Origin of the sequence: Chryseobacterium paludis (genome assembly GCF_025403485.1) — a bacterium.
Taxonomy (GTDB): domain Bacteria; phylum Bacteroidota; class Bacteroidia; order Flavobacteriales; family Weeksellaceae; genus Chryseobacterium; species Chryseobacterium paludis.
The window spans coordinates 4,440,858-4,498,528 of sequence record NZ_CP099966.1; the positions used below are offsets into that span (position 1 = coordinate 4,440,858).

51 protein-coding genes and 1 pseudogene (2 of these 52 cut by a window edge) are annotated in these 57,671 nt (G+C 31.7%); 49 read left to right on the top strand and 3 right to left on the bottom strand.

Annotated elements, in window-relative coordinates; genetic code table 11:
* The 41 genes and pseudogenes from NG806_RS20180 to NG806_RS20380 all read left to right on the top strand — a co-directional run.
* On the top strand, positions 1 to 1,302 hold the 3' portion of the coding sequence (locus NG806_RS20180; protein WP_214832722.1) for a polysaccharide biosynthesis protein. It extends 654 nt beyond the left edge of the window; the window shows 1,302 of its 1,956 coding nt (coding positions 655-1,956); the start codon falls outside the window, past its left edge; it ends in the stop codon at positions 1,300 to 1,302.
* 79 nt (positions 1,303 to 1,381) lie between these two features.
* Entirely contained in the window at positions 1,382 to 2,188 is an 807-nt protein-coding gene (locus tag NG806_RS20185) for a polysaccharide biosynthesis/export family protein (RefSeq protein WP_214832720.1), read from the top strand.
* Between the two features lie 136 nt (positions 2,189 to 2,324).
* A complete protein-coding gene (locus NG806_RS20190; RefSeq protein WP_214832718.1) occupies positions 2,325 to 3,113 on the top strand; it encodes a polysaccharide biosynthesis/export family protein in 789 nt (262 codons plus the stop codon).
* An 8-nt stretch (positions 3,114 to 3,121) separates the two neighbouring features.
* Complete coding sequence (locus NG806_RS20195; protein WP_214832716.1) at positions 3,122 to 5,464, top strand: GumC family protein; 2,343 nt, start codon at positions 3,122 to 3,124, stop codon at positions 5,462 to 5,464.
* 60 nt (positions 5,465 to 5,524) lie between these two features.
* Positions 5,525 to 6,928: a nucleotide sugar dehydrogenase gene (locus NG806_RS20200; RefSeq protein ID WP_261511147.1), complete on the top strand. Its 1,404-nt coding sequence runs from the start codon at positions 5,525 to 5,527 to the stop codon at positions 6,926 to 6,928.
* Between the two features lie 58 nt (positions 6,929 to 6,986).
* Complete coding sequence (locus NG806_RS20205) at positions 6,987 to 8,153, top strand: nucleotide sugar dehydrogenase (RefSeq protein ID WP_261511148.1); 1,167 nt, start codon at positions 6,987 to 6,989, stop codon at positions 8,151 to 8,153.
* A 326-nt stretch (positions 8,154 to 8,479) separates the two neighbouring features.
* Positions 8,480 to 9,901, top strand: a complete 1,422-nt coding sequence (locus NG806_RS20210; RefSeq protein ID WP_214832710.1) for a lipopolysaccharide biosynthesis protein — start codon at positions 8,480 to 8,482, stop codon at positions 9,899 to 9,901.
* Entirely contained in the window at positions 9,874 to 10,857 is a 984-nt protein-coding gene (locus tag NG806_RS20215) for a polysaccharide pyruvyl transferase family protein (protein ID WP_261511149.1), read from the top strand. Before NG806_RS20210 ends, NG806_RS20215 begins: the two co-directional genes overlap by 28 nt.
* A 7-nt stretch (positions 10,858 to 10,864) precedes the next feature.
* Positions 10,865 to 12,070, top strand: a complete 1,206-nt coding sequence (locus tag NG806_RS20220; RefSeq protein ID WP_261511150.1) for a glycosyltransferase — start codon at positions 10,865 to 10,867, stop codon at positions 12,068 to 12,070.
* Positions 12,071 to 13,147 carry a polysaccharide pyruvyl transferase family protein gene (locus NG806_RS20225; protein ID WP_214832704.1) on the top strand — a complete coding sequence of 359 codons (1,077 nt, stop codon included), beginning with the start codon at positions 12,071 to 12,073 and terminating at the stop codon, positions 13,145 to 13,147.
* Positions 13,148 to 14,182 carry an EpsG family protein gene (locus tag NG806_RS20230; protein WP_214832702.1) on the top strand — a complete coding sequence of 345 codons (1,035 nt, stop codon included), beginning with the start codon at positions 13,148 to 13,150 and terminating at the stop codon, positions 14,180 to 14,182.
* 71 nt (positions 14,183 to 14,253) lie between these two features.
* Positions 14,254 to 15,294: a glycosyltransferase gene (locus NG806_RS20235; protein WP_261511151.1), complete on the top strand. Its 1,041-nt coding sequence runs from the start codon at positions 14,254 to 14,256 to the stop codon at positions 15,292 to 15,294.
* Positions 15,284 to 15,832, top strand: a complete 549-nt coding sequence (locus NG806_RS20240) for an acyltransferase (RefSeq protein ID WP_251040629.1) — start codon at positions 15,284 to 15,286, stop codon at positions 15,830 to 15,832. The genes NG806_RS20235 and NG806_RS20240 overlap by 11 nt, the downstream gene beginning before the upstream one ends.
* Positions 15,833 to 16,288: 456 nt before the next feature.
* Positions 16,289 to 17,209, top strand: coding sequence for a hyaluronidase (locus NG806_RS20245; protein ID WP_214832698.1), 921 nt, complete (start codon positions 16,289 to 16,291; stop codon positions 17,207 to 17,209).
* A gap of 403 nt (positions 17,210 to 17,612) precedes the next feature.
* Positions 17,613 to 18,644, top strand: a complete 1,032-nt coding sequence (locus tag NG806_RS20250) for a polysaccharide biosynthesis protein (protein WP_214832696.1) — start codon at positions 17,613 to 17,615, stop codon at positions 18,642 to 18,644.
* A 51-nt stretch (positions 18,645 to 18,695) separates the two neighbouring features.
* Positions 18,696 to 19,115, top strand: coding sequence for a WxcM-like domain-containing protein (locus NG806_RS20255; protein ID WP_261511152.1), 420 nt, complete (start codon positions 18,696 to 18,698; stop codon positions 19,113 to 19,115).
* Between the two features lie 45 nt (positions 19,116 to 19,160).
* Positions 19,161 to 20,279, top strand: coding sequence for a polysaccharide biosynthesis C-terminal domain-containing protein (locus tag NG806_RS20260; RefSeq protein WP_214832694.1), 1,119 nt, complete (start codon positions 19,161 to 19,163; stop codon positions 20,277 to 20,279).
* A gap of 11 nt (positions 20,280 to 20,290) precedes the next feature.
* The gene (gene wecB, locus NG806_RS20265) at positions 20,291 to 21,427 is read left to right on the top strand and encodes a non-hydrolyzing UDP-N-acetylglucosamine 2-epimerase (protein ID WP_214832692.1); all 1,137 of its coding nucleotides are present in this window, start codon (positions 20,291 to 20,293) and stop codon (positions 21,425 to 21,427) included.
* A gap of 4 nt (positions 21,428 to 21,431) precedes the next feature.
* Positions 21,432 to 22,640, top strand: coding sequence for a glycosyltransferase family 4 protein (locus tag NG806_RS20270; protein WP_261511153.1), 1,209 nt, complete (start codon positions 21,432 to 21,434; stop codon positions 22,638 to 22,640).
* Positions 22,641 to 22,669: 29 nt separating this feature from the next.
* A complete protein-coding gene (locus tag NG806_RS20275; RefSeq protein WP_261511154.1) occupies positions 22,670 to 23,572 on the top strand; it encodes an NAD-dependent epimerase/dehydratase family protein in 903 nt (300 codons plus the stop codon).
* A 31-nt stretch (positions 23,573 to 23,603) separates the two neighbouring features.
* Positions 23,604 to 24,155, top strand: coding sequence for a sugar transferase (locus NG806_RS20280; RefSeq protein ID WP_214832686.1), 552 nt, complete (start codon positions 23,604 to 23,606; stop codon positions 24,153 to 24,155).
* 108 nt (positions 24,156 to 24,263) lie between these two features.
* Positions 24,264 to 25,400 (top strand): aminotransferase class I/II-fold pyridoxal phosphate-dependent enzyme, encoded by a 1,137-nt coding sequence (locus tag NG806_RS20285; RefSeq protein ID WP_261511155.1) that lies wholly within the window; start codon positions 24,264 to 24,266, stop codon positions 25,398 to 25,400.
* 138 nt (positions 25,401 to 25,538) lie between these two features.
* On the top strand, positions 25,539 to 26,108 hold the full coding sequence (locus tag NG806_RS20290; RefSeq protein WP_390882533.1) for a sugar transferase: 570 nt from the start codon (positions 25,539 to 25,541) through the stop codon (positions 26,106 to 26,108).
* Between the two features lie 28 nt (positions 26,109 to 26,136).
* The gene (locus NG806_RS20295; RefSeq protein WP_214832682.1) at positions 26,137 to 26,766 is read left to right on the top strand and encodes a DUF3575 domain-containing protein; all 630 of its coding nucleotides are present in this window, start codon (positions 26,137 to 26,139) and stop codon (positions 26,764 to 26,766) included.
* A 205-nt stretch (positions 26,767 to 26,971) separates the two neighbouring features.
* Complete coding sequence (locus NG806_RS20300; RefSeq protein WP_261511156.1) at positions 26,972 to 29,320, top strand: GumC family protein; 2,349 nt, start codon at positions 26,972 to 26,974, stop codon at positions 29,318 to 29,320.
* Positions 29,321 to 29,406: 86 nt separating this feature from the next.
* Positions 29,407 to 30,891, top strand: a complete 1,485-nt coding sequence (locus NG806_RS20305; protein ID WP_214832678.1) for a lipopolysaccharide biosynthesis protein — start codon at positions 29,407 to 29,409, stop codon at positions 30,889 to 30,891.
* Between the two features lie 390 nt (positions 30,892 to 31,281).
* Positions 31,282 to 31,474, top strand: a pseudogene (locus tag NG806_RS23055) (DapH/DapD/GlmU-related protein); the annotation flags it as partial.
* A gap of 100 nt (positions 31,475 to 31,574) precedes the next feature.
* Entirely contained in the window at positions 31,575 to 32,153 is a 579-nt protein-coding gene (locus tag NG806_RS20315) for an acyltransferase (RefSeq protein ID WP_261511158.1), read from the top strand.
* A 2-nt stretch (positions 32,154 to 32,155) separates the two neighbouring features.
* Positions 32,156 to 33,295 carry an NAD-dependent epimerase/dehydratase family protein gene (locus tag NG806_RS20320; RefSeq protein ID WP_261511159.1) on the top strand — a complete coding sequence of 380 codons (1,140 nt, stop codon included), beginning with the start codon at positions 32,156 to 32,158 and terminating at the stop codon, positions 33,293 to 33,295.
* Positions 33,292 to 34,194 (top strand): glycosyltransferase family 2 protein, encoded by a 903-nt coding sequence (locus NG806_RS20325; RefSeq protein WP_261511160.1) that lies wholly within the window; start codon positions 33,292 to 33,294, stop codon positions 34,192 to 34,194. Before NG806_RS20320 ends, NG806_RS20325 begins: the two co-directional genes overlap by 4 nt.
* Positions 34,195 to 34,465: 271 nt before the next feature.
* A complete protein-coding gene (locus NG806_RS20330; protein ID WP_261511161.1) occupies positions 34,466 to 35,554 on the top strand; it encodes an EpsG family protein in 1,089 nt (362 codons plus the stop codon).
* A gap of 24 nt (positions 35,555 to 35,578) precedes the next feature.
* Positions 35,579 to 36,727, top strand: a complete 1,149-nt coding sequence (locus NG806_RS20335) for a glycosyltransferase family 4 protein (protein ID WP_261511162.1) — start codon at positions 35,579 to 35,581, stop codon at positions 36,725 to 36,727.
* Positions 36,724 to 37,467 (top strand): glycosyltransferase family 2 protein, encoded by a 744-nt coding sequence (locus NG806_RS20340; protein ID WP_214832667.1) that lies wholly within the window; start codon positions 36,724 to 36,726, stop codon positions 37,465 to 37,467. Before NG806_RS20335 ends, NG806_RS20340 begins: the two co-directional genes overlap by 4 nt.
* Positions 37,468 to 37,494: 27 nt before the next feature.
* Positions 37,495 to 38,793, top strand: coding sequence for a GH39 family glycosyl hydrolase (locus tag NG806_RS20345; protein WP_261511163.1), 1,299 nt, complete (start codon positions 37,495 to 37,497; stop codon positions 38,791 to 38,793).
* Between the two features lie 65 nt (positions 38,794 to 38,858).
* Positions 38,859 to 39,956 (top strand): glycosyltransferase, encoded by a 1,098-nt coding sequence (locus NG806_RS20350; RefSeq protein WP_214832664.1) that lies wholly within the window; start codon positions 38,859 to 38,861, stop codon positions 39,954 to 39,956.
* Between the two features lie 101 nt (positions 39,957 to 40,057).
* Entirely contained in the window at positions 40,058 to 40,603 is a 546-nt protein-coding gene (gene rfbC, locus NG806_RS20355; RefSeq protein WP_214832662.1) for a dTDP-4-dehydrorhamnose 3,5-epimerase, read from the top strand.
* 97 nt (positions 40,604 to 40,700) lie between these two features.
* Complete coding sequence (locus NG806_RS20360) at positions 40,701 to 42,089, top strand: exopolysaccharide biosynthesis polyprenyl glycosylphosphotransferase (RefSeq protein ID WP_214832660.1); 1,389 nt, start codon at positions 40,701 to 40,703, stop codon at positions 42,087 to 42,089.
* Positions 42,090 to 42,240: 151 nt separating this feature from the next.
* Complete coding sequence (rimO, locus tag NG806_RS20365; protein WP_214832658.1) at positions 42,241 to 43,542, top strand: 30S ribosomal protein S12 methylthiotransferase RimO; 1,302 nt, start codon at positions 42,241 to 42,243, stop codon at positions 43,540 to 43,542.
* A gap of 411 nt (positions 43,543 to 43,953) precedes the next feature.
* Entirely contained in the window at positions 43,954 to 44,592 is a 639-nt protein-coding gene (locus NG806_RS20370) for a hypothetical protein (RefSeq protein WP_214832656.1), read from the top strand.
* 22 nt (positions 44,593 to 44,614) lie between these two features.
* Complete coding sequence (locus NG806_RS20375) at positions 44,615 to 45,328, top strand: hypothetical protein (protein WP_261511164.1); 714 nt, start codon at positions 44,615 to 44,617, stop codon at positions 45,326 to 45,328.
* Between the two features lie 329 nt (positions 45,329 to 45,657).
* Complete coding sequence (locus NG806_RS20380; protein ID WP_214832652.1) at positions 45,658 to 46,029, top strand: septal ring lytic transglycosylase RlpA family protein; 372 nt, start codon at positions 45,658 to 45,660, stop codon at positions 46,027 to 46,029.
* 56 nt (positions 46,030 to 46,085) lie between these two features.
* Here NG806_RS20380 and NG806_RS20385 read toward each other — a convergent pair whose 3' ends face one another.
* From NG806_RS20385 to NG806_RS20395, 3 genes are all read right to left on the bottom strand, one after another.
* Positions 46,086 to 46,850, bottom strand: coding sequence for an exodeoxyribonuclease III (locus NG806_RS20385; protein ID WP_261511165.1), 765 nt, complete (start codon positions 46,848 to 46,850; stop codon positions 46,086 to 46,088).
* A 144-nt stretch (positions 46,851 to 46,994) separates the two neighbouring features.
* Positions 46,995 to 48,539, bottom strand: coding sequence for a T9SS response regulator signal transducer PorX (porX, locus tag NG806_RS20390; RefSeq protein ID WP_214832649.1), 1,545 nt, complete (start codon positions 48,537 to 48,539; stop codon positions 46,995 to 46,997).
* A gap of 134 nt (positions 48,540 to 48,673) precedes the next feature.
* On the bottom strand, positions 48,674 to 50,260 hold the full coding sequence (locus tag NG806_RS20395; RefSeq protein WP_261511166.1) for a S41 family peptidase: 1,587 nt from the start codon (positions 50,258 to 50,260) through the stop codon (positions 48,674 to 48,676).
* A 182-nt stretch (positions 50,261 to 50,442) separates the two neighbouring features.
* Here NG806_RS20395 and NG806_RS20400 point away from each other — a divergent pair, with 182 nt between their 5' ends.
* The 8 genes from NG806_RS20400 to NG806_RS20435 form a co-directional block, all read left to right on the top strand.
* Positions 50,443 to 51,669, top strand: coding sequence for an HD domain-containing protein (locus NG806_RS20400; protein ID WP_261511167.1), 1,227 nt, complete (start codon positions 50,443 to 50,445; stop codon positions 51,667 to 51,669).
* A gap of 72 nt (positions 51,670 to 51,741) precedes the next feature.
* The gene (gene lpxD, locus NG806_RS20405) at positions 51,742 to 52,773 is read left to right on the top strand and encodes a UDP-3-O-(3-hydroxymyristoyl)glucosamine N-acyltransferase (RefSeq protein ID WP_214832643.1); all 1,032 of its coding nucleotides are present in this window, start codon (positions 51,742 to 51,744) and stop codon (positions 52,771 to 52,773) included.
* Positions 52,766 to 54,163 (top strand): bifunctional UDP-3-O-[3-hydroxymyristoyl] N-acetylglucosamine deacetylase/3-hydroxyacyl-ACP dehydratase, encoded by a 1,398-nt coding sequence (locus NG806_RS20410; protein ID WP_214832641.1) that lies wholly within the window; start codon positions 52,766 to 52,768, stop codon positions 54,161 to 54,163. The genes lpxD and NG806_RS20410 overlap by 8 nt, the downstream gene beginning before the upstream one ends.
* A complete protein-coding gene (gene lpxA / locus NG806_RS20415; protein WP_214832639.1) occupies positions 54,164 to 54,952 on the top strand; it encodes an acyl-ACP--UDP-N-acetylglucosamine O-acyltransferase in 789 nt (262 codons plus the stop codon).
* 34 nt (positions 54,953 to 54,986) lie between these two features.
* Positions 54,987 to 55,550, top strand: a complete 564-nt coding sequence (gene efp / locus NG806_RS20420; RefSeq protein ID WP_214832637.1) for an elongation factor P — start codon at positions 54,987 to 54,989, stop codon at positions 55,548 to 55,550.
* Positions 55,551 to 55,619: 69 nt separating this feature from the next.
* On the top strand, positions 55,620 to 56,522 hold the full coding sequence (locus NG806_RS20425; protein WP_214832635.1) for an LpxD N-terminal domain-containing protein: 903 nt from the start codon (positions 55,620 to 55,622) through the stop codon (positions 56,520 to 56,522).
* A 91-nt stretch (positions 56,523 to 56,613) separates the two neighbouring features.
* Positions 56,614 to 57,486 (top strand): succinate--CoA ligase subunit alpha, encoded by an 873-nt coding sequence (gene sucD / locus NG806_RS20430; RefSeq protein ID WP_214832633.1) that lies wholly within the window; start codon positions 56,614 to 56,616, stop codon positions 57,484 to 57,486.
* Positions 57,487 to 57,503: 17 nt separating this feature from the next.
* A protein-coding gene (locus NG806_RS20435; protein ID WP_214832631.1) for a porin family protein crosses the window boundary here: on the top strand, positions 57,504 to 57,671 show its beginning. It continues 501 nt past the right edge of the window; the window shows 168 of its 669 coding nt (coding positions 1-168); the start codon lies at positions 57,504 to 57,506; its stop codon lies beyond the right edge, outside the window.

Here is a 57,671-nt window from a genome sequence, read left to right on the forward strand (position 1 = left end):
CAGTTCTTTACTAGTGAAAAGCTTATAAAACAATTTGATGCTGTCTTACTGATTAAAGAGATCATGACAAAGCAGGAGATTGAAGAATGGATGACACTGGCTTTAGATAATGGACTTAAAGTACTAAAAGCACCTACGCTTAGCAAAATGCGAGATAGTGACTTAGTGGGTGGTATTAGTCAACTTCAGATTGAAGATTTACTAAATCGTAAACCTATTAAAATAGAAAGTGAGGATGTTACAAAAAGACATTTTGAAAAAAATGTATTGGTAACTGGAGGAGCGGGTTCTATTGGTAGCGAAATCGTAAGACAGGTAGCACAGTTTAATCCTTCATTGATTGTTGTGCTGGATCAAGCTGAATCACCCTTATATGAACTGGAATTGGAACTTTTGGAAAAATTCCCAGATCAAAGGTTTAAGTTTGTATTGGCTGATATATCTAATAGTTACAGATTAGAAAAAGTATTTGAAGATTATCAGTTTTCTATGGTTTATCATGCAGCGGCATATAAACATGTGCCACTAATAGAAGAAAATCCTCATGAAGCTATTTTTGTGAATATTCTAGGAACTAAGAACCTATCCTTACTATCCAAAAAATATAAAGTAAATCGTTTTGTAATGGTTTCTACAGATAAGGCAGTAAACCCAACTAATGTAATGGGTGCTTCAAAAAGAGCTGCGGAATTATTTGTGCAATCTCTACAAAACTCACCTGGAAATACTACAAAATTTATTACAACTCGTTTTGGAAATGTATTGGGATCCAATGGTTCAGTAATTCCACACTTTAGAAAGCAAATTGAAAAAGGAGGTCCTGTAACTATTACACATCCTGATATCATTCGATATTTTATGACAATTCCAGAAGCTTGCGAGTTAGTACTTCAAGCTGGAACAATGGGGAATGGTGGAGAAATCTATGTATTCGATATGGGTGAACCCGTTAAGATCTTAGATTTAGCAAAAAGAATGATAAGATTATCAGGCTATACTCCTGATGTAGATATTAAAATTACGTTTATTGGATTGAGACCTGGTGAAAAACTATATGAAGAGCTTTTAAGCAATAATACAGTTACAATTCCTACCCATCACGAGAAAATTTTAATTTCAAGAGATCCTTTAATGGAATTTGATGAAGTAGATGTCTTAAGTAAACAGATTATTCTGGCTGCTGTAAAAAGAGATAAGTTACAGGTGGTTAGGATACTTAAAACGATTGTTCCTGAATTTATAAGTAATAATTCGGAATTTGAGATTTTGGATAAAGAACCTGAGGTTAACAGCTCAATATAATATATTATTTGTAATAAGAAATCATAGCAAATTTTGCTTAAAAATTAATTATCCTATTTTTGTGGAAAAATTATAAAGAATGAGTTTGAAATATTTTATTTATGGAGCTGTGAGTTTGGTGATATTTTCTTGTGCAGCTAAACAAGACATTAATTATATGAAAGATATTGATGGTATTGTGCTGGAAAATTCAATAAAAAATAGCAGGGTTGATTTCCAACCTGGAGACCAGTTGATTATAACTGTTACTGCAAAGGATCTGGATGTTGTAAAACCTTTTAATCAAAATTATTCTTCAGGGACTACAGTTTCACAATATTCAATACCAAGTTCTAATAATCTTGCACAGCAAGTTCCTGTATCAGGACCAACTTATACTATAGATACTAATGGAGATATTATTTTTCCTCAAATCGGACAGGTAAGTACTAAAAATGAAAATATCGAAACATTAAGGATGAAATTAAGTAATCTTATTAAAGATTATGTGAAAAATCCTATAGTTGATATTAGACTTATTAATTTTAAAGTTTCTGTTTTGGGAGAAGTTACAAAACCGGGAACTTATGTGATACCTGATGGAAATACTACATTGTTAAGTGCATTAGGTCTGGCAGGAGATCTTACACCTTATGGAGTTAGAAACAATATTTTAATTGTTCGGAATAATGATGGACAAATTAACAAGGAAAGAGTAGATCTTACAAGCGCTAATTTCATCAATTCTCCTTATTACTATCTTAAACAAAATGATGTTGTTTATGTTCAGCCGAATTCAAATAGAGAGAAGGCTGCAAGAGTGGATCCAAATACAGGACTTTATATTTCAGTAGCCTCTGTAATCGCTTCAATTACTGTGGGAATATTGGCTTTAATTAAAAACTAGAAATTATTTTAGATAAATAAAAACATCACCATTTTGGTGGATACTATATCACAGTTTAATAGAAAAAGTAGTTTATTCAATCATAATATTTTTATAACATATTGAGAACCTACTTACAGTAGACTTAAATAACATTATGAATAAAAAAATTATTACATACCTTGTAATACTGTTGGTGGTTTTGGCATCGTGCAAACCAAAACAGAATATGGTATATATGTCGCAGCAGAATATGGAGGAGGAAATTGCCAAGGCTAAATTTGAGGGGTTACATATCCAACAAGGGGATGTTCTCTTAATACTGGTTTCTGCACTTGATGAGACGGCTGTAAAACCCTTTAACCTTAATACTGCAAATCGTGTGGGAAGTGAAGCTCCTAATGGAGTTAACCAATTTGTACAACCAAGTGAATATATGGTGAACGAAGATGGGAATATTAACTTTCCTGTATTGGGGAATGTATATACTAAAGGTATGACACAAGTACAATTAAAAAATGATCTTGAATCCCGATTAAAGAGATATCTTACAGATCCTTTGGTTACTATTACTTTAAAGAATTTTAATGTAAGTGTTTTAGGAGAAGTTAAAGCTCCAGGTCAAAAGGAAAGCAGTACGCAGAAGCTCAATATTTTTCAAGCACTTAGTCTTGCTGGGGATATGACCGATTTTGGGGATCGTACAAAAGTAAAACTGATTCGTACCGGAGATGATGGTATTGATCAGGTTGTAAACTTAGATATGTCGAGGTCAGATATCGTTAATTCACCTTATTATTACATGAAACAAAATGATGTTTTATATATACAACCTGACAAAAATAAGCAGGTACAAGCTAATTCTAATCCGAACAGAGCCCTTACTTTTCAGATTCTCGCTTCAGCGTTGGGGGTAGCAACTCTTATCATTTCTTTAACACGATAAATCACAGTATGCAGCAGACAGAATTTCAGGAAAAGGAAGAAATATTAGATTTGAGAAAAATTATTGGGAAGTATTTGCATAAATGGCCATGGTTTGTCATATCTATCCTAATCTTTTTAATTGGAGGCTTTATGTATTTAAGATATGCAGTACCTCAATATCAATCCATTACAACTCTTAAATTTGATAAAAAACAAACGGATATTACTGGTGCACTGGCAGACTTAGATAACCTCGGTTTAGGCCTGGGTAATGCTGATGAATTGAAAAGTGAAGCTGCAGTTGTTAATTCAAGACCGATTCTTATGAAGGTCGTGAAGAATCTAAATCTTAATGTACAATATTTTAGTAAAGGAGAAATTAAAGATTCAGAACTTTTCACAAATGTACCTATCATAGCTAAAGTCATAAGTTCTGATTATGATAAGAATTTTATTTCCTCTGAATATTTGGTGACAAAAATTGATGGAATTCAATTCACTTTATGGGAAGAGAAAAAAGGTGAAGTAAAAGGAGTATTTAATAAACCTCTAAAGCTCGATTTTGGAACAGTGATTCTACAAAAGAATGCTCAGTTACCTTCGAATACCAAATATAAAATCGTTTTTTGGAATCCGTTGGAAAGATTGAAAAAACTTGAAAAGAATATAACAGTAGACTTGCCCGACGAAAAAGCATTACTGATGGATATAAGTATTATTGGTGCTGTTCCGGAGAAGTCAGAAGCTATTCTTAATGAAGTTACAAGGCAATATAATCTGGATGGGCTAAGAGATAAGAACTTACAAGCACAAAATACCCAGGAGTTCATCGATAAAAGACTTGAGGTAATAACCCGTGATCTTTCCGGTGTAGAAAGCCAAAAAGAAGATTTTCAGAACCGCAATCGTATCGTTGATTTGGAAGCACAGGCTCAGCTGGCACTTCAAAATACGAGTGAAAATACAAAATCTCTCCTTCTCCAACAGACCCAATTGGATTTATTAAATTCTTTGGCTGAAGAAGCTTCAAAAGGAGGAAACCAACTTATGCCTTCCAATTTAGGCCTTAATCCATCATTGGAGCAAACTATTTCTCAATATAATACTTTGCTTATCAGTAGAAATAAAACATTAAAACAGGCCACAAATGAAAACCCAGCAGTGGTAGAAATGAATAAGGAGATTTTGGCATTGAAAGAAATTGTTCGTGATAATATTCGTCAACAAAAAGAAACAGTACAAGCTTCTATTAATCAATTGAATGGACAAATTTCAGTAAATAACGGACTCATTGAGAAAGTACCTGGCCAATCAAAAGTGTATCGTGGTATAGAGAGACAACAAACACTTAAAGAGCAGCTTTTTCTCTTTTTGCTACAGAAAAGAGAGGAAAATGCAATTAATTTATCAATTAATTTACCAAAAGCTAAAATAGTTAATCCTGCTTTTACTCAGGACATTGCTGTATCACCTAAAAAAATTATAATTCTTTTAGGAGCAATTTTATTAGGTGGATTACTCCCGTTTGGATTATTATATGTATTCTTTTTATGGGATGATAAAATATATAGCAGAGCTGACATTACAGAACGTTCTTCTCTAGGTGTTCTGGCGGAGATACCATCATTGAAAGATAATGAGATCCACCTGGTGCAGAAAAATGATTTTTCAGAGTTAGCAGAAGCATTTAGGGTATTGATATCTAATCTTAAATTTGTATTGCCTGTTAAGGATTCAGCAAGGATTATTATGGTTACATCTTCGATAAAAGGAGAAGGAAAAACATTAACTTCGGTTAACCTGGCTCTTACTCTTGCAAATAAAAATGGTCGCTCACTTTTAGTTGGTTCAGATATTCGAAATCCTCAGATTCAGCGTTATGATAGTGAACCAATTAAAAGAAAAGGTCTTACAGAGTATTTATATGATGAAACGGTAAATGTTGATGAACTAATACATACTTCAGACACAAATCCATTTTGTGATGTTATCTATGCAGGAAGTATCCCTCCAAATCCTCAGGAGCTTCTTTCTAATGGAAGATATCAAAAGCTTATAAAGGATCTGGCTTCACAGTATGCTTATATTGTAATTGACTCTGCACCACTTATGTTGGTTTCAGATACCCTTAATTTCACGGATATTGCAGATGCTACTTTATATGTTGTGAGATCTGGAGTATCAAAAAATATTTTGATTGATTTTGCTAATAATTTGGTTAATGATTCAAAGTTGAAGAATGTATCTTTTGTTATTAATGATGTTGCTAAAAATGTAGGTGGCTATGGTTATGGATATAATTATGGATATGGATATGGCTACAACAGTGATAAAAAAGAAGTTTGGTGGCGAAGGATATTTAGGAAATAATTTATTAGATAAATAAATTTAAAGGAATCAATAATCATTAAGGAGATAAAATATACTACAATGAATAAACACACTAAGATCGGTATAATAGGACTAGGTTACGTAGGTTTACCTTTAGCGCGCTTATTTGCTACAAAATATCCGGTGTTAGGTTTTGATATCAATAAGGAAAGAATTGTAGAATTAAATCAAGGTGTTGATCATACATTGGAGGTTGATAATGATATTTTGAAATCTGTTTTAGCTGAAACTAATCTTTTTAGACAAGTTGATTACTCAGAAAATTTACGGACTGGATTGTATTGCTCTTCAGATTTAGATGATCTTAAAGATGCTAATGTATATATTATTACAGTGCCTACACCAGTGAATAAGCATAATCATCCTGATCTGACACCATTATATAAGGCTTCAGAAATGGTTGGGAAAGTACTTAATAGGGGAGATATAGTAATTTATGAATCCACAGTATATCCAGGTGTAACTGAAGAAGAATGTGTACCGGTCTTGGAGAAAGTATCAGGCTTAAAGTTTAATGAAGATTTTTTTGCCGGATATTCTCCAGAAAGAATTAACCCAGGAGATAAAGAACATACAGTTGATAAAATCTTAAAAGTAACCTCGGGTTCTACTCCTGAAATAGGAAAAGTGGTAGATGATTTATACAAATCGATCATTACGGCAGGAACACATCTGGCACCTACCATTAAAGTGGCGGAAGCATCTAAAGTGATTGAAAATTCACAACGTGATGTGAATATCGCATTCGTGAATGAATTGGCAAAGATTTTTTCATTAATGAATATTGATACACATGATGTATTGGAAGCTGCTGGGACAAAATGGAACTTTCTTCCTTTTAAACCAGGATTGGTAGGTGGACATTGTATTGGAGTAGATCCTTTTTATTTGGCTCAGAAAGCACAGGAAATTGGATATTATTCTGAATTAATTCTAAGTGCAAGAAGGCTGAATGATTCTATGGGGGCTTTTGTAGCTTCTCAAGTAATTAAACTCATGATCCAGAAGAATATTATGGTTAAAGGAGCTAAAGTATTGAATCTGGGAATTACATTCAAAGAAAATTGTCCAGATATAAGGAACTCTAAAGCTATTGATGTAATTACAAATTTGGAGGAGTATGGAGTGGAGGTTACCACTTACGACCCATGGGCAAATCCTGAAGAAGTGATGAAAGAGTACGGAATTGTATGTTATTCTGGACTTAATCCAGGCATTGTGACCGGAATAGAAACCCCTATTGGCAACAATATATCTGATAATGGTAAGCATGAAGCTAATAGTGTAATTGCTGCTCTTAGAGACAAGTTTGATGCTATCATCTTAACTGTAGCTCATACAGAATTTCTTAATCTCAATCTTACCCTTAACCTTAAAGAAAATGGAGTGGTATATGATGTAAAAGGTATTTTGTCTAAAACCTTTGCCGATAAAAGATTATAACAAATATTTTTTGAACAATAATAGTTTGAATTAAACAAGTAAATACAAAAAGAAATTAATGAAAATTACGGTAGTAGGAACAGGATATGTAGGTTTATCAAATGCAATATTATTGGCTCAGCATAATGAAGTACTTGCTTTGGATATTATGCCTGAAAAAATTGAAATATTAAATAATAGAAAATCTCCGATTGAAGATAAAGAAATTATTGATTTTTTAACAAATAAGGATCTTAATTTTAAAGCGACTTTAGATAAAAAAGAAGCTTATCAGGATGCAGATTATGTTATTGTATCCACTCCTACGGATTATGATCCTAAAACTAATTATTTTAATACGAGTAGTGTAGAGACAGTGATACTCGATGTGAAAGAATACAGCCCCAATGCTGTTGTTATCATAAAATCTACGGTACCTGTAGGGTTTACAGAAGATTTAAAAAATAAATTGGAATTCCAGAATATTATATTTTCTCCAGAATTTTTAAGGGAGGGTAAAGCTTTATATGACAATTTATATCCATCCCGTATTATCATTGGTGAACAAAGTGAAAGAGCAAAAGTATTTGCAGACCTTCTAAAAGAAGGAGCAATAAAGAAAGAAATTCCTACTTTATTTACAGACTCTACTGAAGCAGAGGCAATAAAGTTATTTTCCAACACATATCTTGCTTTGCGTGTGGCATACTTTAATGAATTGGACAGTTATGCTCAGATGTATCACCTGGATAGTCGTCAGATTATAGAAGGAATAGGTCTTGACCCCCGAATAGGTTCACACTATAACAATCCTTCGTTTGGATATGGAGGATATTGTCTTCCTAAAGATACTAAACAGCTTTTGGCTAACTACGATGCTGTTCCAAATAATATTATTCAGGCAATCGTAGATGCTAATAGAACACGAAAAGATTTTATTGCCGATTCTATTATAGCTAAAAAACCTACTAAAGTTGGTGTGTATCGTTTAATTATGAAGTCTGGTTCAGATAATTTCAGAGCATCTGCCATACAAGGAGTGATGAAACGAATTAAAGCAAAAGGAATTGAAGTAGAAGTATATGAACCAGTTTTGAAAGAAGATCATTTTTTTGGATCTAAAGTAGTAAGTGATTTAGAGCAGTTTAAAAAAGAATGTGATATCATTATTTCTAATCGTAACGCTCCTGAATTATCTGATGTTAAAGATAAAGTATACACAAGAGATCTATTTGGAAATGATTAACAGAACAAACCAACATGTAAAATACAGCTCATGGGTAAAGATACTAGGGCTAAGGGATACTTAATTTGTTTATAGAAGAATTCAAGTAAATTCAGAAACAAAATATTACCTAAGGTGAAGCTATCATAGATGATTGGAATTTTTTATAGATCTGAATTACTACTGCAATAACAAATATTGTGGAGACAAAAATGGGTTGAAAAATCTTAATGTTACCTTGATTTTTTGGTAACAATTATATTACATATTGAATTGTAAATTATTAAGAATTTTAACGCATAACATACATTTTTAAAGAAGTGAACTGAACAAGTTGAAATATTATTTTGGAAAAAAACAAGAACAGTAGCCTTGCCTACCTTACGATTATTTATATGATTGGGAACTTCAGTTCAAAAGTTCTATCATTTGTATTAGTTTTTTTTATGACATATTTTCTAACTAAAGAAGAAGTTGGAGAGTATGATTTGATTTTAACGTCCATTTCATTTTTGGTACCCTGTATAAGTTTGCAAATTGACTCCTCTTTACTAAGATGGCTGCTAGATAAGAACCAGTCTGAAAAGAAAGACGAAATCTTTGAAAATGTCTTTGGCTTACTTTTTAGAAATATAGCCATTTATACTGTTCTTTATTGGATTTTAAGTTTTTTTATAGATTGGAATCATCAACTGTATCTCTATATATTTTCAGTACTAATGATGATTTTTCCAACACTTCAACAAGGAACTAGAGGTATTGGGAAAAACAGATTATATGCTTCTACTAGTGTTGTATATTCATTGTTTTTTGTCTTCAATACAGGAATTGCCTTATATTTTTTTAAGAGCTCAGTAGATGGTGTATTGCTAGCAAATATAATTGCCCTTAGTGGTGTAATTATCTGGCTGTTTATCAAAAATGATTGGTGGAAATATCTGAGAGCAAAGAAAATTGATTCTAAATTAATCAAGGAATTATGTGAATATTCATTGCCTTTGTTACCAAATACATTGAGCTGGTGGCTGATTTCGGCTTCTACAAGATATGTAATTTTAGGATATCTAGGTAAAGAATATAATGGGTTGTTTGCAATCTCATATAAAATCCCAACTATAGTATTAGTTATCACAAACGTATTTACATTGGCTTGGCAGGAAAAAGTAATAAAAACCTCAAACCAAGAAGAAGCGGAAACTCAATTTACAAATATTCTTTCTGGATATGTGAACTTAGTTATGGGAGTCATCATCATTCTGGTAAGTTGTTCAAAATTTATGATGCAATTTATAGGTAAAGGATATTATGAATCGTGGAAATATATTCCGATTTTATTATTTGCTGTTTTTCTACAAGCTATTTCTGCTTTTTATGGAGCCGCTTATTTAAGAGCTAAGCAAACCAAAGGGATTTTATATTCTTCAATTTTAGGTGGAGTTATTACAATTTCGACCTCATTCTTTTTTGTTCAGTATATGGGATTGTATGGGATTAGTTTATCCATTATGCTTGGTTATCTTGTCCTTTTAATTTTCAGAGGAATTCATGTACAACATTTTTTAAAAATTAAATTCCCAATTATAAACACTATAATTTTAACTATAATTTTTATAGTACTTACAAGTTTACTGTATGTGGAAAACAAATGGATTTTCCCTTTATCAGTGTTAATATCATTAATAGTATTTACCATATTTAATTACAAATATATTATATCATTAAAATCAAAAGTTATTTCAAAATGGAAGAAATCAAAAAGTATGGCTTAATGGGTTGTTCAAGGAAACAAACAAATGTTGGAGACTATGTACAAGCACTTGCCGCAAAGCAATATTTACCCCAGGTAGATATTTACAGAGATAGAGAAGAATTAAATACTTATGAGGGTGATGATATCAAAATGATCATGAACGGTTGGTATATGCACAATCCTAAAAATTGGCCCCCTTCTGAGAAAATAAATCCGTTATTTGTTTCAATGCATATCAATTCTTCAGTTTATGAAGGAATGACGGAAGAAAAAAGTATTAATTATTTTAAAAAACATCAACCAATTGGTTGTAGAGATAAAGCTACCGCTAAATTGTTAAGCGATCATGGTGTAGATGCTTATTATTCGGGTTGTTTGACACTTACTTTAGGCAGAACCTATATAAGAAAACCAGAAGAAATTTCAGATGAAATTTTATTCATTGATCCTCTTTTTCATTACTTTTCTCTTAAAGAAATGCTAAACTCAAGAATTAAATTATTGAGTAGAATTAAAAGAAGAAGGTTTTTTGAATTTATGCTAAAAAAGAAAGTGTTTAAAACTCAATTTTCTGATGACATATTAAAAAAAGCAAAATTCATTACACAAGTCATTCCTGAAACTACAATAGAAAATAACTTCAAGATTGCCGATGAGTATCTAAAGAGATTAAGTAAGGCAAAGTTAGTAGTCACTTCAAGAATTCATTGTGCACTTCCATGTTTAGCAATGGGGACTCCCGTTGTATTTTTAAATGGAGGTTTTGAAGGATTTGGAAATAGATTCAATAGCCGTTTTGATGGATTAATAGACTTCTTCAATAGAGTAGATATCTCACTTGATGGTAAAATCACAAGGAATTTTGATTTTGATGGTAAAATTGGGTTTAATAATCTTCCTGTTAATAAGTCCCTTCATATTCCTTTTGCCAATGATTTGATGGCTAAATGTGAGGGTTTTGTCGCTAAAAACTAATTCAGGTATGAAGGCTAGAAAAGTAATTTTATTTACCCGAAGGTTTCCTTATTTTAAAACTGAAGCATTTTTAGAGGCAGAAATCAATATTCTGGCTGAAGCATTTGATGAAGTGGTGATTTTTCCAACTGAAATTAGTGATGAGATTAGACAGGTTCCTGCAAACGTAAAAATTGAAAAAGATTTTTCTAAGCACTTTCAGAATAAAAATAAGAGAATTCTACAAACTGCTGTCAGTTCTTTTTTTTGGAACGCTTTATGGAAATATAAATCGAAAATCAATTCAGTAGGTTCACTTAAACATATATTTCAATTTTCCTCTAGTGTAATTGCTTACAAATCGTATTTCAAAAATTATAAATTTTCTGATTCAGATTTATTATATACTTATTGGTTTACAGAAGCAACTAAAGCATTTATAGATCTTAAAAAGACAAAGAAATTTAAAGTAATTTCCAGGGCACATAGATATGATATTTATGAAGGAATTCCCTCGACTCCGGCATTTTGGCCTTTTAGAAAAGATGTTTTAGAGAAAATAGATAGATTGTATTCGATTTCAGAAAATGGTAAAGACTACTTAGAAGGGAAATATAAAGTTAACAACAAAATAAAAGTTTCAAAACTCGGTGTTTTCGATAAGGGGAAAATTGCACCCCAAAACTTAGAAAATGAAGTAAGTATCGTTTCTGTTTCCAGGATTGATCCTATGAAAAGAGTTCAATTAATCGCCGATTCTATTATAGAGTTTGCAAAATTAAACCCTGAAAAAAAGATTACCTGGACTCATTTTGGAGATGGTAAAGAAAGAGTAAATATAAAAAATAGTATTCCAGAATTATCCAATCTAAAAGCTCAATTGAACGGAGGTGTTCCGAATACCCAAATTTATAAGTATTACGAAGAAAATCCAGTTTCCATCTTCATCAACCTAAGTAGTTCTGAAGGCATTCCAGTTTCTATTATGGAAGCACAATCTTTTGGTATACCGGTAATTGCTACCAATGTTGGGGGAAGTGGAGAAATTGTTCAGAAAGAAACAGGAAAGCTATTAAATGCGGATCCACTCATTTCAGATGTAAATTTGGCAATAAATCAGATATTGGGTGAAAATTTAAGTAGAGAAGAAGTAAAAAAATTCTGGAGTTTGAATTTTAATGCCCAAGTCAATTATGAAAATTTTGTAAATGATTTAAAATCTGAATTTTTTTAAATGAAAAATAAAATAGTATACATAGTTGCTACACAATATGATAATGTAGGTGATTTACTGATTAATAAGTGCTTGATTGATCAGATTTCCAGATTTGGACAGGTTTACCTAGATACCAGAAATGTGCCGGAACGATTTAAAAAAGAGCTTTTAAAAGATACCCAAAACGTAAAAGAATTATCAGAAATTACCAATAAAAGTTTTAAAGGAAAGAGTGTAGTTCCGTTATATTTTTCAAATTTGGGGATTACACATATTTTTAAAAGCCCTGGTCCTTTTGGAAGTGCAGGGAACAAGAAAGTGTTTCTGAAGAATATGCTGATCGGAGTAATTTTTAAGATATTTAAATCTAAAGGTGTAAAATCTTACTTGGTAGGCAATGACGTTCATTACAAAAATGAACTAGACAAAAGGTCGGTGAACTTTTTTTCTAAAAATACCGAAAAAATACTTTGTAGAAGTTATACTAATGTAAATGCATTAAAAGGACTAGGATTCAAAAATATTGATTATATCCCAGATATGTGTTTTGGATATTCTCCAAAAGATATTGTTGAATCTGAATCTAATGAAATTGGTGTTTCTTTTCGAAGATTAAATGATGAAAATTATCATCGGAAAATAGTAGATGCAATCCAAAATATTTTAGATAATACGGATAAAAAAGTAACCTTCTTTTATCAAGTTAATCACGATTTTGAATACAATAATGAATTATTTACCCATTTCAAAAATAATCAAAATGTAAGTTTTCACAAGGATTGTTTACAATGGGACAGTTTGTCTTTCTACAATAAATTCTCTTTTACACTTAGTAACAGGTTACATGTTTTGCTATTAGGAATGGTATATAATGTAATTCCAATTGGGCTATTGAATAATGATTTAAAAACTCAGAAGATAATTGATATTTTTGATGGAGTGGATTTAAATGATTTCTTAGTCAGTGAACTAACTAAAGAGGCAATAGAAGCATTGATTTTAAAAGAACAAGAATTAAAACAATTAATAAAAGAAGTCACCTTAGAGCAAAAAACATTGATTGAAAATAAAATTTTTGAATTAATAGAAAAGTAAATGGAAATTTATTTAATGATTATACTAATTGTATTATTTTTTCTTGGTTTAAGGATTAAGAATACAATTATTGTTGTATTTTTTTTAATAATAATTGCTACATTTAGGGCATATACTGTCGGAATTGATACCAATAATTATTTATTAAACTACAAGTATGAAATCGATTTACATAAAATTCCTCAATTAATAAAAAAAATTGAAATAGGCTGGCTTTACTTAAATGTATTTGTAAAAGAATATTTTCAAGAATTTAGAATTATATTATTTGTATCAAGTGTTTTAACTCTTCTTCCTCTAAATTATGTTTTTAGAAAAGAAACTAAGTCACCTTTATTAACATTTTTGTTTTATATTTTTCTTTTTTATTATTTCTTTTCATTCAGTATTGTTAGACAAGCTATTGCAGTATCGTTATTTATGTTATCCATTCACTTTTTAGTGAAAGGGAAACAGCTTAAGTTCTTTTTTTATATTGGTTTAGGTGCATTGTTTCATTATTCAATTCTAGCTTTGATTCCCATTATATTTGTTTTAAAAAGAATTAACCTTTCTTATTTCTGGTATTCTGCGATCTTAGTTATAACATTTTTTATTGGATTTTCAGGAGTTTTAGATTTGGCAAAATCTTATTTAGCATTATTGCCATTTGAAAAATATGCCAATTATGAAGATTATAATGCTGGTAGTGCTTTTAATAGAATTGCAAACTATATCTTCATCGTGCCTAAAACGCTTTTGTTTATGTATATTTATTTTTATACAAAAAAATACAACCTGTATAACAATGTGATCCAGATGAAACTTTTTTGGGTAGGAATTATTGTATTGAACTTGTTTTTAGCCGTTCCACAGGTTTCTAGATTTACTTATTATTTAACTATTTTTGAAGTGATAATTATGTCAAACTTCATATTTAATATTCCAAAGAGAAAAAAATTAGAAGTATTAATAGTTTGTTTTTCATATTGTTTGGTTTATTTTATTTACTATTCAATTACCAATCGTTTTGGTGTAATTCCTTATAAAATATGATTGATCAAAGAAAAAAAATTTGCTTGATTTATAACTATGCTCAGCACTATAGATTGGGTGTATTTAAATTAATGGATAAGCATTTAGATTGTGACTTTTATTTTGGAGACAAAATGGGGGATGTAAAAAAATTAGATTATAATGAATTACATGGATTTAAAGGAGAATTAAAAAATGTTCCGTTATTTTCTAATTTTTACTGGCAATCAGGCGCTATTTCTTTATTTTTTAAGAATTACAGCAATTATATTATTTTAGGTGAGTACTATTGCCTATCAACATGGCTCATCTTATTTCTTTCTATATTTTCATCTAAAAAGGTGTATTTATGGACTCATGGCTGGTATGGAAAAGAATCATTTATAATTAAAATTATTAAAAAAATATTCTTTTCAATGGGAACCGGAATTTTTCTATATGGAGAATATGCCAAAAAATTGATGATAAAAGAAGGCTTTAGTTCATCTAAATTACATGTTATTTATAATTCTTTAAATTATGAAGAGCAAATTGTCATTAGGAAGAAATTGATAAAGTCAGATGTATATTTGAATCATTTTGGAAATAAAGCACCTATACTTATTTTCATTGGCAGGCTTACTAAAGTAAAAAAACTACATTACATCTTAGAAGCTCAAAAGAAATTAAAAGACCAGAATATTCCATTAAATTTAGTTATAATCGGAGATGGTGAGGAACGAGGATTTCTAAATTCTAAAGTTTCAGAGTATGATCTTAAAGATTGTGTTTGGTTCGTAGGGCAGTTGTATGATGAAAATGCAATTGCAAATTATATTTTTAACGCTGATCTTTGTGTATCCCCTGGCAATGTTGGACTTACGGCAATGCATACTTTAATGTATGGAACTCCAGTAATAACACACAATAATTTTGCATTACAAATGCCTGAATTTGAAGCTTTAGAAATTGGTAAGACAGGTGATTTTTTCGAACATGAAAACGTTAATTCATTGACGGATAAAATTTATCAGTGGTTTCAAAAAGACGTATCGAGAGAGGAGATTCGAAAAAATTGCTATCAAGTAATTGATGAAAAATTTAATCCTGAATTTCAGGTTTCTAAAATAAAAAGTGTGGTTTATGAAAATTAAACAAAGAATTAGAAAGGTTTTCAGAGAGATGAAAACGTTTGTTTATAGAAATTTTTTGGGATATAAAAATTTAGATTCAACATTTTATTTTGGTGGTAAATCAAATGTGTCAAAAGATTTACAAGCTGGGAAATGGTCATACATTGGCCCAAATTGTATAATTTATCCAAAAGTAACAATTGGTGATTATACCATGATTGCCCATGATGTTTCAATTCTAGGAGGTGATCATAAATATAATATGCCTGGAGTTCCCTGTATTTTTACTGGACGTGATTTTTTAGGTGAAACCAAAATTGGAAAAGATGTTTGGATTGGTGCATATTCCAAAATCATTGCAGGTGTCACAATCGGAGATGGAGCCATTATCGCATTAGGCTCAATTGTAACAAAGGATGTAGAGCCATATTCAATTTATGCAGGAATTCCTGCTAAAAAAATAAAAAATAGGTTTCAAAATTCCCAAGATATAGAGAAACATGAAAAAATGCTTAACTCGAAGGTTTCTGTATTTGGATTTGAAGATCTTTGTAAATAATCTATAGTTTTGTTAATATAGAATAAGTGATTTAAGTCCCTAAGAATTATAAAGAAAGATAATTTTATTATAAGATAGGAACATTCGAACGCGAACTTTAAGTCCATAGTAGTTCAGTTTTTTAATTTATTTGGCATGCAAATTGTGAGAACTTTTAATTAATTCATAAGAAACTATATTTATTACTAAATAAAGTTATGTTTCTGTTTTAAAGTTCCTTTTTTACACGAATAATATAAATTAAAAACAATTAATTAGTTCTGAATGTTGATAATATAAAGTTTTGAGATAGGGGTGATTATACGTATTCTGTTCTCAACTTAGGGATTATTTATTCCTTTAACAATAATAATTTAAGATATTCTGGTTATCACCAAATTATAGTATTTACCAGAACCTCTCTAGTTTAGTTAAAAATAGAAGATTGAATTATATTAATGAATAAAAATTTGAATTATGCGTTTTTTATGTATGTTTTTATTGATCTTTAATTTATTATTTAGTGTTTTTTTACCTAATCAGAAAAATAACCTAGATGTTAAACAAGCGAAAAATTTAGATTTGTTATTCTTGGTCGAGCCGGATTCAGATAGTCAATTGAAATTTTCTAAGGATAATAATTTAAAAACCTATATGATTTTTTATCAGCAATTTTTTGTCAAAGATGAAAAATTTAATGAAGAAATGCTTAGAAACCAAATCGAGACTAAATTTCCTGATGTAAATTCAACAGGGTTTGCCGTTTTAGATTGGGAAGGAAAAGCTCTAAAATCATTTCAACAGCAGAAGGATCCAGGAATGGTTGATTATTACAAAGGAGAATTTCTGAAAGCCATAAGATTTGCTAAAAAGCTTAGGCCAAATGTAAAGTGGGGATTTTATCACTTGAATTATTTAAATTATTCAGGAACCATTCAAACATTTAAATCACAAAATGATAATTTAATTCCTCTTATTAAAGAAGTAGATTTTCTGGCACCATCACTTTATGTTTACAATCCAGGTTTATTACATAATAGAGGGAATCAAAATTATATAAAGAATAAATTGATTCAAGCTTTACAATATGGAGATCAATATAATAAGCCAGTTTATCCTTTTATTTGGAATAGAACAACATCAAAAGATGAAGGCGCAAATTTCAGTTTGATTCCAGTAGAATATTTCGCACAAGTAGTAGAGCTTATAAGCGAAACATCATATAAAAATCAAAAAGCTAAAGGTGTTTTTTGGTGGCATTCTGAAGGTTATTCTTATAGAAATATAAACAAACTAAAAGCAGTAAAAATGGAATATTCAAAAGTAAATAATACTAAGGATTACCAGTATCAAATGTTCAATGAATATTTTCAAAGTATAAAGAAATATGTAAAATAATACTGAGTATCTGTATTATAATATCGTTTCAATTTTGGATTAGTTTTTGAACAATGGCCCGATTCAAATCTTTTTTAGACCAATTGGATTTTCCCCAAAATTACTATCAACAGAAAGTTAACGGTATATTATGCAAATTTAAAACAAAAGTTTAATGAGAATATTTTACTAATAAAAATATCTTTTGAGACCGCTCAATTATTTTCGATATAATGATATTCACCTGGAAACCTTATAACTATGTTGTTTTTATGATCATTGCTCTAAAGTAATTTTGTAAGAATAATAAATTTTAAATGACCTCACTCACTTAAATAACTTTAAAAACAAAAACCTATTTTAATTGGCATAATATAAAAGTTATTAACTTTGGGCCTGCCAATTTTATTTTAGAAATTTTAATATGCAAATAAAAGATAAAACACTCCTAATAACAGGAGGCACTGGTTCATTCGGAACAGCTGTACTAAACAGATTTTTACAAACCGACCACTTTAAAGAAATACGCATTTTTTCTCGTGATGAGAAAAAACAGGATGATATGCGTAACCTGTATAAAAATGAAAAAATTAAATACTATATAGGCGATGTAAGAGATTATAATTCGGTTGAACCAGCGACAAGAGGGGTAGATTATATTTTCCATGCAGCTGCCCTAAAACAGGTTCCTTCGTGCGAATTTTTTCCTATGCAAGCTGTAAAAACAAATGTGGAAGGGACACAAAATGTCATTCTTGCTGCTGCAGCAAATAAAGTTTTAAAGGTAATTTGTTTATCAACAGATAAAGCTGCTTATCCTATCAATGCTATGGGGATTTCCAAAGCAATGATGGAAAAGGTAGCAGTAGCAGAAGCCCGTAATTTAAAAGACACAACAGTTTGTTTGACCCGTTATGGAAATGTAATGGCTTCCAGAGGATCTGTTATCCCGCTATTTTTAAATCAGATTCAAAAAGGAGAACCTATTACGATTACGGATCCTAATATGTCTCGCTTTTTTATGTCTTTAGAAGATGCAGTAGACTTAGTTCTGTTTGCTTTTGAAAACGGAAATCCTGGAGACTTATTTGTAAATAAAGCTCCTGCAGGAAGCATTGGAGATTTAGCTCAAGCTTTAATTGAATTGACTGGTAAAAAGGTCCCTGTTAAGATTATCGGAACTCGTCATGGCGAAAAATTATATGAAACACTTTGTACGCGCGAGGAAATGATAAAAGCAGAAGATATGGGTGATTTTTATCGTATCCCTGCTGATAACCGTGATTTGAACTACGCTAAATACTTTTCTGAAGGAGAAGAAGATATCTCAAAAATAGAAGATTATCATTCACATAATACGGAACAACAAGGTGTAGAAGGTCTAAAGCAGTTAATATCAACTCTGCCACTAATACGAAAAGAGGTGTTTGGTGAGGATGTAATGCAATATTCTTAGTAATATCTGATAAGGAAATTGTTCTTAGATAATTATTCAAACTATAAACTGGTGATATTAAAAGGAAACAGGCATGAAGACTTAAGGGGTGTTATAACTTATAATAATGAGTTTGATGCTTCTATAATTAAACGTATTTACACAATAGAGAATCACTCAACTGAATTTATAAGAGGTTGGCAGGGACATAAAATAGAAACACGTTGGTTTGCATGTATCAATGGAAGCTTTGAAATAGACGTCATAGAAGTGGATAATTTTAAGAACCCTTCAAAAGATTTAACGATAAATAAATATATACTTTCTTCAGAAACTTTAACTTACCTCCATGTAAGAGGTGGTTGCCTAACCGCGATAAAAAGTCTTGAAGAAGGAAGTAAATTACTTGTTTTAGCTGATTATGGACTGGGAGAAATAGATGATGAATATCGGTTTGAGTTAAATTATTTTACGCAAAAAAATGATTTGTAACCACTCTTTAAAGTATAATCAAATATTTGTTTTAAAAACAATTAAATGAAAAAAATAGGAATAACCGGCCAAAATGGATTTGTTGGCCGTCATTTATATAATACACTGGGCTTATTTCCAGAAGAATTTGAACATGTTGAATTTAAGAAAGAGTTTTTCGACAATCAACAGCAATTAGATGAATTTGTTTCAAAATGTGATGTTATTGTCCATTTGGCAGCCATGAATCGTCATGAGAGCGAGCAGTTTATTTATGAAACTAATGTAGCTTTAGCTCAGAATTTAGTTGAGTCTTTAAAACGCACAGTCTCCAAAGCGCACGTCATGATTTCATCTTCAACCCAGGAAGAAAGGGATAATTTATATGGAAGGTCAAAACGTGAGGGGCGTGAAATAATAGTTAAGTGGGCCAGTGAAAATGGTGGGAAAGTTACGGGTTTAATTATTCCGAATGTTTTTGGAGCGTTTGGTAAGCCTTTCTATAATTCTTTTGTCGCTACATTTTGTTATCAGTTAACGCATGGCGAAACTCCAAGTATTGCCAATGATGGTGAAGTAAAGCTAATTTATGTGCAAGAATTGGTAGATCGAATTATTAGTGAGATTCGTTCGGAAGAAAGTAAGAATGAGTTATTTGTTGAGCCTACAGCCTGTAAGAAAGTTTCTGAAGTTTTGTCATTATTAAACCAATTCAAAACCAAATATTTTGATAATGGTGAGATCCCGGCTATTAACGATTCTTTTGAACATAATTTATTTAATACCTACCGTTCTTATATAGATCATAAGAATCATTATCCCGTTAAATTTACTCAACATACAGATCCACGGGGTGCTTTCGTTGAAATCATCCGTTTAGGTATTGGTGGACAATGTTCATTTTCAACTACAGTTCCGAACATAACAAGAGGGAATCATTTTCATACAAGAAAAATAGAACGTTTCGCTGTTATTAAAGGAAAAGCATTAATCCAACTGAGAAAAATTGATTCTGATGAAGTTCTTGATTTTTATCTGGACGGGACAGAACCTTCTTATGTAGATATGCCGATCTGGTATACTCATAATATTAAGAATATAGGAGAGGAAGAATTATATACTATTTTTTGGATTAATGAAGCATATAATCCTGAAGATGCAGATACTTATTTTGTAGAAGTTTAAAATATTAATTAATGAAAAAGTTAAAAGTAATGACGGTTGTCGGAACACGACCGGAGATTATTAGATTGTCAAGAGTATTATCCGCTTTGGATGCATCTGAAGCCATAGAACATATCATTGTTCATACAGGTCAAAACTATGACTATGAACTTAATCAGATCTTTTTTGATGATCTGGGACTTAGAAAGCCTGATTATTTTCTGGAGGCAGCTGGAAAAACTGCTACAGAGACGATAGGAAATATCTTAATAAAAATAGATCCGCTATTGGAAGAATTAAATCCAGAGGCATTTTTGGTTCTTGGAGATACCAATTCTTGTTTATGTGCAATTCCTGCAAAAAAGAGACATATTCCTATTTTCCATATGGAAGCAGGTAACCGATGTTTTGATCAAAGAGTACCGGAAGAAACCAACCGTAAAATTGTAGATCATACTGCAGATGTAAATCTTACGTATTCGGATATCGCAAGAGAATATTTACTTCGTGAAGGATTACCCGCTGACAGAATTATCAAAACAGGTTCGCCGATGTTTGAGGTTCTGAACCATTACTTACCAGAAATTAATGCATCTGATGTACTCAAGAAACTAAACTTAGAAGAAGGGAAGTTTTTCGTAGTATCTTCTCATCGAGAAGAAAATATTAATTCAGAAAAAAACTTTAGAGGTTTAATAGATTCTCTAAATGCTATAGCAGAGAAATATCAATATCCTATTATTGTTTCCACGCATCCAAGAACAAGAAATATGATCGATAAAATGAGAGTGGAGGTACGTCCTGAAATCCAATTTCTTAAACCTTTAGGATTCCATGATTATAATGCGCTTCAGAAACGCTCTTATGCAGTATTATCAGATTCAGGAACTATTTCTGAAGAATCCTCTATACTTAACTTTAGAGCTCTTAATATACGCCAGGCTCATGAGAGACCAGAGGCAATGGAAGAATCTAGTGTAATGATGGTAGGTTTATCACCGGAACGTATTCTACAAGGATTGGTGCAGGTTCAGCGACAGAAGATTGGAGATGAACGGAACTTCAGACAGGTTGCAGATTATTCTATGCCAAACGTATCCGAAAAAGTCGTAAGAATCATCATTTCTTATACCGATTATATTAAAAGAGTGGTCTGGAGCGAACAATAGATATATGAATGTTCTTGTAATAACACAGTATTTTTATCCGGAAAATTTCAAAAGTAATGATCTTGCTTTTGAACTACAGAAGAGGGGTTATGATGTGACAGTACTGACAGGTCTTCCTAATTATCCCGAAGGCAAAATTTATGATGGATATAGTATTTTCAAAAATAGAAAGCAGGTTGTAAATGGGGTAAAAGTAATAAGGTCGTTGCTTCTTCCAAGGGGTAAAGGAGGAGGTATACGTTTATTTATAAATTATTATAGCTTTGCATTCTTTGCATCCATTAAAGCTTTTTTTATGGGCTTTAATACTAAATTTGATGCTGTCATCGTACATGAACCTTCCCCAATAACGCAATATTATCCAGCTCTCTTAATGAATAAAATATGGAAAACACCAGTTTATTTTTGGGTAATGGATTTATGGCCCGAAAGTTTATCTATTGCAGGAGGTGTGAAAAATAAATGGATTCTGGGATATTATGAAAGGGTTATAAAAAAGTTCTATACAAATTCAGAAAAAATTTTGATTACTTCTAAAGGGTTTAGAAAATCAATCAATCAAAAAGGAAATTTTGATGATAAGATTGTTTATTTTCCAAACTGGGCGGAAGATACCATATCTGAAGGAAATAAAGATTTTTCTATTCCAAAACTACCTGAAGGATTCAAAGTGATGTTTGCCGGGAATATTGGTGAAGCTCAGGATTTAGAGAATATAATGCAGGCTGCTTTGGAGCTTAAAAACAAAGGAATCAAATTTATTTTAGTTGGAGATGGCAGGAAGATGCCGTATGTTAAAGAATTTATCGAAGAACATCAGTTGCAGGAAACCGTATTTACTATGGGAAGATATCCTGTGGAAGCGATGTCCAGTTTTTTTGATAAGGCTGATGTTATGCTTGTAACTTTAAAAGATGATCCTATTTTTAATCTTACCGTACCTGCAAAGCTACAAGCTTATATGAGTGCTTCAAAACCAATCATTGCAATGCTGAACGGAGAAGGAGCAGATAATGTTTTAGAGGCAGATTGTGGTTTTACAGTTTCTGCGGGTGATTATAAGTCACTGGCAAATACAATCCTTAAAGCTTCAGACCTATCTACAGATGTGCTTAATCAGCTAGGAGAGAATAGCAGAAAATATTATGAAAATAATTTTAGAATGTCTACCTGTATTTCAAATTTAGAAAATATTATTAAAAGGAAGTTATAGCCTGTTTTTTCAGATTTAAAATTTAATTTATGAATGTAATTATCACCGGAGCATCTGGATTTGTAGGTAAAAATCTTACAGAATATTTAAGACAGAAAGACAATCAAATTATTTCCTTATCTCTTAGAAATGAAGATTGGAAGAGTGATTTTCCAGCAAATGCTGATGCAGTTATCCATTTGGCAGGTAAAGCACACGACACATCCAACACTTCTGATGATAATGAATATTATAAAATAAATAGAGACCTCACGATTGAGTTATTTAATGAATTCTTAAAGTCAGAAATTAATCAGTTTTTTTATTTTAGCTCAGTAAAAGCTGCTGCAGATAGAGTAGAGCATATTCTGACAGAAGAAGTGGATGCTGATCCTTATACACCTTATGGTAAGTCCAAGAGAGAAGCTGAAGAATATATTCTTAATCAATCATTGCCTGCAAACAAAAAAGTATATGTGATTCGTCCATGCATGATTCATGGTCCGGGAAATAAGGGGAATTTAAATTTACTTTATAAGATTGTTAAAAAAGGATTACCCTGGCCATTAACTGCTTTTGAAAATAAAAGATCATTTCTAAGCATTGATAATTTAAATTTCCTGATAGGTCAGATGTTAATTAATGAAAATTTATCCTCAGGTATTTATAATTTTGCAGATGACAGTGCTATATCAACGAATGAGCTCATTAAAACAATTAATCATGCAGTCGGTAAAAAAGCGAAACTTTGGAACATATCAAAGACTATGATCGAGAAGGTTGCAAAGTTAGGTGATAAATTACATTTACCACTAAACTCGGAGAGATTAAAGAAACTGACTGAATCTTATATAGTTTCAAATCAGAAAATAAAAAATGAATTAAAAATAGAATCTTTACCTGTATCAGTACAGGAAGGATTAATTAAAACTGTACAAAGTTTTAACATCTAAAATATAACCTCAAACTACTAAACATTTCATAATGATACGTATACTCGATTTCTTATTCTCTTTTTTTGGAATTCTTTTTTTATGGCCAATAGGAATAATATTGTACATAATTGGTCTATTTGATACCGGATCACCTATTTTCTTTCAGGAAAGAGTGGGAAAACAAAAAAAGCCATTTAAGTTGATGAAATTTCGAACGATGCATGTCAATACAAAGTCAGTAGCCACGCATCTTTCAAGTAATTCTTCTGTGACGAAATTTGGAGGATTTTTACGTAAGTCAAAATTAGACGAGCTTCCTCAGCTTATTAATGTTTTAATTGGAGATATGAGTCTGGTTGGTCCAAGACCAAATCTTTTTAATCAAACTGATCTAATAGAAGAAAGAGATAAAAGAGGAGTTTACAATTTTCTTCCTGGGATTACTGGTTTAGCTCAAATTAATGAAATTGATATGTCAACACCTGTTGAATTAGCTGAAAAAGATGCAGAAATGCTGCGGAACTTAACAGTATCTGATTACCTAAAATATATTTTTGCTACAGTAGGTGGAAAAGGCCAGGGTGATAGAATCAAAAAATAATTGGACTTTGTTGTGTTGATCCAAATTACTCCTAATCCCTGTCATAAATTTAAAAACTAAGATCTAAATTCAATAGGAAAAGTTATATTTGCTTCTCAATAACACACGATGCAAGATAAAATTTGGCTTTCTCCTCCTCATCTATCAGGAAATGAAATACAATTCATTGAAGATGCCTTTCAGAAAAACTGGGTAACCTCTATTGGAAATAATATTGATGAATTTGAATTTGATTTAAAGAAATTTCTTGAGAATGACGTCGAAGTTTGTGCCCTGAATTCCGCTACATCAGCGATACATTTAGCACTGATATTATTAGGAATTACTAAAGGGGATGAAATACTCACATCCACTTTTTCATTTATTGCCTCAGCCAATCCCATTGTATATTGTGGCGCTCAGCCAGTTTTTATAGATAGTGAATCTGAAACTTGGAATATGTGTCCTATTGTTTTAGAGGAAGCAATCATAAATAGATTAAGAAAAGGTAAGAAACCCAAAGCTATTATCGTTGTAAATCTTTATGGGATGCCTGCTAAAATGGATGAAATTTTGTCAGTTGCTTCAAAATATGAAATACCCCTTATAGAAGATGCAGCAGAATCACTGGGCGCAAGATATAAAGGTAAAGCATGTGGAACTTTTGGGGATTTCGGCATTTTATCTTTTAATGGAAATAAAATTATTACAACTTCAGGAGGTGGAGCTCTGATATGTCATTCGCAAGAGACTAAAAATAATGCGATCTTCTTATCTACACAAGCCAGAGATGAAGCACCACATTATCAACATTCCAATATCGGATATAATTACCGAATGAGTAATATTATCGCGGGAATAGGTCGTGGACAAATGGAAGTTTTGAATGATCGGGTAGAAGCTCGTAGAAAAATGCATGATTTTTATTTGGAGTTATGCAAAGACATTGAAGGAGTGGATGTTTTTTCAGAACCGAGTGACGATTTTTATTCCAACCACTGGTTATCAGCCATTACAATTGATACATCAAAAACAGGAAAAACCAGTACGGATCTAAGATTGGCATTTTTACAGGATAACATAGAGTCCAGACCACTTTGGAAGCCTTTGCACATGCAGCCCATTTTTTCAAATAGTCCTTATTATGGATCAAAAATTGCTGAAAATCTTTTTGAAAAAGGGTTGTGCTTACCTTCTGGATCTAATCTTACAGAAAAAGATAAAAAACGAATAGCAGAGGTATTGAAAATTTTTTTCTCAAAATAGAAAAGTAATTTAATATTTTAATAATAGAATATATTTAATAGTTCAAAATCCGATATAGACACCTTAAGTTCCTTACTTGCTGAAGATTTCTTTATTCTTACAAACATATTTTATATATTTGTAAGGAATACGAATATTGTGAAAAAATACCCTTTTTGGAAAATGATGATGGATTATAGTATAGTAATTTCTACTGTAATAATATTATTGCCCTTACTTATTCTGTTATTATTGTTGGCCTCTTTGGATACTGGTTTCCCTGGGATTTTCACTCAAAAAAGGATAGGGCGGAATGCAAAACTTTTTACTATCTACAAATTCAGAACCTTAAGTCCGAAAACATTTGAAAAATCAACCATTGGTAATTTGATGAGAAGAACTAAACTGGACGAGCTTCCTCAGTTATTTAATATTTTGAAGGGAGATATGTCTTTAGTTGGTCCTCGTCCTGATATCCCTGGGTATTATGATAAGCTAGAAGGAAAAAATCGCCTTATTCTTTTTCTTAAACCAGGAATTACCAGTGAAGCCGGAATTAAGTACCGTAATGAAGAGCAAATCTTGTCTGAACAGAAAAATCCTTTACAATATAATGATGGAGTATTGTTTCCCGATAAAGTAAGAATGAATCTGGATTATTATCATAATCTTTCTTTTAAAAACGACATTGTTATACTCCTGAAAACCCTTTTAACGCTGAGAACATAGTTATTAATAAGATAAATGTTATATACCAATGAAATTCCTGATTAAAAATTTATGTTTTACAGCAAGCTTGTTTCTTGCATCTACATTGAATGCTCAAACAGAGGTAAAAGTTAACACCCTTTTTGCCCCAATAGGCATATATAATATAGCTGTTGAAAAGCCAGTCAGTAATAAAATTTCTTTACAGGCAGAAGCATTTGTCTCACCCTGGAAATCTTTTAGTGGAAGGAATTTGCAGATCTATATGGGAACCCTGGAAGGAAGATATTATTTTGGAGAGAGAATGAAGAAATGGTATGTTGGGACCTATGTTTCAATGGCAGCCTTCAATCTTCAAAAATGGAATTATTGGAATGACAAACCAGTACGGGATGAATTGGGACAAGCTGAGATATTGCCTGACGGAAGCGTCCGTGTGACGGGGAAATATCAAAAAGGCCTTGCATTTATTTTTGGAATAAGCGGTGGATATCACTTTACCATTAATGAAAATTGGGGACTGGATTTATATGCAGGAATAGGAACGACACAATCATTTTATAAAGGATATTTTAAAGATAATAACACAAGATATGAACATGCCACAAAATTCAATAAAAGTGGAGAATTAATACCTACAAGAGGAGGTCTCATGTTGACCTATAAAATAAAAAAATAAAAAAATATCTTTGTTTTGAACATTATGGATAAAGGAGATGTATATATATAATATCTTTAGTGAAAATAGGATACTATAAAAACAATTCCCCTGCAATCTTTTTAATAATTATTAAAAAGATTATCTAAAATAATAGATATATTTGCACACGTTTTAAATAAAGTGTTGTAATAGAATTTTTCAATTGATAATTTAATCCTTAAAAATGGATAAACTGAACTCTAAAGAAGTCGATGTAAAAGAACTTATAAGTCCATATTTAAAAAATTGGAAATATTTTTTCGGAATGATTTTCCTGATGTTGATATTGGCAATTTATTTTATAAAATCGACTGCTCCTGTTTATAAAGCTCAAACATCTGTACTTATAAAAGATGCTAAAAAAATGTCTGTAGCATCCGGAGATATTGGGGTGTTACAAAGTATTGGTGGTCTTAGTGGTATGGGTACCAATAGCATTGAAAATGAAGTTGGTGTTTTTGAATCCAAAACAATTGTAGAAGATGTCTTGAAAGAAAATAACTTTCAAACTCCTATATATGCTAAGCAAACATTTAATAGTGTAGAACTGTATGGGAATACAAATCCTTACATAATCAATATTATTCAGGAAAAAAAAGATTCCGAATTACCTAAGAAACCAATTTCTATTAAAACTAAAGGTAATGAAATCATATTGTCTTCTAAAGAATGGAAGAATGATATAAAAACTTCTTTTAATAAAACGACGAGCTTACCTTTTGCGGTAATAATGATCAGTAAGAATCCTGATTTTAAAGCACCTAAAAAAGTTGACCTTTCAGATGTTTATTTCAACTATAGTAATTTTGAAAGTACAGTTAATGATTATCAGGAGGCTGTAAAAGTTGATTTGTTGGATAAAGATGGAACTATTATAAATCTTTCTGTAGATTTTGAAAATAAAGATAAGGCAAAAGATTTTCTTAATGGTTTAGTAAGACAGTATAATGTCTACGCCATTAGTGATAAAAATATTGAATCTAAGAGAACGAAGGATTTTATTGATAAAAGAATTCTGCTTATTTCACAAGAATTGGGTGATGTAGAAACTCAAAAGGAAGGATATAAATCAGATAATAATATTGTCGATTTACCGACAGAAGCTAAAATTAATCTTCAATTGAAAGAACAGAGTAAAGCTCAGATTCTGGAAATAGGAACTCAGTTGGAACTTAATCAAATGCTTCAAAATTCTTTAAATAAAAAGGGGACAGGAGATGTTTTACCGCTTAATATAGGATTGGACAGTGAAACTGCTGGGAAAGCAATCCAGGAATATAACACACTTGTACTTCAAAGAAATAAATACTTGGAGGAAGCCACACCAGATAACCCGCTTGTAAAAAGTGCAAACAAACAAATTGAAGAAATGAAATCTTCTTTGACACAATCTTTGCAAAAAAATCAGGCGACATTGGAATTGGCAAAAAGAAAAGTAGAAAGCCAGTTAGGGGGTTCTGAGCAGATGATTGGCAAAATTCCAAGGCAAGAAAAATTATTTAGAAGTATTGAAAGACAGCAGCAAATAAAAGAAAATCTTTATTTATTACTTTTAGAAAAAAGGGAAGAAGCTGCGATCAGTATGGAGATAACTGCTGAAAAGGCAAGAGTAATAGATAAAGCATTTATATTTAAAAAACCCGTTGCACCTAGGAAATTAGTTATATTGGGAATATTTGCTGCCTTAGGTTTACTGATACCATTTGCAATCATTTATTTAAAAGGCCTTCTGCAAAGTACTATTGTTAGAAGAGCAGACCTTACTAAACTTACTGATTTACCGGTGATTGCTGAAATTCCAAAGCTGAAAAACAAAGAAAATGCACTCGTTACTTTTAATGATGTTTCGCCTATGGCTGAGGCCTTCAGGATATTTGTAACCAATTTGAATTTTTTATTACCTCGAAGAGATGTACCACATGTTATAATGGTCACCTCATCGGTAAAAGGAGAAGGAAAGACATTTGTTTCAACCAATTTATCAATCATATTAGCCTCTTCACGTAATAAAGTCTTGGTAATTGGGGCAGATGTTAGAAATCCACAATTACAACGCTACAATCCTTCAATGAAGACGGCAAAAGGTTTGTCAGAATTCTTAAGCGGAGAGGAAATCTCTATTAATGAAATTATTCATCCAAGTAGTTATAACGAGAACTGTGACTTTATTTATTCGGGTTCTATTCCTCCAAATCCGACAGATCTTTTACAGAATGGCAAGTTAGAAGAACTTTTAGACATTGCTAAAGCGCTAAACAAATACAAATATATTGTTTTGGATACGGCTCCTCTTTTATTAGTTACGGATTCTTTCCTTATATCAGATATGAGTGATGCTATCGTATATGTAACGAGGTCTGAGGTCACAGAAAAAAGCTATATAGAGTTTTTAAATAATTCGATAGGGGACAAAAAGCTCAAAAATGTAGGAATTGTATTAAATGAGGTGAAAGAATCTAACTTTGGCTATGGGAACAAGTTTGGATACGGATATCAGGCAGAGGAGAAAAAGTGGTGGAAGAAATATTTTTAGTATCGTCTTATAAAGTAAAGCATAGTAGGAAATGAAAAAAGATATTTTACACAAAATACAATCGAATGTATAAATAATTGACCTTAATGAATTTTTCTTCAAAAAAACTTACAATTAATGCTTTATCGGCAGTTATACAGGTTGTCTTTACAGCGTTGTTGTACTTTTTTTTGTATAAGTATTTATTAGCAGCGGTTGGTGTAAAGCAATTGGGAGTATGGTCTCTTATATTGTCATTTTCTTCTATTGCTAATTTGGCTAATTTGGGTCTGACTTCTGGATTGGTGAAGTTTGTTGCAGAATATCTTTTGGAGGATGACGAAACTAAACTGGGTAAACTAATATTTACTTCAATTTTGTCAATGTTGATCTTGTTTGGCACTCTAAGTTTACTAATTTTATCTTCTGCAAAATTTTTCTTGGGATTCGTAATTGATAAAAGTTTTTTAGATGTCGCATTAGAAATACTTCCTTATTCATTAGCTTCCCTTTGTATTAATGCCGTTGGAGGAGTATTTACATCCGTTTTAGAAGGGCACCAAAAAAATTACATCCGAAATTTTATTTACATCGCATCCGGGATTATTATGTTTGTTGGCACTATATTATTAACGCCTATTTATCACCTTAAAGGTGTTGCAATTGTACAGCTTTTACAATCTGTTTTTATTTTTGTAGTTGCCTTAATATGTACAGTTAGAATAAATCCTAATAATAAAATCCGTTATTGGAAGTGGAGTTTGAAATCATTCAAAGAACTTTTTAATTATGGATACAAATTTCAACTTGTATCCATAAGCCAGCTTTTATATGAGCCTGCTACCAAACTTTTATTGAGTAAATATGGTGGTCTTGCACTTCTTGGGCATTATGAGATGGCAACTAAAGCAGTGAATCAATTTAGAGCTTTATTGACGAATGCCAATCAGGTTGTAGTTCCTGTTGTTGCTGAAAAAGCAAAGGTTGGCGGATCTTCTTTTTTACAAGATTTCTATATTAAGATGAATCGTATTTTACTTTTATTCAATTTGCCATTATCCACGATCTTAATATTAGCAACTCCTTTCATATCTTTAGCATGGCTTGGTGATTTTAATAATGATTTCATTTTTTCTATGCTGGTCTTAACTGCTTCTTCATTTATTAATATTATGTGTGGGCCTGCTTATTTTAGCTCAATGGGAGAAGGACGGTTAAATATATTAGTTATCGTTCACATTGGTATGGCTGTTATTAATATTGTTTTAGGGATGATACTCGGTACATATTTAGGCGGGTATGGAATTATTATAGCCTGGGGAATTGCCCTTTCAGTAGGATCTGTTTTGGTTATTATCAATTACAATAGCTCTCTAAAGATTGGTTTTTGGAAGGTATTTCAAAAAGAAGAAATCAAATTGTTCTTTTTGAGTATATTAATTATAGTTATTAATGTTTCGTGTAATCAATTAATTTCTGCTGAAAAAAATATTTTAAAGATAATTATAGGTATACTTTCACTTTTTTTATATTTACCTGTTGTTTTGAAAAATGAAAACGTAAGGCAATTAATTTCATTAGTAAAAAAGTAAAAAGGTATGTTGGATAAATCTTATTTGCAAAATCCCTTTTCTGAGTATTTGAAATGGCTGATTACAAAAATAAAATACCAATCTAGATATCAGTATCTTAGAGTAGGGTATATGTCTAAATTATTCAATGTTGTTTTCGGTAAATACAACTGGCTTGGAAACAATGTGATTATGATAAACTCGTCAATTGATGATTTTTCTTATATAGCTGAAGGATCTGTCATAAGTGAAACGAAGATGGGGAAATTTTGTTCTATTGGACCCAGTGTTAGAACAGGACCAGGAAAGCACCCAACTCATACATTTGTTAGTACTCATCCTTCAATTTATTCAAATCCGACCAACCTTTTAAGGAATTTTTCTAAAGAAGATAATTATAAATATAGAAAAGATATTGTCATTGGGAATGATGTCTGGATTGGGGCAAACGCAATTATATTGAATGGTATTAAGATTGGTGATGGGGCAATAATTGGAGCCAATTCTGTTATTACTGCGGATGTAGAACCATATGCAATCGTTGTTGGTACACCAGGTAAATTAATAAAATACAGATTCTCACAAGAAGAAATTGATTTTCTATTAAAATTAAAATGGTGGGATAAAAGTAATGAATGGATAGAATTGAATTCTGAAAACCTGCTTGATATAAAAAAACTAATTAATCTAAATGCAATTTCATAATGATTTACTATAATTTAATATTGTATCCATTAAACAAATTGAAATTTGGAGCTTTCGGCTATAGATCTTCTATAAAAAATGTTATCCGAATCGAAAAACCAAAAAATATATTTATCGGTGAAAAAGTTTCTATTGGAAAAAATGCATGGTTAGCAGCAAATCCTCTAACAGGACATAAGGAGTGTAAATTGAAAATAGGAAGTAACACATACATAGGAAATTCAGCTCATATTTATTGTACAAAAAGTATTGTGATTGAAAACTCTGTGCTTATAGCAGATCGGGTTTATATTTCGGATAATCAACATGGTTATAAAGATATTAGTCGACCAATAATTGATCAACCGATAGTCCAACTTTCTGATGTTGTTATAAAAGAAGGCTCTTGGATTGGAGAGAACGTCTGCATCTCCGGTGCGAGTGTGGGTAAAAATAGTATTATTGGTGCAAATTCTGTAGTTACCAAAGATGTTCCTGATTATTGTATTGCTGTTGGTGCACCTGCAAAAATTATAAAACGCTACTCATTTGAAAAACAAGCTTGGCTGAAAACAGATGCTAAAGGGAATTTTACATAAATATGAAAAAAAATATATTAATTACTGGAGGCGCCGGTTTTATAGGCTCTAACATTGCTCTCAAACTTTTGGATAGAGGATTAAATGTAACGGTTTTAGATAATCTGTCACCTCAGATCCATGGGGATAATCCAGACCTTACTTCACCACTTTACAGAAGTATCAATAATAAAGTCAATTTTATTAAGGGTTCAGTGACGTCAAAAGAGGATTGGATTAATGCGATCAAAGGACAAAATGCAATTATTCACCTGGCAGCAGAAACCGGAACAGGGCAATCAATGTATGAAATCCAAAAATATATTGAAGTTAACATCGGAGGCACAGCAATTATGCTTGATCTACTTGCGAACAGCTCTCATAATGTGAAGAAAGTTGTTGTTGCTGCCTCACGTGCTATTTATGGAGAAGGAAAGTATGAATGCAGAAACCACGGAACTGTATATCCGACAGAAAGATTAGATGAAGATATGTCTAAGGGGGATTTTTTGTGCAAATGTCCTGTATGTCATGAAGCGGTTGAGATACTTCCAACTACAGAAGACAGCAAAATACACCCTACGTCTGTGTATGGTATCACAAAGCAAAATCAGGAACAGATGGTTTTAACAGTTTGTAAATCTTTGGGAATTGCCGCAGTAGGATATAGATACCAAAATGTATATGGTCCTGGACAATCCTTATCAAATCCTTATACTGGAATATTATCTATTTTTTCTACCCGCATTAAAAATGGAAATGGCATCAATATTTTTGAAGATGGTAAAGAGACACGTGATTTCGTGTTTATAGATGATGTTGTAAATGCAACTATATTAGGGCTTGAAAAAGAAGAGGCGAATGGTCAGGTTTACAATGTTGGAACTGGTGTTGCGACAGACGTGATAACAGTAGCTGATACACTGTCAAAATTCTACAAACGTGAGATACCAATAAAAATCTCTGGAAACTATAGATTGGGAGATATAAGGCATAATTTTGCAGATATTTCCAAAATAAAATCTGAATTGGGATTTGAACCCCAATGGACTTTTGACAAAGGAATTGAAGCTTTTACTAGTTGGGTTAATGATCAGGAAATCCCGGAAGATAAATATGAATTATCTATTGAGGAGATGAAAAATAAAGGCTTGTATAAATGAGTAGAAAAATAGGTATAGTAACCGTTTTATATAATAGCGAATCTGTTCTTGAAGAGTTTTTTGAGACATTAGGTAAGCAAACATATAAAAATTTTATATTATATGTGGTCGATAACCTGTCTCCAGATGGTTCTTTAGTATTAAGTAAAAAATTAGCTGATCAATATCAATACGACACAGTAATTATTGAAAATTCTGAAAATTTTGGTGTTGCCAAAGGAAATAATATTGGAATTACCAGAGCTGTTGCGGATGGATGCGATTTACTGTTGCTTTCTAACAATGACATTGCTCTTGAAAGCGAATCCATTGAGAAATTACTATTTGGTCTTGATACGCATGATGCAGATATGGTTGTTCCTAAAATATATTTCTATGGGACTAATAAAATTTGGGCTGCAGGTGGAGGTTTTAATAAACGGAATGGTATTACAGTACAATATGGACAGGAAGAAGATGATAGGGGACAATTCAACACAGACAAGAAAGTAATTTATGCGCCTACCTGTTTTATGTTGATAAAAAAAGAAGTGTTCAGCAGTGTAGGATTAATGGATGAGAATTATTTCGTTTATTATGATGATACTGATTTTGTTTATAGAGCACTTAATAAGAATAAAAAAACATTATGGTATATATCAGACTCTGTAATACACCATAATGAATCTACTTCAACGGGTAAAATGAGTGATTTTTCAATAAGGTTTTTATGGAGAAATTTAGTTTACTTTTCTTTGAAAAATTATAACTCTTTTTACGCATCATATATCGTCATATATAATTTTTTGTATGTTCTTATTATGTTATATTTTAGGTATCCCAAAAATCAATGGCTAATAGCATTGAAAGCTTATAAAGAGGGGTTCAATTTATATTTAAATAAAAGGACTGCGAGATAAGTGATTAATTATAAAAAGAAAGAGACAGCAGCTGTTTTTACTTATCATAGCTATTGTAAATTAATATTTAAAATACAGAGTTTTATATATTTAGTTATAATTGCAGTTAAAAAATTCAAAAAGTAAAGTATAGTATCTTATGGAACCAACTTTTAGCTATATATATTCAATACCATATATTGTTCTTTTTTTGATTTACTTTGCTCTTTTTTTATGGGAAAATAAATTAAGAAAAGACGGAAGCGATATTAAAATTATCAGATACCTAGGTATGTTGGTCTTTTTTGTTTTCTTTGGGTTCAGAGGATATATTGATACAGATTTTGCAGTTTATTATCCTTTATATGAAATGTCTCCAACACTCTCGGATAGTCGGGGAGTAGCACAGTTTTTTTCAAGTGTCAACGAAGATTATCTTCTGAAAGTAGAACCTGGTTTCAAAGTAATTTTGATTCTTCTCAAGAGTATCTCATCTGATTATTTTTTACTTCAGATAGTTTCTTCCCTTATCGATGTTCTACTTCTTAATTATTTTTTCAGGAAATACTCCCCTCAATATATATTGGGGTTTATTATGTTTTTTATTTTCTCAGGATTGGTTATAGAGATTAATCTATTGAGGAATTCCAAAGCGATATTTCTTTTTATATATTCTCTGAAATATATTAAAGAAAGAAATGCAGCTAAATATTTTATATGTAATGGAATTGGACTTCTTTTTCATACATCTGCAATTTTTTATTTTCCACTGTACTTTTTTCTACATAAGAAATTTTTACCGGCTTTTGTTTGGGGAGCTTTTATATTAGGAAATATTCTGTATCTGGGACAAATAAAGTTTGTAACACCTATCGTTTTAGCTCTTGGAAAGTTATTTGGTGGATTCTATTCTATAATGGCAGAAGCTTATTCAAAAAGTAGTTTATATAGTAGCGGATATGGTATTACAATAGGATATTTGGAAAAAGTTTTGACTTTCATTATATTTTATACCTCCTACGATAAAATAGGAAATTATATAAAAGATGAGAAGTTGCTCAATATCTTTTTCAACCTTCTTTTTCTCTTCACAATGACCTACCTGTTTTTGTCGGAATACTCTGTGTTGATTGATAGAATGACTACCCTTTTTGCAGTCTCTTATTGGATATTGTATCCTTATTTCTATGCCACCTTGAGTCGTGTGTTTAAAATGACATTTACGTTTGTACTGTTATTATTTGGGATTCTGAAAATGTATAAATCCAACAACTTCATTATCAGAAACTATGAAAATATATTGTGGGATAAGCCTTCTATCAGTAGAGCATATTATATATTTAATAAACATATGGATAAAATTCTTAATCCGAAAAAATAACATTTAAAAAAACTTATTTCTACCATGAAAGTCGCTTTCTTATCCACATTTGCCCTAGATGCCAACGTTTCTTTGATCAATGCGCTTAAGAAAAAATGTGATGTTTACTTCTTCACAGAGGCTCTGTATGAGATTTATAATTTTTTAGATAAAGAAAAATTAACAAAAACGATTTCTAAAGGTACAGAGGTAGAAGAATTACTAAGATTTGGAGAACTCATTTCATTAGATAAAACATATGTTGTAAAAGGAACTCGTAATGTCAATATTTTCAAGAAACTTTATATTTCATATACAATCAATCGATACATAAAGAAGATAAATCCGGACGTAATTGTTATTGATAATTATATGCTTACGTATTTTTTTTCTACACTATTGTATCGAAAAAAGATGTTGCTCATTGTACATGATCCGTTTTTACATTCCGGAGAAAACTTTATGATTGATAAGTTTTTGAGAAAGCTTCAGTTCAAACTCATTATTAATAAGATATTATTAAACGAAAATCAAAAAGATGATTTTGTAAAACACTATCAACAGCAACCGGAGAATATTCATACTGCTTTTTTAAGCGTATATGATTATCTGAGATATTATCAAACAGATAAGACGGAATCTTCATCTCAATTTAATATATTGTTTTTCGGTAGAATATCACCATATAAAGGAATTAAATTCTTATTAGATGCTTTTGTAGAGATTATCTCCACTCAAAAATATCCTGACATAACTCTTACAGTTGCAGGCGGAGGTAATTTTGATTTCGATATTGAAATTTATAAGCAATATTCCGAAATAAATATTCTTAATGAGTATATTTATCCTGAAAATTTGGCTAATCTTATTTCCAAATCTTCCGCAGTAGTTTGTCCATATACAGATGCCACACAGAGTGGTGTTATTATGTCCGCTTATGCATTTAAGAAACCTGTTATTGCAACTAATGTAGGCGGTTTGCCGGAAATGGTTAAACATGGAAAAACAGGACTTATAATTGAACCAAAGAGTTCCAAGGCAATTGGTGATGCTATATTGGAACTATATTATAATAGGGATCTATTAGAACAGATGTCTCACAATATCGAGGAAATGTATTTTTCGGGAGAAGAAGGATGGGAAAGTTCGGCAAATAAGTTTGTGAGTGCATTTGAAAAAATAAAAAAACAATGAAAGTAAGTATATGTTTGGCTACTTATAATGGCGAAAAATTTATATTCGAACAAATTGATTCGGTTTTGAAACAAATCGGACAAAATGATGAAGTAATTGTTTCTGATGATGGATCTACTGATAATACATTAGAGATCATTAGAAATATAAATGATAGCAGAATAAAAATATTGATCAATAAGGGAGAACGCGGTTACACCCCAAATTTTCAAAATGCACTAAAGGAATCAACGGGAGATATTATTTTCATATCTGATCAGGACGATGTTTGGCTGCCCGGTAAATATACTACGCTGGTAGAAAATCTGAAAACTAACGATTTGGTGGTTACAAATTCCATGGTGACCGATGAATCTTTAAATGTTACTAATCATTCATTTTTTACAATATATAATTCAGGAACAGGTCTATTAAAAAATATAATCTGTAGCACGTATTATGGTTGCTGTATGGCTTTTAACAGAAGAGTTTTAAATTATTCTATGCCGTTTCCTAAAAATAAAGAAGTGGCTATAGATCTTTGGATAGGACTGGTTGCAGAAGTTGTGGGTAAAGTAAAGTTCATAGATAAACCTTTTCTTCTTTACAGAAGATCAGATAATACAGTTACCCAGTTAGGAAGTTTATTATCCAGAAGTGATAGACCTTTTCATATGAAAATTTATAAAAGAATGGTTACCCTATTTGCAGTGTCGAAGTTGGCAGTTGAATATAAACTGTCAAAGAAAAAAGTAAATTAGTATTGTTAATCATTCACAATAAAATATATGAAAATAATTTATGCTTATAAAATAAAGATAATTTCTATAATCATCCTTTTTATTTCTTTAATTCTTGTCAAATGTCAGAGAACTAAGGATTCTGTAATTGTAGAAGTTGATTTCAGTAAAAAAATCAGCAATGTAAAATCAATGTCTGGTTTTCTTCATTATGATAATATTAAAGCACTTCAAAATGATATTATTGCTTTGCAACCTAAGTACTGGAGAATAGGGTGGTCTTATAAATCGGTTGATGATATAGATTATTTAAGAAGTTTTGGGGTTACACCAATTTTAGTAATATCTGATATGTATGGCTATCCCGGTAAAAAAAATAATAAAGAATGGTCACATCCTTTATATACAGGTCGGTTAAAAACAGTAATAAATACGGAGTATCAAAAATTCAATAATAAAGTAATTTATGATATATGGAATGAGCCTTTTCATCAGGGTGGATTTGGAGATTTTGATACGGAAGAATATTATAAAATATTTAAAAAAGCACATGATATTATCAGGTCTTCACCTGGAGGGGATAAAGCTTTGATCACAGGACCTTCTTTTGACCGATACAATGAAAAAGAAATGGAAGGATTCTTGAAATTTTGTAATACGAATAATGTAAGGGTTGATATACTTAGCTGGCACGAGTTAAGGGACGGAGAATATTATAAGGATTTCAATAAAGATATGAAAAGGCTGAGAACTGAGATACTTCCTAGATATCCAAAAGTTGGTGTAAAGAAAATTATTCTAAATGAAATAATCAACCAATACTCACAATTTTCTCCTTCAGAAGTATTACAAGTGTTTAAATATTTGGAAGATAATAATATAGATGGTGCTTGTAAAGCATGTTGGGCAGAAAGCGATGGCGTTTTCAATTGTAATAATTCAATTAATGGATTATTAGACAAAAAAGGCAAACCTAGATCGGTATGGTGGGCTTACAAAATTTATAATCAAAGCACGAAAGGCACTAGAGTAAAAGATATAACCAATTATGATCAAACATCTGTATTTGCCTCTTATGATGATAAGGGAGAATATATTATTTTAAACAATAACAGTGGAAATAGAATTGTAAATGCAAAGGTGAAGTTGAAAAATTTGTTTAGTCTTTATAAGAAAGATAAAAATCTTGACTTAGTAGTATATGAGATTCCTAATACGCTTGAGCTGCCACTGGAAAATATGATATTTAATCAAAAGCAAAAGATTATAGTTAATAAAAATACTACAACAATTAACATCCCAAGTATGAACCCTAAAACGGTATATTATTTATCCATCTCTAAGTAATTAAAAGAATTGAGATGTAAATTATTAAACTACATCTCATCATGTATTAAATCAAAATTATTAGTTTGGAAAAGAAAATTAAGATTGTTCAGTTTGTAGAAGCTTTTGGAGGTGGGGTTTATACCTACGTAAAAGATTTAAGCAATTTTCTGGCAACACATCAGTCTGATATTAATTGTGATATTCATTTAATTTATAGTCCAAATCGTATTGAACTGGATAAGGAATTATTTCATAAGGAAATTCATCCGGATATTTATCTTTACGAACTGGATATGCAGCGTCCCATAAATTTGAAAAAAGATCATCAGGTAATTACAGAGTCGCGAAAAATATTGAAAAAAATAAAACCTGATATAATTCATCTCCATTCTGCAAAAGCAGGTGTTATAGGAAGATTGGCTTGTTTGGGATTAGTATCTAAAAAGAATATTTATTATTCACCCCACGGATTTTCCTTTGTCCAGCAAAATATTTCGAAAACTAAGATTTTCCTTTTTAAAGTTATAGAATATGTAATGCCCTTTTTATTTGGTGGAACTACAATTGCTTCTGGAAATACGGAATATGAAATGGCAAAAAAAATTGGCAAAACGAGCCTTATTAGAAACGGAGTTGATTTTGAATTGCCAGAAAAACTGTACTTTCCTGTAACGAATGAACGTTTTACTGTTGGAACGGTTGGAAGATTGACAGCACAAAAGAATCCAAAGGCTTTTAATGAGATAGCATCGAAGCTGCCAAATGTTAATTTTGTATGGATAGGAAACGGGGAGCTTATCGATGACATTACTTCTGAAAATATTACTGTTACAGGTTGGATAAGAACAAGAGAAGAATTATTGCAAAAATTAAATACACTTGATTTATATTTACAAGTGTCTTTATGGGAAGGACTTCCAATTGCGATTCTCGAAGCAATGGCGATCCGGAAACCTCTTTTAGTGAGCAATGTGATGGGAAATAAAGATACCGTTGACAATGATTATAATGGGTATGTTTATAATACAACAGACGAAGCAATAGAAAAAGTTAAACTTTTTTTTGACGAAAAAAAGAAAACTCAAATGGGAAACAATTCATTTGAAAAAGCTTTTAAAGAATATAATAAAAATAATAATTTTTTGAATTTGATAAATCTTTATAAAAGGGTAATTAAATAAAAACTATTTTTATGTGGCATTAATTTTTATATTTGTGCCTTTTCAATCGGATAGTTATAAAACAAAATGATTAAGCTTTGTAAATAAAGCTAACACAACTTATGAAAATAAAAGAAACACCACTTAGGGACTGCTATATTATAGAGCCAACTGTTTTTGAAGATGAAAGAGGATATTTTTACGAAAAATTCAATGAGAAAAAGTTTGAAGAATTAACAGGTATGAACGGACATTTCGTTCAGGATAATATCTCCAAATCAACTTATGGAGTTCTTAGAGGCTTACATTTGCAGAAAGGAGAAAAAGCTCAGGCGAAACTGGTGTCATGTTTGGATGGAAAGGTTCTCGATGTAGCTGTTGATCTAAGAGAAGATTCACCCACATTTGGAAAGTGGTTTTCAATTGAACTTACAGGCGAAAATAAATTGCAACTATATGTCCCAAGAGGTTTCGGACATGGATTTTCTGTTCTAAGCGAGACTGCTATATTTTCATACAAATGCGATAATCTCTATGACAAAGAATCAGAAGGTGGTGTTCTTTGGAATGATACCGAACTTAATATTGATTGGCAACTCCCCTTAGATGACATTTTACTTTCAGAAAAAGACAAAGTTTTACCGGAATTTTCTTTAAAATTTTTTTAATTCATTTTAAACTTTATGAGAACTAATGACTTAAGTTTCTGAGTTACATAGATATTATAAAGTAAATTTGAAAAATTGAATAACCATTGTCGAATTTATGTTAGTTTATTTTTTTAGATATTTACCCGGAATTTTTCTGATAGGAGATTATATTATTATCAATGTTCTTTTTATTTTAGGAAAACTATATTTTTTTGAATTTGATGAAAGAAGTTTTGCTCAGAATTTTAAAGTTCAATTTATTCTCCTTAATATATCTTGGTTTGTCATTACAATTATAACTAAGCCTTACAAAAGCTTAAAAATTATGGAGTCATCACTGCATTTTAATGCATTGACAAAATCTTTTGTCTTATTGGTAGGCGCTTCATTAATTTACTTAAATCTAATTTTTTCTGTAAAAATTGACTATAGAAATATAATACTTTATTTTCTATTGACTGGTTTCTTTATGACCCTCACAAGGTTTCTTTTGTTCTTATACCGAAAGAAAAACAGAGTGAAATTAGGAAGGAAATTGTACTCTTTTAATACAGTTCTTGTTGGAGAAAATAAATTATCAACATCATTATTATCAAATAAGGATCTGAGGAGATTTATGGGATTGAGAGGTGTTTATGCACCTATTGAGACAGAAACGAAAAATAGATATCTAGGTAGCATTGATAAGTTATTCGATGATCTGGAAAATACAGGTATAAACAGTATTATATTTTGTGATGACAAAATTGAAGTTGATTTATATAAAAAAATTGTAGAAGTTGCAGAGCATAAAATGATAAGGATTTATATGGTACCCGATTTCAAATATGTTAATCTCGGACCTTATTATTTTGATGTAATTCACGAGATTCCTTTTCTGAAATTAATTAGAGAACCATTATCGAATCCCAAAAAACAAATTTTAAAAAGAACATTTGATATTGGGTTTTCATTTTTTATAATTGTCTTTTTATTATCTTGGTTAATACCTATTGTTGCATTAATTATTAAATTAGAAAGCAATGATTCGGCATTTTTTTTGCAAAAAAGATCAGGACTCAATAATATACCATTCAATTGTATCAAATTTAGGAGCATGACTATCAATACAAATGCTGACCTTCAAATTGCTAAAAGAAATGATCCGAGAGTTACAAAATTTGGTGCATTTATGCGTAAAACAAGTATAGACGAATTGCCCCAGTTTATTAATGTTTTTCTTGGCCAAATGTCAATAGTTGGTCCGAGACCGCATATGATGTCCCAAACAGACATGTACTCCAAGATTACGAAAAAATATATGACAAGACATATTGTAAAACCCGGAATTACTGGATGGGCACAAGTAATGGGTTCAAGAGGGGAGATATTTTCTCATAGAGATATGGAAAAACGGATAGAAAAAGATATTTGGTATATTCAGAATTGGTCCTTTTTTTTAGATATTAAAATTATCTTTCTTACTTTGTACAATATTTTGAAAGGAGACGAACAAGCTTATTGATGATCCTAATGTGAAAAAGATCAAAACGTACCAAGTTTTAAAGAAAAAAACTTTTAAATAGCATATTGAAAACCACTTTATTAAAGTGGTTTTCTTTTTTTGATTTAAACTTTTTATTATTTCGTATCTTTGCAAACTCAAAATCAAAAAGATGCGCACAAAATCTGTAGGTAAAAAGAAAATCAATATCGTAACCCTTGGTTGCTCTAAAAATGTATACGACTCAGAAGTTTTAATGAGCCAGCTTAAGGCAAACGGAAAAGAAGTTGTACATGAAGACAGAGGAGATATTGTTGTAATCAATACCTGTGGTTTTATTGACAATGCAAAAGAGGAATCTATTAACACAATCCTTGACTATGTTGATGCCAAGAATAGAGGAGAAGTGGAAAAGGTTTTTGTTACTGGATGTCTTTCTGAAAGATATAAACCGGATCTTATCAAAGAAATTCCAGATGTAGACCAATATTTTGGAACAAGAGATTTACCTATACTGTTAAAGCACTTAGGCGCAGATTACAAGCATGAATTAGTAGGTGAAAGATTAACGACTACTCCAAAACATTACGCATATCTGAAGATATCTGAAGGCTGTGACAGGCCATGCTCTTTTTGTGCAATTCCACTAATGAGAGGAGGTCACGTTTCTACACCTATTGAAAAACTGGTTCGTGAAGCAGAAAAGCTTGCAAAAGTAGGAACGAAAGAATTAATTTTGATTGCTCAGGATCTAACGTATTACGGATTGGATATCTATAAAAGACGTGCACTTGGAGATCTTTTAAAAGAACTTGTGAAAGTGGAAGGGATAGAATGGATTCGTCTTCACTACGCATTCCCTAGTGGGTTTCCGGAAGATGTATTAGATATCATTAGAGAAGAACCTAAAGTTTGTAACTATATCGATATTCCTCTTCAGCATATCAACTCCGATTTATTAAAATCGATGAAAAGAGGAACAACTCATGAAAAAACCGATGCCCTTTTAGCGAAATTTAGAGAAAAGGTTCCTGATATGGCAATCAGAACTACTTTAATTGTTGGTTATCCAGGGGAGACCGAAGAAAGATTTCAGGAATTGAAAGATTGGGTTAAAGAACAGAGATTTGATCGATTAGGTTGTTTTACGTATTCTCACGAAGAAAATACAACTGCCCATGTTTTAGAGGATGATGTCCCTCAGGAGGTGAAAGAAGCTCGTGTAGAAGCTATCATGGAACTTCAGTCTCAAATCTCATGGGAGAAAAATCAGCAAAGGATTGGTGAGGTCTATAAATGTGTATTCGACAGGAAAGAAGGAAACTATTTCGTAGGACGAACAGAATATGATTCTCCTGACGTTGATAATACAGTTTTAGTTTCTGCAGATAACACCTATATTTCAATTGGAGAATTTGCTATGGTAAAAATTACCTCTGCGGAGGAATTTGACCTGTACGGAGATTTAATTTGATAAAAAATAAATAAAAATATTATTTTTTAGATAATGATGTTAAGTGTGTATATTTTCCATCGTATTTTTTACTGATTAGTATTTAATTAATTTTTTATTGTTAGATTATCTGTTTCACTGTTTTTTGGTTTAAATTTTTCATTCTATTCATAATCAGCTTTTTAGCTGTATTTATATGACGCTTGATTTTCCATTTTGAATGGTGGGTTTTGGATTTTTAATTATTTAGTACTAGCTTTGCCATAGCAATAATTTTTTATCAACATAGTATTTCTAATCCTAGAATATGTATATAAATAAAGATAATCCCGAATCTTTATTTTATATCATAATTGAACAGTTTGGGATTTGAAAATATATATTGTATAAAAATTATTAATGGAAAAAAATAATTAAAAATCTTAAACACTTATGAGAAAAAATTTATGGACAGCAATAATGCTTATTTCGTTTGCTATGCTGTCAAAAGCTCAGAACAAAGGGGTAGGTATTAATACAATTACTCCGGCCGCTACTTTGGATGTGGTTGCTAGTACTACGGATAAGACTATGCCCGATGCCGTTTTAGTTCCAAGAATGACAGCCCAGGAATTAGCAGCTAAAGATGCTGTATACATTGCCGCTCAAAATGGAGCATTGGTTTTTGTAACTTCAGGTGTAGGTACTACTGATAAAACAGGAAACATAACGGGTGCAGGATTTTATTATTATGATAATACCTCTTCTACCTGGAAAACGCTTGGAGGTGGTGGAACAACACCCACAGCATTTAGGTTAAATTTAGGTCAGGCAGCTTCTACTGCTTATGATTGGACAAATTCTAATTTTGATTTTTGGGAATTTACTTCAGGAACTCAATTGACGTTACCAACTCCAGCTTCTTTTAAGGATAAAACTATCTATATAAGAAACCAAGCGGGGGGATTACTTCAGTTTTCAGGAAATGATGGAATTGGTACTCCAAAGGGTTTAGCCTCTATTACCGCACAATCGGCGGTTCAAATATTTAGTAATGGTACAACTTGGTATCTGGTTGCAGGTAGAAATTAATAATTAAAAAACACAAATCAAGATGAAAAATGTTTTAGTGAATATAACGGGATGCTTCCTTTTATTTCTAAGTGCTAATAGTAACGCTCAGCTCCTTACTAATGGAAATGTTACTGCAGGATTAAGTGGTACAAATTATTTTATGGACGCCAGTAATTTTGAAGGTTTAGCAAACAAAAGCTTTGGTAGAGGAATGGGGTTTCCAAGAACAGATCTAACGGATTTTAGATTCAATACATCAACAGCGGATAACGAAGTCGTTCTTTCTGATTTTGATGGGATGGTGGTCTTTAATAGTACTACAGGAGATACTGTGACGGGACAAGGGGTTAAAACAAAAGTAGCTCCTGGATTCTATTACTTCTCAAACCCTGGAAATCCTGGAAATATTACAAACGGTAAATGGGTGGCGATAGGGGCTAATTCAGGTCGTACTAATATTCTTACCACAGAAACTGCTACAAATACTTTAATAAATAACGAACAAGTTTATGCCATTAAAGGAACATTTACAGCTACAGGTTCTTCAACTGCTGTAAGTATCCCTTCGCCAACAGGGATGACCGGTATGTATGGAATTACCATATATAAATCTGGAACTAATACAATATATGCCAGAGAATTATATTCATATGCACTAGGAACTACAGCAGGAAATGCAGTTACAGGGTCTCCCCACATGTCGGTAGTTTATCCGGCTGGAACGTATGATTATGTGCTGGAGTATTTAAAATAAAAGCATACTTATCTTTTATAAAAACCAATGAAAATTTCATTGGTTTTTTTTAGATATTTAACTAAAAAAATGGCGAATGTGTAATTTACTGATTTACAGTGTGTTTTAGAGCTGATTCTAAATGAATTTCTAGTAGTTAGTTAATTATGTTAACTTTTAGGCCTTATTTTTAACGTTTTTTAACAGTGGTCCTTAAAACGCCTGTCAATAGAGGGTTACAGACTTGGTTAACATATAATTGGGTTTTCGTTAACAGTTTTTAACATTTCGGCTATGGACTTAATGAGATTCATAATACATTTGCCAAGTCAAAACCAATAAAATTCAACATGATGAAAAGATTCATTCTCGTAATCATAATGATGATTTCAGCCTTTGGTGTTTATTCTTTCAAGAATAATGCCACAGATGCGAAAAAAACAAGTTATGCATCGTTCTACCACGATAAGTTTAATGGTAGAAAAACCGCAAACGGAGAAATTTTTGATAATTCAAAATTCACCGCTGCAAATAGAACGCTTCCTTTTGGAACTAAAATTAGAGTTACCAATTTGAGCAATGGAAAAGAGGTTACAGTGAGGATAAATGATAGAGGACCTTTCCATTCATCAAGAGCACTAGATATTTCTAGAGCCGCGTTCGATGAAATCGGAAATACCAATCTTGGTACAATTCCGGTGGAATATGAAATTGTCGATTAAACTTATGATTTATTAAATTTTAAAAGCCAACTGATTCAGTTGGCTTTTTCTTTTTATTATACATTCAATTCCAGCAATGCCGGGCAATGATCTGAATGTACAGCCTCTTTTAAAATTACAGCTCTTGAAAGCTTATCTTTTAAGGCATATGACGTAAAATTATAATCTAATCTCCAGCCCTTATTTTTAGCCCTGGAATTCTGCCTGTAACTCCACCAAGTATAATTATCTGGCTCATTATTAAAAAACCTGAAACTATCTATTAATTCACACTCTTCAATAAAGCTGGTCATCCACTCCCTTTCCATAGGTAAGAATCCTGAAACATTTTTTAAACGAACAGGATCATGGATGTCAATGGCCTGATGACAAATATTAAAGTCTCCTGAAATAATAAGATTTGGAATTTCTTTTTTTAAATTTTTGATATAATTCAGAAAATCATGACAAAACTGCATTTTAAAACCCAGTCTTTCCATATTAGAAGCTGAAGGGACATATACAGAAATTACTGAATAACCATCAAAGTCAGCACGAATAATTCTTCCTTCGTTATCATAACTTTCAATTCCACATCCATACTCAACATGATTAGGTTTTATTTTTGAGGCTATTCCAACCCCACTATAGCCTTTTCTGACTGCCGAATGCCAGTAGCTATGATACCCTTGCTTTTGAAGGCTTTCGATATCTATCTGGTCGTTTCCAGCCTTGCTCTCTTGAATGCATATGATATCCGGATCAGCGGTTTTTAACCAACCTAGAAAATCCTTGGTAAAAGCAGCTCTGATTCCATTTACATTATATGTGATTAATTTCATAAATAAAAGTAAATTTTTGGTCAAATGTAGGGAAATTAAAAGAGCGGACTTTGAAATTTCAAAATCAAATGCAAACAAAAAGGCGGAAAAAATCAATTGATTTTTTCCGCCCCTGAACCCAGAATTAATAAACTATGAAAAAAATTACTTGGGTTCTAAAATGCTAATTGGAATAATACATTCTTCTAATGATATTCCACCGTGTTGGTAAGTTTCTTTATAATAATTTACAAAGTGATTATAATTTTTTGGATAGGCCAGGAAAGTATTGTTTTTTGCAAAAATATACTTTGAACTTAAATTTCCTTTTGGTAAAAATAGTTTCTCAGGATTTGTAATAGCCCAAACATCTCTATCGTCATACGTTAAGCTCTTACCAGTTTTATAACGGATGTTTGTAGATGTTTCTCTATCTCCAACCACTTTACTTGGCTTTTTAACGTAAACTGTTCCATGATCTGTTGTGATCACTAGTTTATAACCGCTTTCGGCAGCTAATTTTATAATTTTTAGAATTGAAGAATTCTCAAACCAGTTATAAGTCAGGGATCTGAAAGTTTTATCATCACGAATTAACTGATCCACAATATGGTTGTCAGTTTTTGCGTGAGATAAGATATCAATAAAGTTATAAACGATCACCAACAAGTCGTTGTTTTTGTGTTGATTGAAATCATCATAGATCTTCTTTTCAAAATCAGCATTCAAAACCTTTAGATATTTCATTGATTTTGAACCTAAGCCAATTCTTTTCATTTGATCTTCAAGAAAGTCACGCTCAAACTCATTTTTATTTCCATCTTCATTATCATTAAACCATTTATCAGGAAAACGTTTTTCTATCTCAGAAGGTAATAGACCTGCAAAGAAAGAGTTTCTTGCATATTGAGTTGCTGTTGGAAGAATACTGTAATAATAATCTTCAGATACTTTATTGTAGTATTTCGTAAATAATGGTTCAACTACTTTCCATTGATCATATCTAAGGTTATCTACCATAAGTAAAAGAACCTTGCTTTTTTCAACCTCAGGCTTTATCTTATCTTTGAAAAGGGTATGGCTCATAGCTGGTTTGTCACTTCCATTTAGCCATTCTTCATAATTATTTTCAATAAATTTCGCAAACTGAATATTAGCTTCTTCTTTTTGAGACTGTAGAAGATCTGCAAATTCATTGTCTGTTACTTTATCGAATTTAATTTCCCAATTTAAAATTTTCTTATAATATTCAGCCCATTCCTGATAAGACTTGAGATAAGAAAGTTCCATAGATAGGCTTCTGAACTCTTGTTGATATTGCAAAATAGTTTTTTGCTCAACCAAATTGTCTTCCTGAAGATTTTTCTTTAATGATAAAAGAATCTGATTGGGGTTTACTGGTTTTAGAATATAATCAGCAATTTGAGAACCAATTGCCTCTTCCATAATGTGTTCTTCTTCACTTTTGGTAACCATTACTATTTTTAAAGAATTATCTTTTTCTTTAATCATAGGAATTGCTTCCAGCCCAGAAATACCAGGCATATTTTCATCAATTAATGTTAATGCAAATTTCTCGGAATCTATCAACTCTAGCGCTTCATTTACATTATTAACAGGAGTTACATGATAACCCTTTTTTTCTAAAAATACAATATGAGGTTTGAGTAAATCTATTTCATCATCTATCCATAATATTTTTTCCGACATAATATTTATTTTTTACATGGTTATAGTATCAAAAGTGTGACCAATTCATTATAAAATCTGTCAAAATGAACAGATAAAAAGTTAAATTATAGTTAAATGAAAATCCATTATTTTTTTTTATGTGGATATTTCATCTAACGGCCGGTCTTTATGTATTCTAGGGCTCTTTCCAAAACTTCATCTTTTCCTTCTTTTATTCCTTTTAAAGTAGGTTTAATGATAATGTCCGGGATAATTCCAATCCTTTGGGTTTCTCTTTGATCCGGGTAATATGCACCAAGACCTGTGAAGCTGGTTTCTAAGCCTGCAATTTTAAACCTAATGACATCTCCGTTGGCTCCGGAAGTGTAACTTCCGATCGTTTTTGCTTTAGGATGCTGCTTAAACATCATCGTTGTGGTCTCCGCCTGGCTCTGAGTATTCTCATCTATCAAAACTACTACATTTCCTTTATAATAATCATCATTTTTTCTTCCAATACTATTTTTTCTACTATAAAACATACCCGGATAAGTGGTTTCAGGGAAATTAAACTGATAATATATGATTGTCTCCGGAAGAAACAGTAAACTTAATGGTCTGATTGTTTGCCTAGGATAATTTCTTAAGTCGAAAATAATTGATCCGGTTGTCTTTAGATTTTGATACATTTCATTTAAATCTTCTCTTTCAATAATACCCATATCAACATAACCTATTTTTTTATCCTGATCGTAAAATCTCCATTTTTCAGGTGCTGCTTTCTTTTCATAAATTATATCTTTTAAAAGATATGTTTTTACCTTGAGAGCAATATTTTGTCCGTTCCTTTCCAGTTTAACTTCTATACTATCATTGTTGGAGAAAAGAAAGAGATTCTTTACCTTTTTTATTTTCCCCCATGAGTTTGAAGCTGGAATATATTTTGAAAATCCATTGACTATTTGTGGAATGGTTTTACCATTAATGTCATAAATTATGTCTCCGGGTTCTAATAAAGATCTTTCTTTCTTATATATAGTAGAATTAATTTTGGTGACGATCAGTTTCCCTTCTGCATAAGAATATTCTACAGGTACTTTCCTTCTTCCGTATTGATTTAAACTAATTAATGGTGAAAATAAAAAAGCATGAGAATCATCAGTTTTTGTGACCAATTCTGCTAATGTTAAATGGTAATTTACATCATTATCTATACTTATAAATTTAGGAATCATTTCTTTTAAAACATCATTCCAATTTTGATCTGTTTCGTATTTATAGGGAAAGAAATATTCTACAAAATTCCAATATCTGAATAACTCCAAAAGAGCAATTTTCCTGGAGATAAATTTTGAGCCCAGTGAGTCATCATTTCTGAAAAATATTTTTCTTCCTCCTTTTCCAAAATAATAGGGCTCTCCGATATATCTGTTTTTTTCGATAAATTGAAGTTTGTCAATCACTTCTGGACTGAATATATCTTCATTTTTCGTCCAGTCTAAATTAAAGTTCTTCACAAAATATACCTTGTTGTTATCAAATTTACAGGATGGACAACTGTCAACCTGTCCAAGATTGTCAAGCCATTGAGAAAAAAACACATTCAGTTGATTTTTATCATGAATTGTTTCAAGTTCTTCTATTTTATCAATCAATTGTTTGTCCCAGTCGAATGTACCCTTAGCAACATGAGGGTGATAATATTTTAAGAATCCCCATACTTTACAAAGGGATTCCAGCTTTTGGGTTTCTGAAACCATTTGAGCAGAAAAAGTATTTATACTTAAAAATAATAAAAGTAATGTAGAGAGTATCCTCATTCAATGGGTTCGTTTATTAAAGACTCAAAGATAAAAATCTCTACCTAATGATCTATGGTTTACAAAATTAAAGCCTAAGATTAAATTTCCCTAACTTTGTTTACTAATACTTCAGTTATCAAATGCAGAATAAGCTAAAAATTATCAACGATCCCGTTCATGGATTTATCAAAATTCCCCACGAAATTTTATTTGATATTATCGAACATCCCTATTTTCAAAGATTAAGAAGGATTTCTCAGACTGGTCTTCTCAATTTGATTTTTCCAGGAGCTACGCATACGAGGTTTCACCATGCTATCGGTGCCATGCATTTGATGTTCACTGCACTGGAAACATTAAAGCAAAAAGGAGTTAAAATATCTGACGAAGAAGAAAAAGGAGCCATGTTAGCGATCTTAATGCATGATATTGGTCATGGGCCATTTTCTCACGCTTTGGAAAGCATGCTGATGGATGATTGGCATCATGAAAATCTTTCATTATTATTAATGAATAGGTTGAATGAAATGTTTGATGGTCAGCTTTCCATAGCTATTGAAATGTTTCAGGGGCAATACCATAGAAAATTTTTCAATCAACTAATATCTTCTCAACTGGATGTTGACCGTTTGGATTATTTAAAAAGAGACAGCTTTTTTACAGGAGTTTCTGAAGGAAATATTAATACCCAACGAATCATCTCTATGATGAATGTTTGTGAAGAGGGCGAATTAGTAATAGACGCGAAAGGGATTTACTCCATTGAAAACTTTTTGACGGCAAGAATGTTTATGTATTGGCAGGTATATTACCATAAAACATCTGCTTTAGCTGAATTTATTCTGGTTAAAATTTTAGAAAGAGCAAAATATTTGGTTTCAAAAGGCATAGATTTACCGGCTACTGAAAATTTGAAATACTTTTTATATAGAGAAAAGAGTGCAGCAACAGATGAAGATGTTGAAAGATTTACACAATTGGACGATAATGATGTGATTCAAGCCATGAAATTATGGCAGAATTCTGATGATTTTATTTTGTCATATTGGTGTAAGTGCGTGATTAAGAGAGATCTTCCTAAAACAATTATTTCATCGCATCCATTTGATAAAACACTTGTTGAAGAAAAAATAAAAAACACCAATGAGTTTTTTAATATTGATAATGGTGCTGAATTAGTTCATGAGATTAAGAGAAAACTTTTGCCTTACAACACCAAAATGCAACCGATCTACTTACTACAGAAAAATGGTACGAAAATAAGGCTGGATGAGTCTGAAGATCAGCTTTTATCAGGCTTAATAGTAAATAAGACCAAAAGATATATTTTAACATTTCCAAGAGATTTATCCAAAATAAATTCTTAAAGAATATTAAAATTAACGATCGTAAAACTAAAAAATGTTTACGAATAATAGAATTTCTTATCTTTGCAGAATATGGAATTTACAGCTTCGCAAATTGCAAGTTTTATTGACGGAAAAATAATAGGTGATGAAAATGCACTTATTAGTGGCGTTTCACCAATTGAAAATGGGGAATCGGGGCATCTTTCTTTTATAGCTCAAGATCGATTTTCTCACTATTTGGATACTTCAAAGTGCTCAGTAATTATTGCTTCTGAAAAACTTATTGTAAAGGATTCTTACAATGCTACCATAATTGCCGTAAAAGATGCTTATTTGTCTTTTCAGGTTCTGATGAATTTATATCAGGAAATGCAAGGTAAAAAAGAGGGTGTTGAAGATGGCGCATCTATTCATGATACTGCCGTTATTGCTGATAAGGTATATATTGGAGCTTTTACTTATGTTTCAGAAAAAGCCAAAATTGGTGAAGGAACACAAATTTATCCGCAAGTATACATTGGCAAGGGAGTAAAAATAGGTAAAAACTGTAAAATTGATAGCGGAGCAAGAATCTACGATTATTGTATTATAGGAGATAACTGCGTGATTCATTCTAATACTGTAGTAGGTGGTGATGGATTTGGTTTCCAACCAACACCGGAAGGATTTAAGAAAATTCCTCAGCTCGGAAATGTTATCATTGAAGATGACGTAGAAATAGGTTCAAACTGTAGTATAGACAGAGCCACTATTGGTTCTACTATCATTGGGAAAGGAACTAAAATAGATAACTTAATTCAAATAGCACACAACGTAAAGATTGGTCAGAACAATGTGATTGCAGCTCAGGCAGGAATTGCAGGGTCTACAACTATTGGCGACTGGAACCAGATTGGTGGGCAAGTAGGCGTGGTTGGTCATATTAAAATAGGCAATCAGGTCAAAATTCAGGCACAAAGTGGGGTGAATTCCAGCGTTAATGACAAAGAAACATTATATGGTTCACCAGCAATAAGCTATAATGACTACCTTAGAAATTATGTTCATTTCAGAAACTTTACTGAAATTGTAGGACGAATAAATAATCTTGAGAATACCTCAAAAGATAATACTAATGAGTGATATGCAAAAAACACTTCAGCAAGAGGTTACTCTTTCTGGAATTGGCCTTCATACTGGTAAAGAAGTAAAACTTACCATTAAACCTGCTAAAGAAAATACAGGTTTTGTTTTTGTAAGAACCGATTTAGAGGGACATCCCCAAGTCGAAGCTGATGTTAATTATGTTGTAGCAACTGAAAGAGGGACAACCTTAGAAAAATTAGGTGTAAAAATCAATACTTGTGAACATCTTCTTGCAGCTTTAGTTGGTTGTGATATAGATAACGCAATATTGGAAATGGATGCTTCTGAGCCGCCTATCATGGATGGTTCTTCAAAGTTTTTTGTTGAAGCTATCGAAAGTGTGGGTGTTGTAGAGCAAGCAGTTGTTCGAGAATATCTTGTCGTTAAAGAAGTTCTTAGTTATACAGACCCTGCAACAGGTTCTGAGATCACGATTATTCCATCAGATAATTACGAAATTACAACAATGGTAGATTTTGGGACCAAAGTATTGGGTACTCAAAATGCTACACTTAAAAATATTTCAGAATTTAAGGAGGAAATTTCATCAGCACGAACATTCAGCTTTTTGCATGAATTAGAAATGCTTTTAGATCATGGCTTAATTAAAGGAGGGGATATTTCTAATGCAATTGTATATGTCGATAAAGATTTAACCCCAGATACAACTGAAAAGTTAAAGAAGGCATTTGGGAAAGACAATGTTTCTATCAGACCAAATGGCATTCTTGATAATCTTACTTTAAATTACCCTAACGAAGCGGCAAGACATAAATTACTTGATGTGATTGGTGATTTAGCTTTAGCTGGAGTTAAAATAAAAGGTAAAGTAATTGCTAATAAGCCCGGACATTTTGTAAATACTCAATTTGCAAAAAAACTCAATCGTCAGTGGAAATTGCAAAAAAAGAAAAATGTGCCTGATTTTGATTTAACAAAAGAACCGGTTTTTGATATCAACGGAATTATGAAGTTGATGCCTCACAGACCACCATTCTTATTAATAGATAAAATTCTTGAACTTTCTGACTCTCATGTGGTAGGATTGAAGAATGTTACAATGAATGAACCTTTCTTTGTTGGACATTTTCCTAAAGAACCGGTAATGCCAGGTGTTTTACAGGTGGAAGCTTTAGCACAAACAGGTGGGATTTTAGTTTTGGCTAGTGTTCCGGATCCTGAAAATTATTCTACTTATTTCATTAAAATGGATAAAGTAAAATTTAAAAGAAAAGTAGTTCCTGGAGATACTATGATTTTCAAAATTGAGTTGATAGAGCCCATCAGACGAGGTATCGTTCATATGCAAGGATATGGATATGTAGGAGATACAGTGGCTGTCGAGGCCGAATTAATGGCTCAAGTTGCAAAAAATAAAGTTGATTAAATGGTTCATCAATTAGCAGCCGTAGATAAACGCGCAAAAATCAGCAAAAATGTAATCGTAGAACCTTTTACTACTATTGCAGGGGACGTGGAAATTGGAGAAGGAACTTGGATTGGTCCCAATGTTACCATCATGGATGGAGCAAGAATAGGCAAAAATTGTAGAATTTTTCCCGGAACGGTAATTTCTGCAATTCCGCAGGATTTAAAGTTTGATGGAGAAGATACTCAGGTAATTATCGGAGATGAAACTACAATAAGAGAGTGCGTAACAGTGAACAGGGGTACAAAAGCCCTTGGATTTACCAAAATTGGTAAAAACTGTCTCATCATGGCAACTTCTCACATTGCACACGATTGCGTTATCGGAGATCATGTTATCATCGTAAACGGTTGTGGTATTGCTGGTCATGTAGAAATAGGTGATTATACAGTAATGGGTGGCCTTAGTGCAGTTCATCAGTTTGGTAAAATTGGAAAACATGTTATGATTTCTGGTGGAACACTGGTAAGAAAGGATATTCCGCCCTATGTAAAAGTAGCAAGAGAGCCAATGGCTTATGCCGGAATTAATTCAGTGGGTCTGAGAAGAAGAGGATTTACAAACGAGAAAATTTTTGAGATCCAAAAGATATATAGAGCTATTTTCCAAATGAAAATGAATGTCTCTCAGGCAATCACTCATATTGAGAAAGAAATGCTACCAACCGCTGAAAGAGATGAAATTCTCCAGTTTATTCAAAACTCTCCTAGAGGTATTGTAAAAGGATATGGTACCGGAAAGGAGTAATTAAATAAAAATAAAAAAGATAATATAAAAATTAATGGCAACAAGTAACGATATAAGAAAAGGACTTTGCATTGAATTTAGCAATGATATTTTCAAAGTAATTGAATTTCTTCACGTAAAACCAGGTAAAGGACCGGCTTTCGTTAGAACAAAATTGAAGTCAGTGACGAATGGAAAAGTACTTGATAACACTTTTTCTGCAGGTCATAAAATTGATGAAGTAAAAGTAATTACGAGAAAATTCCAATATCTTTATGACGATGAGAATGGATTCCATTTCATGAATAATGATGATTTCTCTCAATTATACATCGATAAAGAAATGATTGAAAATTCTCAGTTTATGAAAGCTGGTGAAGAAGTAACGATCATTTTAAAAGAATCTGATGAAACTCCACTTTCTGCTGAACTTCCACAGTCTGTATTTTTAGATGTTATCGAAGCAGATCCAGGAGTGAAAGGAAATACAGCTACTAATGCTCTTAAAAATGCAATCGTTGAAACAGGAGCAAGAGTGATGGTACCACTGTTCATAGAACCAGGAGACAGAATCAAAGTAAGTACTGAAGATGGTTCTTACTTGGAAAGAGTAAAATAATAATACAATTTATATAAATTCGGTCTGCATTTGCAGTCCGAATTTTGTTTTACAAGAAAAATATTTTTTATGAGATTTCATTCTCCACAAAAACTTAAAACAATTGCTGATTTAATTTCAGCGAAATTTGTTGGTTCTGATGATTTTGAAGTGCTGGGAACTAATGAAATTCACATGGTAAAACCGGGGGAGATCGTTTTTGTTAATCATCCGAAATACTATGATAAAGCATTAAATTCTGCAGCAACAATTATTCTTATCGATAAAGAAGTGGATTGCCCGGAAGGGAAAGCTCTATTAGTTTCAGATGATCCTTTCAGGGATTTTAATCTTATCAATACCCATTTTACAAGAATATATAATTTCACCGAAGAACTTCATGATATAGAGATCGGTGAGGGGACTAAGGTTCATTCTACCGCAGTTATAGGCAACAACGTGAGAATTGGAAAGAATAGTCTTATTTTTCCAAATGTAGTTATTGGTGACAGAACGATTATTGGGGATAATGTAGTCATTCAATCAGGGACGGTTTTAGGTGGTGATGCATTCTATTACCGTAAGCTTAATGGTAATTTTGACCGCTTAATATCTGTTGGTAACGTTATCATAGAAAACAACGTTGAAATAGGAAATAACTGTACAATCGACAGAGGAGTTACAGATTCTACGATTATAGGTGAAGGTTCTGTTTTAGATAATCAAATTCAGATTGGACACGATACCATAATTGGAAAAAAATGTCTGATCGCTTCTCAGGTGGGAATTGCCGGCTGTTGTATAATTGGAGATGAGGTAACATTATGGGGACAGGTTGGAATTGCTTCTGGAAATAAGATCGAAGGTGGATCTGTGCTTTTAGGAAAGACTGGTGTAAATAGAGATCTTGAAAAAGGTACCTACATTGGTATGTTTGCAGAAGATTTCAAAACCTATTTGAAAAAAGAAGTAAAACTGAGAAATCTCAAATAAACAATTCACAAGGTTTTATTTAAAATCAAAGAAAAATAAGTAAATTTGTGAGCATTAATAAAATAGTAAATAAATTAAAAACAACAATAAAATGTCAATTTTAGTAAACAAAGATTCTAAAGTAATTGTACAAGGATTTACAGGGAACGAAGGTACTTTCCATGCTGGCCAGATGATTGAATACGGAACCAATGTAGTAGGTGGAGTTACTCCAGGAAAAGGAGGAAGCGAGCACTTAGGGAAGCCTGTATTTAATACGGTTGCTGATGCTGTTTCAAAAGCAGGAGCTAACGTAAGTATTATTTTCGTACCACCTGCATTTGCTGCTGATGCTATTATGGAAGCTGCTGAGGCTGGAATTAAAGTTATCGTATGTATTACTGAGGGAATTCCTGTAGCAGATATGGTAAAAGTAAAATCTTACATCGCTGATAGAGATTGTAGATTGATCGGACCAAACTGCCCTGGAATCATTACTTCAGAAGAAGCTAAAATTGGTATTATGCCAGGTTTCGTTTTCAAAAAAGGTAAAGTAGGTATCGTTTCTAAATCTGGAACTCTTACTTATGAAGCTGCAGATCAGGTTGTAAGAGCTGGTTTCGGTATTTCTACAGCTATTGGTATCGGTGGAGACCCAATTATTGGGACTACTACAAGAGAAGCTTTGGAATTGTTCATCAATGATCCTGAAACAGAAGCGGTAGTAATGATCGGTGAAATTGGTGGTGGACTAGAGGCTGAAGCTGCAAGATGGTATAAAGCAAGTGGTTCTACTAAACCTGTAGTTGGTTTTATTGCAGGACAAACTGCACCTAAAGGAAGAACAATGGGACATGCAGGAGCTATTGTAGGAGGTGATGAAGATACAGCGCAGGCAAAAATGGAAATCATGAGAGAAAACGGAATCAACGTTGTAGATTCTCCGGCTGATATTGGTGTTACTGTTGCAAAAGTATTAGCATAATCATAAACAAAAACAATATGAAAAAATTTTTATTAGCCTCTACTTTGGCTTTTTCTACCTTATCTTTAGCACAAGTTAACCTTAAAGCGACAAGATTTGGTATTACAGCTGGAGGCAACTATTCCCGAGTACAAAATGCACATAACCCCTCCGGAGCAAGATTTGCTGTTCAGGCGGGAGCCTTA

Bases quoted from the DNA above. Each gene is read 5' to 3' on its own strand.
- NG806_RS20345 (WP_261511163.1), top strand. From the start codon at position 37,495: ATGAAAATAATTTATGCTTATAAAATAAAGATAATTTCTATAATCATC.
- NG806_RS20190 (WP_214832718.1), top strand. From the start codon at position 2,325: ATGAATAAAAAAATTATTACATACCTTGTAATACTGTTGGTGGTTTTG.
- sucD (WP_214832633.1), top strand. From the start codon at position 56,614: ATGTCAATTTTAGTAAACAAAGATTCTAAAGTAATTGTACAAGGATTT.
- NG806_RS20260 (WP_214832694.1), top strand. From the start codon at position 19,161: ATGAAAAAAATAGGAATAACCGGCCAAAATGGATTTGTTGGCCGTCAT.
- NG806_RS20230 (WP_214832702.1), top strand. From the start codon at position 13,148: ATGGAAATTTATTTAATGATTATACTAATTGTATTATTTTTTCTTGGT.
- wecB (WP_214832692.1), top strand. From the start codon at position 20,291: ATGAAAAAGTTAAAAGTAATGACGGTTGTCGGAACACGACCGGAGATT.
- porX (WP_214832649.1), bottom strand. From the start codon at position 48,539: ATGTCGGAAAAAATATTATGGATAGATGATGAAATAGATTTACTCAAA.
- NG806_RS20400 (WP_261511167.1), top strand. From the start codon at position 50,443: ATGCAGAATAAGCTAAAAATTATCAACGATCCCGTTCATGGATTTATC.
- NG806_RS20280 (WP_214832686.1), top strand. From the start codon at position 23,604: ATGATACGTATACTCGATTTCTTATTCTCTTTTTTTGGAATTCTTTTT.
- NG806_RS20205 (WP_261511148.1), top strand. From the start codon at position 6,987: ATGAAAATTACGGTAGTAGGAACAGGATATGTAGGTTTATCAAATGCA.
- NG806_RS20215 (WP_261511149.1), top strand. From the start codon at position 9,874: ATGGAAGAAATCAAAAAGTATGGCTTAATGGGTTGTTCAAGGAAACAA.
- NG806_RS20330 (WP_261511161.1), top strand. From the start codon at position 34,466: ATGTTGGTCTTTTTTGTTTTCTTTGGGTTCAGAGGATATATTGATACA.
- NG806_RS20335 (WP_261511162.1), top strand. From the start codon at position 35,579: ATGAAAGTCGCTTTCTTATCCACATTTGCCCTAGATGCCAACGTTTCT.
- NG806_RS20370 (WP_214832656.1), top strand. From the start codon at position 43,954: ATGAGAAAAAATTTATGGACAGCAATAATGCTTATTTCGTTTGCTATG.
- rimO (WP_214832658.1), top strand. From the start codon at position 42,241: ATGCGCACAAAATCTGTAGGTAAAAAGAAAATCAATATCGTAACCCTT.
- NG806_RS20375 (WP_261511164.1), top strand. From the start codon at position 44,615: ATGAAAAATGTTTTAGTGAATATAACGGGATGCTTCCTTTTATTTCTA.
- lpxA (WP_214832639.1), top strand. From the start codon at position 54,164: ATGGTTCATCAATTAGCAGCCGTAGATAAACGCGCAAAAATCAGCAAA.
- NG806_RS20240 (WP_251040629.1), top strand. From the start codon at position 15,284: ATGAAAATTAAACAAAGAATTAGAAAGGTTTTCAGAGAGATGAAAACG.
- NG806_RS20300 (WP_261511156.1), top strand. From the start codon at position 26,972: ATGGATAAACTGAACTCTAAAGAAGTCGATGTAAAAGAACTTATAAGT.
- NG806_RS20380 (WP_214832652.1), top strand. From the start codon at position 45,658: ATGATGAAAAGATTCATTCTCGTAATCATAATGATGATTTCAGCCTTT.
- NG806_RS20410 (WP_214832641.1), top strand. From the start codon at position 52,766: ATGAGTGATATGCAAAAAACACTTCAGCAAGAGGTTACTCTTTCTGGA.
- NG806_RS20225 (WP_214832704.1), top strand. From the start codon at position 12,071: ATGAAAAATAAAATAGTATACATAGTTGCTACACAATATGATAATGTA.
- NG806_RS20320 (WP_261511159.1), top strand. From the start codon at position 32,156: ATGAAAAAAAATATATTAATTACTGGAGGCGCCGGTTTTATAGGCTCT.
- NG806_RS20315 (WP_261511158.1), top strand. From the start codon at position 31,575: ATGATTTACTATAATTTAATATTGTATCCATTAAACAAATTGAAATTT.
- NG806_RS20200 (WP_261511147.1), top strand. From the start codon at position 5,525: ATGAATAAACACACTAAGATCGGTATAATAGGACTAGGTTACGTAGGT.
- NG806_RS20360 (WP_214832660.1), top strand. From the start codon at position 40,701: ATGTTAGTTTATTTTTTTAGATATTTACCCGGAATTTTTCTGATAGGA.
- NG806_RS20220 (WP_261511150.1), top strand. From the start codon at position 10,865: ATGAAGGCTAGAAAAGTAATTTTATTTACCCGAAGGTTTCCTTATTTT.
- efp (WP_214832637.1), top strand. From the start codon at position 54,987: ATGGCAACAAGTAACGATATAAGAAAAGGACTTTGCATTGAATTTAGC.
- NG806_RS20385 (WP_261511165.1), bottom strand. From the start codon at position 46,850: ATGAAATTAATCACATATAATGTAAATGGAATCAGAGCTGCTTTTACC.
- NG806_RS20185 (WP_214832720.1), top strand. From the start codon at position 1,382: ATGAGTTTGAAATATTTTATTTATGGAGCTGTGAGTTTGGTGATATTT.
- NG806_RS20325 (WP_261511160.1), top strand. From the start codon at position 33,292: ATGAGTAGAAAAATAGGTATAGTAACCGTTTTATATAATAGCGAATCT.
- NG806_RS20275 (WP_261511154.1), top strand. From the start codon at position 22,670: ATGAATGTAATTATCACCGGAGCATCTGGATTTGTAGGTAAAAATCTT.
- NG806_RS20250 (WP_214832696.1), top strand. From the start codon at position 17,613: ATGCAAATAAAAGATAAAACACTCCTAATAACAGGAGGCACTGGTTCA.
- NG806_RS20270 (WP_261511153.1), top strand. From the start codon at position 21,432: ATGAATGTTCTTGTAATAACACAGTATTTTTATCCGGAAAATTTCAAA.
- NG806_RS20285 (WP_261511155.1), top strand. From the start codon at position 24,264: ATGCAAGATAAAATTTGGCTTTCTCCTCCTCATCTATCAGGAAATGAA.
- NG806_RS20395 (WP_261511166.1), bottom strand. From the start codon at position 50,260: ATGGTTTCAGAAACCCAAAAGCTGGAATCCCTTTGTAAAGTATGGGGA.
- NG806_RS20195 (WP_214832716.1), top strand. From the start codon at position 3,122: ATGCAGCAGACAGAATTTCAGGAAAAGGAAGAAATATTAGATTTGAGA.
- NG806_RS20305 (WP_214832678.1), top strand. From the start codon at position 29,407: ATGAATTTTTCTTCAAAAAAACTTACAATTAATGCTTTATCGGCAGTT.
- NG806_RS20340 (WP_214832667.1), top strand. From the start codon at position 36,724: ATGAAAGTAAGTATATGTTTGGCTACTTATAATGGCGAAAAATTTATA.
- lpxD (WP_214832643.1), top strand. From the start codon at position 51,742: ATGGAATTTACAGCTTCGCAAATTGCAAGTTTTATTGACGGAAAAATA.
- NG806_RS20425 (WP_214832635.1), top strand. From the start codon at position 55,620: ATGAGATTTCATTCTCCACAAAAACTTAAAACAATTGCTGATTTAATT.
- NG806_RS20235 (WP_261511151.1), top strand. From the start codon at position 14,254: ATGGATAAGCATTTAGATTGTGACTTTTATTTTGGAGACAAAATGGGG.
- NG806_RS20295 (WP_214832682.1), top strand. From the start codon at position 26,137: ATGAAATTCCTGATTAAAAATTTATGTTTTACAGCAAGCTTGTTTCTT.
- NG806_RS20245 (WP_214832698.1), top strand. From the start codon at position 16,289: ATGCGTTTTTTATGTATGTTTTTATTGATCTTTAATTTATTATTTAGT.
- rfbC (WP_214832662.1), top strand. From the start codon at position 40,058: ATGAAAATAAAAGAAACACCACTTAGGGACTGCTATATTATAGAGCCA.